The sequence below is a fragment of the Candidatus Ulvibacter alkanivorans genome (assembly GCF_003333325.1).
Taxonomy (GTDB): Bacteria; Bacteroidota; Bacteroidia; order Flavobacteriales; family Flavobacteriaceae; genus Ulvibacter_A; species Ulvibacter_A alkanivorans.
In genome coordinates, this window is the sequence record NZ_QOLC01000080.1 from 1 (window position 1) to 57,671 (window position 57,671).

Sequence of the window (57,671 nt, forward strand, 5' to 3'; positions counted from 1 at the left end):
TGCAATTAAAAGTGATGTGTGGAACTGTTAAGAAATAAGGAATAATGCGAAATTAGAATTTTAAGGTTTTTGAAAGCGTTGTATCTTGTTATCGATTCTATCGAGTTGAAATTCAAGATTAGCATATTAACCGGAACTAATTTACGACAGCTATGTGGGAAGAAAATTTAAACCGTTACGATGCCATTGTTGCCCACTGCACAAGATTTGATCGCAAGGGAAAAACCATGCCTCATACTTCTGCCAATGGTCATATGTTCTCATTGCTTAACAAAGAGGGTGTCTTGGGCATCCGTTTCGCTAAAGAAAAACAGCAAAGGTATATGGAAGCGTTTACGACTTCATATTTTAAATCGTATGGAGCCGCCATGAATGGATATATACAGATTCCCGATGCGTTATGGCTTGATACCGAGCTATTAATAAGACTATTGAACGAAAGTTACGATTACGTAATGTCACTTCCGAAGAAATAATTAAAGATCTTTAATTTGGTTACATGCTGCATTATGAAGCATTGTAGATTAGTAAAACATTAAGAACATGCCATTAATTTTTTTGTAACTTGACTGTTGTAAAAGTCTGGAATTGCTATCCGGTTTTTACTTCGGAAAAAAGAAAAATTAAACTTGTGAACAAATTATCTCCTAGAGATCATGACCGTGTTATTGAAATGGCATGGGAAGATCGAACCCCTTTTGAAGCAATTACATTTCAGTTTGGATTAAGCGAAGCAGATGTTATTGTGTTAATGCGAAATTCACTAAAACGTTCTTCATTTAACTTGTGGCGAAAACGTGTAAACAGTGGAACGAGCAGAAAACATCTAAAGAAACGAGATCCCGATATGAATCGATTTAAAAGCAGTCGACAAAAACCAATCTCAAACAATAAAATATCGAAACGATGATCTTTCCAACTTCCATGGAAAGCATTACCGCGCGTATTGAGGCTATAGATCCTGAAAAATATGCAACATCCAGAAATTACAAAGACGGTGCACTAACCTATTTAAGTCCGTACATCTCCAGAGGTGTCATTAGTACTAGACATGTTTATCATCATCTTCTGGAAAGAGACCTTTCGTGGAACAAAATAGAAAAACTGGTTCAGGAGCTGGCTTGGCGTGACTATTGGCAGCAGGTATGGGTAGCCAAAGGCGACGAAATAAATTCAGACCTTAAATCGGTGCAGACTAAGGTTGTGCATCATTGTATTCCGAAAGCAATTACAGAGGCCAACACGGGAATTAAGGCCGTAGACTCAGGTATCGCCGGATTAATTAATACCGGATACATGCACAACCATATGCGTATGTATGTTGCTTCAATCGCTTGTAATATAGGCAATTCGCATTGGTTTATGCCTGCACAATGGATGTATGGTTATCTACTTGATGGCGATTGGGCGAGTAATGCCTTGAGTTGGCAGTGGGTAGCGGGCTCGAACGCGAATAAGAAGTACATTGCGAATCAAGAGAATATTAACAAGTATTTTTATTCTACACAACGAGGCACTTACTTAGATAGGTCGTATGAATCATTGGCTCAAATTCCTGTCCCGGATGAGCTAAAAGAAACTGCAGTGTTCCAACATAATACGAGACTACCTGCAACTAAAGATCTTGCGATCGATTTAAACAAGAGCACCCTTATTTATACCTACTACAATATGGATCCTAAATGGCGTGCCAGTGAGGATGCTAATCGAATTTTACATTTAGACACTGCGCTTTTTCAAAAGTATCCTGTTAGTGATGCTTGTATTGACTTTGTTCTACAGCTATCGAAGAATATAAAGGGAATCCAACTTTTTAAAGGCACTTTTAAGGAACTCGAGAAGCATATTGATTTGAACAACACTTACTATAAAGAACATCCCACGACAGAACATTATTCAGGAATAAAAGATCCCAGAGATTGGATGTTCCCTGTTAAAGGGTACTATTCATCCTTCTTTTCATCCTTCTTTAAATTTTGGAAAAAATGGAAGAAACATTCTAAACAAAAACGAATCCGATGAAACGAGCTTTTCTAAAGAAATATAGGGTACCCAAAAAGATATGCCCGGTTTGTGAACGCCCCTTTTCATGGCGAAAAAAGTGGGAAGCTAATTGGGGTGAGATCATTTATTGTAGTGAACGCTGTCGTCGTTCAAAAAAGAGTAGCACGCAAAAACTGTAAATATATGGCCACCAAAGTAGGTATCTTATTTCCACATCAGCTTTTTGATACACATGCAATACTAAAAAATACAGATCGCATTTATTTGATCGAAGAATTTTTATTCTTTCGATTCTTTAATTTTCATAAATTAAAAATTGCGTTTCACCGTGCATCGATGCAAGCTTTCTATAAGCGTTTGAAAGAAAACAAAATAAAGGTCGAATATATTGAAAGCAATGATAAACGAAGTGATATTCGCGAATTTCTAAAATGGTTAGCACAAGAAAAAATTGCCGAACTTCATTATATAAACCCAACAGATACCTGGTTAGAAGAACGAATACAAAAAGGAACCAATGAATTGGATATTAAAACCAATGTATATGAAAATCCTTTATTCCTAAATGATCGATCACAGCTTAGAAAATTCTTTCGCCCGGATAAAAAATCTTTCTTTCAAACTACCTTCTATAAACAACAACGGAAACAGCGAAACATTCTATTAAATGCTTCAAAAGAACCGGAAGGTGGGAAATGGAGCTATGATTCTGAGAACCGAAAAAAGTTTCCGAAGGACAAAACACCGCCGGCCATTCATTACCCTGAAGGAGATGAATATTGGACAAGTGCAGTAGCATATGTGAATACACACTTTGCTGATAATTTGGGGACACTAACCAATGAGTCGCAGTTTCCATATACTCCCAAACAGACCAGTGAATGGCTCGAACAGTTTTTATCGTATCGGTTTTACAAATTTGGAGACTATGAAGATGCCATTGTACCTAACTCTCTATTGCTACATCATAGCGGTCTAACTCCAATGCTAAACATAGGATTGATATCGCCGCAGACGGTTGTAGAAGAGGTCCTTTTATTTGCTTCGGAAAATGATATCCCTATAAATTCTACTGAAGGTTTTATTCGTCAAATTATTGGGTGGAGAGAATTTATGCGTGGCATGTACGAATGCAAAGGCAGCTATGCGAGAACAAAAAATTTTTGGGGCTTTTCTCATAAACTTCCTAAAAACTTTTATGATGGCACAACAGGTATACTCCCGGTAGACCAAACGGTCAAAAAAGTGTTGAAACATGGGTATTGTCACCATATTGAAAGGCTTATGATCTTAGGAAATTTTATGCTGCTTTGCGAGATCAATCCCAAGGAAGTATATCGCTGGTTTATGGAGCTGTTTATTGACGCTTACGACTGGGTCATGGTTCCCAATGTATATGGTATGAGTCAGTTTGCAGACGGCGGTACCTTCGCAACTAAACCTTATATTAGCGGCTCCAATTATATTCGTAAAATGAGTAATTACGAACATGGAGATTGGGAAACCATTTGGGATGGCTTGTTTTGGCGTTTTCTCGATACCCATCGCTCCTTCTTTCTCGAAAACCCACGCTTAGGGATGCTCGTAAGGAATTTTGACAAAATGGATCAAGAGACTCAAAAAAACCACATTCACACAGCCAATCAATTTTTGAAAACCATTCATACATAAATGATTCCTAACTCTACATTATTTGCTACAAAAGTGTTAACACTTAACGCAGCATAGTCTTAGCAATACGGCTTTTCAAATCGTAAAGTGTCACTAGTACTTAACCGGTTACGATTTTCCTTTGTATCTTTAAGCTGATCAAGACTTTAAATGTTATGAAACAGTTACTTCTTCTTTGCTTTTTCTCATTCTTGTTCATTGCATGTGGAGAAAAGACAAATACCCAAACATCGTTGGTTTTGGAAACAAATACCCAAACTAAAACAAATTGCGAATGGTGTGGGGCCATGGATGCACCTAAGAACCTGTCTTGGAAAACAACCATCGCTTCTAAGTCAGAACCCGGAGAACGCATGGTACTAACCGGTACTATTTATCAACCTGATGGAAGTACACCGGCTTCCAACGTGCTTATCTATGCGTACCATACCAACGCTGAAGGTATATATCCTAAGAAAGGAAATGAAACAGGCAACGGCAGTCGTCACGGCTATTTACGAGGTTGGATGCGCACCAACGATCAAGGCAACTACCAAATAAGCACGATTAGACCGGAGGCGTATCCTACGCGTAGTGAACCGGCACATGTGCACATGACCATTGCTTCAGACACGATTCGAGAATATTGGATCGCCAGCACCTTATTTCAAGGGGATCCGCTAATCACTTCCGAAGAAAAAAATAGCGATCCAAGATCCGGAGGGTTACCGTACATTATTGAATTAACTAAAGATGCCAACGGAGTATGGATAGGCAATCGAGATATTATTTTAAATCCAACCTATTAAAGAACATCTATGAAATTAGGAGCCTTCTCAATTAGTTTAAACGTAAAAGACCTTAAAAAATCGAAAGCATTTTACGAATCCTTAGGATTTAAAGAATTTGCCGGAAGCCAAGAACACAAGTATTTGATCATGAAAAATGAAGACGCGCTTATTGGGCTATTTCAAGGCATGTTCGAAAATAATATTATTACCTTCAATCCCGGCTGGGATGCAAATGCAAAGCCACTTCAAGAGTTCGATGACGTGCGGCATATCCAAAAACAGCTAAGGTCCGACGGAATTTCTTTAGAATCGGAAGTTGATGAAGCTACCTCAGGTCCCGGTAGTTTAGTGGTGCTAGATCCTGATGGTAATGCCATACTTATAGATCAACATGTTTAAGCCATGAAGCATACGGAACAACTAGCGAAACATGTACACGATATGTACTTTGGAGGAAATTGGACCGATGTAAATATAAGAGATACACTCGCCGATGTAAATTGGAAGGAAGCTACGACACAAATTAAAGATCTCAATAGCATTGCTACCTTGACGTACCATATTCATTATTATTTGAGAGAAGTTATTAAAGTACTGGAAGGACAACCTTTAACGGCCAAGGATAAATTTAGTTTTGAGCATCCGCTAATTTCTTCTGAAGCAGATTGGCAACAATTTCTACAAACCACATATACCACTGCAGAAAATTTCGTAAAAAGCATGAAACGCCTAGATGATGCGTTACTCCATACAACATTTATAGATAAAAAGTACGGTAGCTATTACGGAAACTTGCTAGGAATAATTGAGCATAGCCATTATCATCTTGGACAACTTGTGCTCATTAAAAAGTTGTTGCGACAATCCTAGTTCGCTGTGCTTTGGTTATTCAATTTCCGGCATTTCAACAATTACTGCCGATTCCGGTTTTTTAAAGACCGAATCTTCTAATGTAGTTTCGGTAACGGTGATTTTCTTAAACCGCAGATCATTGCGTTCATCGGTGGGTTTGCCGTCTTCTACATTGTACCAAGTTAATTTTTTGGGAAGTAAGAGTCCATTTACCTCGGTCCACTCGTCGTATTTAATAAAATGCCAATCGTCTACCGTAGCATCCTTTCCGAAGGTAACTGTATACCCCAACCACTCCATCTGGTTGGTATCCGGATGAAAATATAGAATATATTCGTCCTTTGGCGAATCACCTACGCCGGCTTCATACGAAACTTTCACACCTTTATAGTTTGTACCATCGAGCTCGGTGAGTGGCATTATTTCATATTGTATGCCGTCATCTCCTAAAACGAAGGGCATGGCGTAAAAGTAAAACATCAAATTATGATAAAATCGAGCGTTCCCTTTATACGACCCGGGATCGTTCTCTAACAACCAAACGTCATCGCCGTTAAAGCCAATGCTCCAATCTTTTGTTTCAATTTTCGATCTTCGGTCATGTAATGAGATTGTATGTGTTTCATTTCCATTCTTTCCATCCATTTCAAAGCACAGGTTATGCATCTTATTCCATTGGGCCATGGTACCATGCGCTTCGAAAACAGCCTGCATGGGAGCCGGGTAGTCAGCTGTTTCTTTCATCGCTACCGAAGTTTCCATCTCGGTTTCGTTCATATCTACTTTCTCCTCTGTAGCGTTTTTGCACGATACAAATAGTAAGGCACAAACAAATAGTATAGACAAATTTTTCATGGGTTGGTTTTAGTGTTTACGTAAAAATAAAAAAAGCTCTCGGTTTTGTCGAGAGCTTTCACAAAACCTTAATAATCAACTGTTAATTCTTTAGAAGTTTTTTAGTGATCGTATTTTCTTCGGAAACAATGCGAATAAGGTATATCCCGGCCGAAATGTTTTCTACGGAAAAGGTACAACGCCCTTGAATAGGCTTCAACATCTCTGAAGCCAGCTGTTTTCCGGACAATGTATAGATTGTGATGGTTACTTCTGAAGCAAGATAAGACGATTGAATGGTGATCGATTCCGAAGTCGGATTCGGGAACAGTGCCAAATCGGCCAATACATTTTCTTCAACTGAAAGAAATACCTCAGCATCTAAAAAGTCTGGAATTCCGTTGCCGTTGGTATCATCATCTAAAGGCGAACCATTATTATTATAGTCTTCCATTTCTGTAAGCGTAAGGTCGCCGTCATCGTCACTGTCCAGGTAATTCTCTATGGTGTCACCATCGGTGTCTATAAAGATACGAAGACCTGTGGCTCCAAAACCGGCTCCTATAGCGGTGATCTCATCGATAGTTGGGACACTGTCGCCGTCATCGTCATCGTCTAAATAGTTTGGTATCTCATCGAGATCGGTGTCGTCATCTTCCAAATTACCGTTGTTATTAAAGTCTTCATTTACATCGGGCACTCCATCGTTGTCACTATCTAATGCCACCCCATCGGTTTCTATCGTAAAAGATGCCACTTCAAAACAATCATTCCCTAAACGGGATAATCGTACAAATATAGGTTGTGGATTCGATGCGTTTTCATGCATGGTGGGATCGGTGATTGGTGCATTGTTCGTGATGGCATTGGCTTCGGTTTCAAAATACACCACTTCAAAATCGGCCGGGTCTTGACCATTTAATACCACCGCATCATTTACGGTAAGATCGAAAAGTGCCAATCCGTCGCCATCGCCTTCATCGATAAAAATGTCGTCTGGTTGAGCAATGGTAAGCCCTTGCTGTACTTCCAGGTCGAATGAAATTCCATTAGCTATATAGCAGCCGGTATTTACATCTTGGATCCCAACATAGATGGTTTGAGGATTCGAAATGTTTTGAAAACTATCGGCATTGGCAATCGGATTAACATTCATCGTCGCATCCACTTGTGTTAAGAAGAAAGACACATCAAACTCTGTGGGGTCTTGGCTGCCAAGAATCGCCTGAAGTTGAACCGTAAGATCGAAAGTCGCAAAACCATCGAACGGCAATTCGCAAATTAACAAGGGATCGAGGGAATTGGGGCTTATCGGCAACGGATTGACTATCAGCTCCAACTCTACTATTTCAAAGCACCCATTAGAAGGATATTCGGCTCTCGCATAAACGATTTGAAATTCTGCAACTACATTTTGATAGGGACTCGCCAAAGGAAAAACTCCAGCTAGCGCATCTGTCAAGGTTTCGTGATACGACACAACTATTTCCGGATCACCATTAGCGATCTCTGCATCTTTGGAGGTAAGGTCGAATGTTGCGAAACCATCATTATCATCATCACAAACTTCGAGTGGTGATGGGGTGGTAGGTACCGGCAGCACATTAAAATTCACGTCGATCGAATCGGTGCAGGTCAATGCACCTTCTGTGATCTCAACACTATAGGTTCCATCTTGTATTACTAATAAGGTATTACTGGTCTCCCCTGGAATTAAGGTTCCGTTAAAGAACCATTGAAAACTATCGGCCGGATCAACAGGTTCGGCTACTAACGTTATGGTATCTCCTTCGCAGCTTTCTATATCGGGCCCAAGATCGACGGTACAGTCGAAGTTGTTTCCCATTATAGTGAAAGTAAATACAAAGTTTAGTACTAGTAAAAGGCGTAATTTTAAATTCATTCGAAACTATTTTTTTGCAAGATAGTAAAACGAATGTTCACTTCGTATTTCGAGTGAAACAACAAAAAAGTATCTTTACAGCATGCATATGTACATTTCAAGTCTTCAAAATGCCTTGGTAAAACAGTTGGTGCTTCTGCAGGATAAATCTCGGGAACGAAAAAAGACCGGGCTTTTTGTGATCGAAGGGCAGCGTGAGATACAGCTCGCCCTTAAAGGCGGTTATGTATTTCAGAAAGTGTTGTACTGTACCGAGATCCTTTCCGAAGAAACACTTCAGCAAATTAGCCAACAAACGCAGCAATCGACTCAATATTTTGAAGTATCCTTAGAAGTGTATCAAAAAATTGCATATCGCGGAGCAACGGAAGGAATACTTGCCGTGGCAGCATCGAAACAGCACGAGTTGGCACAATTAGAATTCAACTCAAAGACTCCCTTACTCCTCGTTGCTGAAGCACCCGAAAAACCGGGTAATATAGGTGCATTATTGCGTACCGCTGATGCCGCTAATTTGGACGCCGTGATCATTGCCAATCCCAAAACAGATCTTTACAATCCAAATATTGTACGCAGCAGTGTTGGGTGCCTCTTTACCAACAAAATTGCGACCGGCACTACGCAAGAGATCATTGCCTACTTGCAAAAAACGAAGCTGTCTATTTATTGTGCCGCGCTCCAAGCCTCGGTTCCCTACCATAGTTGTGATTTTAAAAAAGCAACCGCCATCGTTGTGGGTACCGAAGCGACCGGACTTTCCGAAGAATGGTTGGCAACTAGCACCCAAAACATCATAATCCCGATGCAAGGAGAAATTGATAGTATGAACGTTTCTGTAGCCGCCGGAATTCTTATCTTTGAGGCTAAAAGACAACGGAATTTTCTGTAAATCGCGCTATGAATCCAACCAGTCTGTTCTACCTCCTAATAGGTATCCTTATTCTAAATTTTATAGTTGATAAAACCCTATCCTATCTAAATGCTAAACACTACAACGACCCTATTCCCGAACCACTAAAAGACGTGTACGATACTGATGAATATCGAAAATCACAAGAGTACAAAAAAGAGCAGTACCGTTTTTCGATGTTCAGCGCAACCATCTCACTTGTGGCTACCTTACTATTCTTCTTTCTCGACGGTTTCGCTTATGTGGATGCGCTGGCGCGATCGCTAGTATCCGGCGCGGTGTGGGTCGGACTTGTTTTCTTCGGAATCATACTACTTGCCAGTGATCTAGTAAGTATTCCGTTTAATTATTATCGTACGTTCGTAATTGAAGAAAAGTACGGTTTCAACAAAACCACGATCAAAACATTTGTGCTAGATAAACTGAAAGGCTGGATAATGTTACTAGTACTTGGCGCTCCCCTACTCGCACTCATTATTTGGTTCTATGAAACGACCGGAGCTGATTTTTGGCTGTATGCCTGGGCAGTGCTAACGCTGTTTTCGGTTATTATGAATATGTTCTATGCCAAGTTGATCGTGCCCCTTTTCAACAAACAAACCCCCTTGGATGCCGGCAGCCTTCGTACCAAGATCGAAGTCTATGCAAGATCGGTTGGCTTTACGATCGATAAGATCTTTGTGATTGATGGTTCTAAACGAAGTACTAAAGCGAATGCCTATTTCTCCGGCTTCGGAAGCGAAAAACGGATCACCTTATACGACACCTTAATTAAAGATTTGGAAGAGGAAGAGATCGTGGCTGTTCTCGCACATGAGGTTGGTCATTACAAAAAGCATCATATCTTGTTCAATCTAGCCGCCTCCATTCTAACTACAGGATTGATGCTGTGGCTATTGTCACTTTTTGTTGGTAGTTCGGTGCTTTCCGAAGCATTGAACGTATCACAACCCTCATTTCATATTGGTCTCATCGCATTTGGAATTCTATACACACCTATTTCGGAAATCACAGGTCTGTTAATGAATTATCTCTCACGCGTGTTTGAGTATCAAGCAGACAATTATGCCAAAACGACTTATAGATGGCAACCACTTATTTCGGCTCTAAAGAAATTGTCGAAAAATAGTTTAAGCAACCTTACACCCCACCCTGCTTATGTCTTTATGAACTATTCGCACCCAACTTTGTTACAGCGTTTTCAGAATTTAAAAAAGGACAGTGACAACCCTACCATAGCGTAGCAGGCACATTTCGGGTATAAATTTTGTTGTGTATTCTTGAACGAAGTAGTACTTTAGATATATGACAGAGGAAGTTTTAGAGCAAGAGAAGAAGAAACTCGCCAAGGAGTATAAGGAGCTGTTGAAGATTAGTTATCGGACGCTTACTGCAAAGGATAAAAAATTGATTCGATCTGCTTTCGATGTCGCCGTGGATGCACACAAAGAACAGCGTCGAAAAAGTGGTGAAGCCTATATTTTTCACCCGATAGCAGTTGCCAAGATAGTTGCTTCCGAAATTGGATTGGACGCTACGTCAATTGCGGCGGCCCTATTGCACGATGTGGTAGAGGACACCGATTATTCGTTGGCCGATCTCGAACAAATGTTTGGCGAAACGGTAGCTCGAATTGTAGACGGACTTACCAAGATCTCGCAAATGCCCTACGATGGCGATGTGTCGTTACAAGCAGAGAATTTCCGTAAGATGTTGCTTACGCTCAATGAAGACATTCGCGTTATTATCATAAAAATTGCGGATCGGTTGCACAATATGCAGACCATGGATTCCATGCCGGAGCACAAGCAGGTGAAGATTGCTTCGGAAACATTGTACATCTACGCACCAATGGCACATCGCATTGGGCTGTACAACATTAAGACCGAACTGGAAGACCTTGGCCTAAAGTATACCGAGCCGGAAGTTTACAATGACATCCTAGGTAAAATTAAAGAGAGTAAAGAAGAGCAAGATGCTTATATCGAAGCTTTTTCTAAGATCATTAGAGATTCATTAAATTCAGAAAACTTAGATTACGATATTAAAGGCCGTCCAAAATCGATCTTTTCTATTCGCCGTAAGATGTTGGCTCAAAATGTGAGTTTTGATGAAGTCTACGATAAGTTCGCGGTTCGTATTATTTACAAAAGCGAAACACCCGAACAAGAAAAATTTATTGCTTGGAAGATCTATAGCATTGTTACCGATCATTTTAGACCAAACCCGATTCGCTTACGCGATTGGATATCTTCTCCAAAATCTACCGGCTATGAAGCCTTACACATTACGGTTATGGGTCCTAAAGGCCGTTGGGTAGAAGTACAAATTCGAAGTCAACGCATGAACGAAATTGCCGAAAAAGGCTATGCGGCGCATTACAAGTACAAGAATAAAGAGAAAGATGATGGCGGACTCGAAGGTTGGCTCAATAAATTACAAGACACGCTGGAAAACAGTGAAATTAGTGCTGTTGATTTCGTAGAAGAATTCAAATTGAATCTATACGCGAAAGAGATCTTTGTATTTACACCTAAAGGAGATCTGTTCTCGCTACCAAAAGGAGCCACAGCTCTAGATTTCGCATTTCACATTCATACAGAAATTGGTACGCACACTCGAGGTACAAAAGTAAATGGAAAACTCGTACCCCTTAGTCACGTTCTCAAAAGTGGGGACCAAGTAGAGATCATCACTTCAGAAAAAAGCAAACCTACTGCGAACTGGCTGGATTATGCTACCACAGGTCGTGCACGATCAAAGATCAAATCATCACTAAAAGATGAGAAGAAACAGATCGCCGAAGAAGGTAAGGTCATTTTGGCTAGAAAATTGAAATCCTTAAAGATCACGCTTGATGAAAAGACCATTAATCAGTTGGTGGTCTATTTCAAGGTTAAGACCAGTTTGGACCTCTTCTATAGAGTTGGTGCGGGAATTATCGACAACCAGAAACTGAAAGATTATGCCGCATCTAGAAGCAATGCCTTTGTTAGTTTCTTTAAGAATCGCATGCGCAAACCAGGGAATGCAGAAGACATCAATAGAGATGAGATTACCGAGAAGTACGACCAATTGGTCTTCGGAAAAGAAGAGGAAAAGTTAGACTATAAAATGGCCAATTGTTGCAATCCCATACCCGGAGATGATGTATTTGGATTCGTGACTGTAAATGAAGGTATCAAGGTTCATAAGCAAAACTGCCCTAATGCATTGCAATTACAGAGCAATTACAGTTATCGCATCATGCCGGCCAAATGGATCGACTCTACCCAGCGTGAATTCAAGGCCGAATTGCGAATCACAGGAATCGATGCAGTTGGATTAGTAAACGATGTCACAAGGGTCATTTCCAACAACCTCCATATCGACATGAAAAGTGTTCACTTCGACAGTAACGATGGGGTTTTTACTGGTAAGATTGTAGTTGTGGTTAAGAACAAAACCATTCTTAATAATTTAGTGGATAACATTAAAAAAATAAACGGAATAGATAAAGTTAGCAGAGTATAAATATGTAACTTTGTAGTCGACGTATGAGTTCTAAAACAGACCAAAATAATCAAGCAATTGTAAAGAATGTTTTTACGAACTTTCTGGAAGAGAAAGGTCATCGTAAAACACCCGAACGCTACGCGATTCTTCAGGAAATATACAACCACGACGACCATTTCGATATTGAATCTTTATACATCACGATGAAGAACAAGAATTATCGTGTGAGTCGGGCTACATTGTATAACACCATAGAATTGTTGCTAGGTTGCGGACTCGTACGTAAGCATCAGTTTGGCCAAAATCAGGCACACTACGAAAAATCATACTTCGACAAACAACACGACCACGTTATACTTTCGAACGGAGAAGTGATCGAATTCTGCGATCCGCGAATTCAATCGATCAAGAAAACCATCGAAGAGGTCTTTAATGTCGAAATTACCAACCATTCTTTATATTTCTACGGAAATAAAAAGCAACCCACCAATTCATAATACATTATGGCAGTAGACTTACTACTTGGATTACAATGGGGCGACGAAGGAAAAGGAAAGATCGTCGACGTCCTAACAAAAGACTATGATATCATCGCTCGTTTTCAAGGCGGCCCAAATGCCGGACACACGCTCGAATTCGATGGCATTAAGCACGTGCTTCATACCATTCCCAGCGGTATTTTCCATGAAAATGCGATCAATTTGGTTGGAAATGGTGTCGTAATCGATCCCGTCATCTTTAAGAAAGAATTGGAGAATCTTTCCAAGTTCGATCTGGATATAAAGAAAAAACTCCTTATTTCCCGAAAAGCACACTTAATCTTGCCTACGCACAGATTACTCGATGCCGCTTCCGAAGCAGCTAAAGGAAAAGCGAAAATAGGCTCCACCTTAAAAGGAATTGGTCCTACCTATATGGATAAAACCGGACGTAACGGAATTCGTGTAGGTGATCTTGAACTGGAGAATTGGCAAGATAAATACCGTGCACTGGCGAATAAACACGAAGCGATGATCGATTTTTACGATGTAGATATCGAATACGATCTGGCCGAATTAGAGCGAGAGTTCTTCACTGCCATAGAGAGACTAAAGGAACTTACCTTTATTGATAGCGAACAGTACCTATACGATGCACAAAAAGAAAAAAAGACCATCTTAGCCGAAGGTGCCCAAGGGTCTTTGCTCGATATCGATTTTGGAACCTATCCGTTCGTTACATCTTCAAATACCACGGCCGCCGGTGCTTGTACCGGCCTTGGCGTTGCACCGGGAAAAATCAAAGAGGTGTTCGGAATATTTAAAGCCTATACCACCCGTGTAGGTAGTGGCCCATTCCCAACCGAACTCTTTGATGAGAACGGTGAGACCATGGCTCGGGTTGGGAACGAATTTGGAGCTACCACCGGGCGACCAAGACGCTGTGGATGGCTTGATCTGGTAGCCTTAAAATATGCGGTCCGTGTAAATGGTGTGACCCAACTTATGATGATGAAAGGCGATGTACTTAGCGGTTTCGACAAACTTAAAGTATGTACTGCTTACAATTATAAAGGAGAGACCATAGAGCACCTACCTTTTAATATTGAAGCAGAGAATGTGACGCCTATCTATACCGAATTGAACGGTTGGCAAGCAGATCTTACTAAAATGACCGAAGCATCACAATTGCCCAAAGCTCTTAATGAGTATATCTCTTTCTTAGAAAAGGAACTGGAAGTGCCCATTAAGATCGTCTCGGTTGGTCCCGATCGCACGCAAACAATTCATAGGTAATAAGAATTCGTAAGGATTTTCGTTACTATTCTAAACGATCCGAAGTTGAAGATAGTTACTTACATATTTATTTGTTTGTTTTTCTTCGGAAACATACTGCTGGCTCAAACCGATCCACCTAAACAAAAAGTCGATATCCAATCGGGATATCTGGAAATAAAACCCGAACTACCAGATGCTATTGTCTATACTAAGGACAACACAGGTCAAGTATATATCGTACATGAAGGTGTAGAAATGTGGTGCGATCAAGCCTATGTCTATTTAAAGGATAATTTTGTAAAAGCCTACGGAAACGTTCGAATCACCCAGGGCGATACGGTTTCAATGAACAGCAAGTACGCCGAATACAACGGAAATACCTCTTTTGCGTTTGCCAGTGGCGATGTGGTCCTAACAGAACCCAAAACCACCTTACAAACCGATACCCTCTATTTTGACCGCGTTAAACAACAAGCCTATTACCGCACCGGCGGAACGGTTCGCGACACCGCCAGTACCCTTACCAGTAGAATAGGAAGGTATTATGCGGAAAGTAAAAAATACCAGTTCTTGTCCGCTGTACAAATTGTAAACCCGAAATATACAGTAAACAGCGAACAACTCGATTTTTACTCCGAATCTGGAGGTGCTTATTTATATGGCGAATCCACCATTGTTAGCGAAACCAGTACCGTGTTTTGTGAACGTGGCTATTATGATACGCGGGGTGACACAGGTTATTTTGTAAAAAATTCTCGCGTCGATTATGAGAATCGCACCTTGTATGGCGACAGTATCTATTTTGACCGCAACAAGAGTTTTGCTTCGGCCACCAATAACATACGAGTAATCGATACATTGAACAACAGTTTGGTCACCGGGCATTATGCCGAAGTATATAGAGACAAAGACTCTGTTTTTATTACCAAGCGAGCCTTGGCTGCAACACTACGGGATTCAGATTCGGTATTCGTACATGCCGACACTCTTAGAATTACCGGAAAGCCGGAGAATCGAATTCTTAGAGGATTTTATCGCGCGCGCATGTTTAAACGAGGAAAACCGGGTGAAGCGCCTACCAGTGGAACTTGCGATTCCATTTATGTAAACGAACAACAAGGAATTACCAAACTAATACGAAATCCGATCTTATGGAGTGGTGAGAACCAAATGACAGGTGATACCATTCATCTATTGTCGAATAAAGTAACTGAAGAGCTCGACACCCTAAAGGTGTTCAACAATGCTTTTCTAATACAAAAGGACAGCGCCGGGTATAATCAGGTGAAAGGAGAACGCTTAATAGGGTTGTTCACCGAAAATGAATTAGACTCTGTTTCTATTATCAAGAATGCAGAAGTGATCTATTTTGCGCGTAATGATAAGAACGCATTAATTGGGATCAACACCACAACCGCCAGCTCCATAGAACTCTATCTCGAAAATCAGCAGATCGTAGGCACCAAATTTATAAAACAAGTTCCCGGAAAGATCTATCCACCTTCCGAATTCCCAGAAAACGCCCGAATACTTCCCGGCTTTAATTGGCGGGGAGAGGAGCGATTGTTGCGAAAATCTGATCTCTTTGCTGGAAAACCGCCCCCCATATTACCTAAGATCCAAGGAATTCCCTTGCCCGAAGATGAAGGCGAGTTCTTTGATGATATACCTCTGGATGAGATCGAGCTACCAACAGAGTCGAAACTCAATCCTGAAGATCTTCAGAATAGAGAAAGCGACCCTAAACCCATGACGAAACAGTCTGAACTGCAGCTTGGATTACAAAAGAACGACAGTATTCCGAAGAAAAAAGAAACTGAAGACAACCAATACTAATGCGTAAGGATTTTTTTACATATCAGGCGCAAACCACTCCGCATCCATTAGCAATGGAAGTATCCCATGCTTCCGGATCGTATATTTATGATACCAATGGGAACAAGCATCTCGATTTTGTTGCAGGTGTCTCTGCCTGCAGTCTAGGTCATTGCCACCCACGAGTCGTGACCGCCGTAAAAGAACAGCTTGATCGCTATATGCATGTCATGGTCTATGGCGAATATGTACAAAGACCTGCCGTACAATTTGCCAAATTATTAGCCTCGAAATTACCGGCACCATTAACTACAACTTATTTAGTGAACAGTGGTACAGAAGCTATCGAAGGGGCGATGAAATTAGCCCGTCGCGTCACCGGAAGAAGCGAATTCTTATACGCAGATAAGGCCTATCATGGAAACACCATGGGTTCGTTAAGTGTTATGGGATACGAAGCGCGTAAGAAACCATTTGAACCTCTACTACCCGACTGTCACCCTATTGCTTTTAATGCTGAAGCATCGCTGGAGCGTATCACCGAAAATACAGCTGCCGTACTTTTAGAGACCATTCAAGGAGGCGCCGGATTTATTTTTCCTAAGAATAATTGGTTAAAAAAGGTAAAAGTCCGTTGTGAAGAAGTAGGCGCTTTACTAATTCTAGACGAGATTCAACCCGGATTTGGTCGTACGGGTACTTTGTTCGGTTTTCAACAGTTTAAAGTGATACCCGATATTCTTGTGATGGGAAAAGGCATGGGCGGTGGCCTACCTATTGGTGCGTTTACGGCTTCGGAAGCACATATGGCGCTACTAAAAGACAATCCGAAACTTGGACACATTACTACTTTTGGTGGTAATCCTGTAATAGCGGCAGCAGCACTAGCGACACTACAAGAGCTTACAGAATCGGACCTTATGGCACAAACGCTAAAAAAGGAACAGCTGTTCAGATCACAATTGCGACATCCACTTATTAAAGAAGTTCGAGGCAAGGGGTTAATGTTGGCATTGCTCATGGAATCGGCCGAGATTGCTTCAGAAGTAATCCTTCGTTGCAAAGAGCGGGGACTCATACTTTTTTGGCTTCTTTTTGAACCTAAAGCAATTCGCATTACACCACCGCTAACAATTTCAGAAGAAGAAATAACAGAAGGCTGCGCCATCATGACAGCCGTATTAGATGAAGTATCAAAAATCGAATAACCATATAACTAACTGATATACAATATTTTAAATACTTAAAGCTTTGTTAATAATACTGTTAACAAGAAAGGCGGCATAACTCTTGAAAGCCCCATTACATTAGTATCTTTAAAATAGATGAAACAGTTAAACCGTTACGTATGCAAATACCCCCCAACGAGCATAACAACTTTTCCCTCTCCCGTTTCGAATCTATGCTGAAAACTAATAGTGTCCTTTTCTTCGACTCTGAAGAATTTGAGGATATTATTCAGCATTATCTTGAAAACGGGAAAATTGCTTTGGCCAAAAAAGCAACCAAACTGGGATTAGAACAGCACCCTACTTCTACCAATTTAAAATTGTTTCAAGTAGAAATGTACATCTTTGAAAATAAATTGGACATCGCAGATCAACTCTTAGATGAATTGCACGTGTTAGAACAGTCCAATGAAGAGATTTACATACAAAAAGCAAACATCCTTTCGCGTCGTGATAAACACAAAGATGCAATTAGACTATTAGAACAGGCGTTAGAAGTGACCAACGACGAAAGTGACGTGCTCTCTTTAATTGGGATGGAATATCTATTCTTGGAAGATTTCGAGAATGCGAAGTATTTCTTTATGAAATGCTTAGAAGAGGACGAAGAGGACTATTCTGCCTTATACAATATCATCTATTGTTTTGAGTATTTAGAACAGCATGAGGCCGCGATCGATTATCTAAACGACTTTTTGAATAAGAATCCGTACTGTGAGGTCGCTTGGCATCAAGTAGGAAAACAATATTATTTTCTGAAGGACTATAAAAAAGCATTAGCAGCTTTCGATTTTGCCATTATAAGCGATGATCGTTTTATCGGTGCCTATTTAGAAAAAGGGAAGGTGCTGGAAAAACTAAAACAATACAAAGAAGCGATCGAAAGCTACTCGATCACCTTAGGGCTGGATGATCCTACGTCTTTTGCACTGTTACGTATCGGGAAATGCTACGAAAAATTAGGAGATCCGGAGCTTGCGCTACAATTCTATTCCAAATGTGTAGAGGAAGATGCCTTGCTCGACAAAGGATGGATCGCTATTACCGACTACTACATCAAGAACAAGAACTATAAAAAGGCCTTGTACTACATCGATAAAGCACTCAATATAGACAGTGAGAATGTGCTTTACTGGAAGCGCTATGCTAAAATTAATACGCGATTAAAATTATATGAGGAGGCCGAGCACGGATTTAGACGCACCTTGGAGTTAGGAAATTACGAACTGGAAACTTGGTTAATGCGTTGCGATATCCTCATACAATTAGGTGAATATGAGGCAGCAGTAAAGAATTTGTTCCAAGCTTCAGAATTCTACCCGGAAAACGCAGAGATCGAATTTCGATTAGCAGGACTGTACTATTTTCTAACCGAAGACAGAAAAGCAGAGTTTCACTTGAAGAACGGACTCAAATTCGATCCGGAATTTTCAATGATTATTGAAGAGCTTTTCCCAACGGTGTACCTGCGAAATTCGGTGAAGGAAATAATCAAAAAACACAAAAATCCTTCGGTCTAAATCGTTACTTTTGAAGCCTAGAAAACAACGCTATGCCTTCACGTAATCTACTGCAGTACCTTGTTATTACCGCTAAAGGACTTGCTATGGGTGCTGCCGATGTGGTTCCCGGAGTTTCCGGTGGAACCATCGCTTTTATATCAGGGATCTACGAAGAATTGATCGAGACCATCCATAAATTGGATCTCGGAATTTTCAGAATTTGGAGAAAGGAAGGATTTGGATCGGCTTGGAAATCCTATAACCTCGGGTTTTTACTCGCTTTGTTTTCCGGAGTCATCATTAGTATTTTATCGTTGGCAAAATTGATCGCATGGTTACTTACGAACCACCCTATCCTAATTTGGTCGTTCTTCTTCGGACTTGTAGTAGCTAGTATTTTATATGTTGGAAAGCAAATAGAGAACTGGAATGTAAAAATAGTCATTGCCTTGGTCTTGGGTGCTGCTTTCGCGTATGCCATTACCTTGGCCAAACCAGTAGGAACACCCGATAGCAATTGGTTCTTATTTTTAGCCGGCTTTATTGCGATCATCGCCATGATCCTTCCCGGAGTTTCGGGATCGTTTATCCTCTTGTTGTTAGGTGCCTATCAATCTATTATCGGTACGTTGACACAGTTAGGTGATGGGATCACCAAAATGAATTGGACTATTTTTTCCGAAGCATTGCTAAAAATTCTGATTTTCGCAGTGGGTGCTATTATTGGCCTCAAGGTGTTTTCCAGAGTACTTAACTGGCTATTCAAGAATCACAAGAATTTGATTCTCGCCATCCTCACCGGATTTATGATAGGTGCGTTGAACAAAATTTGGCCTTGGAAAGAAGTGCTCGAATACCGCACTTCTCACGATGGTACAAAAGTTCCTTTTTTAGAACGCAGTATTCTACCTAATGCCTATTCCGAAGACCCTCAAATATTGCTGGCGCTGGTCTTTATAGTGATCGGATTTCTAAGTATCTTTTTACTGGAACGCATAGCCGTTAGAAAAGAAAGCAACTAATTTTCTATTAACTAGACCGGCTTGTTTTTATTTTAACATTTTGTGTAGTTCATATACAGCCTAATTTGATAGCTTTATAATGGCAAACACAGTGCAATCAACCCCAAGAAAAATCGTTGCCTTCGTATGTACGAAAACAGATCTTTTTCAGATAAAGTTTGGCTCGTTTTAAAAGGCCTGGGTATGGGTGCTGCCAATAAAGTTCCCGGAGTCTCCGGAGGCGTTGTTGCCTTTGTCGCCGGATTTTACGAGGAATTTATTTATTCGCTTCAAAAAGTAAACAGGAAAGCCTTCGCCCTGTTGATCAATGGTCGGTTTAAAAGCTTTTACCAATATACAAACGGTCAGTTTTTGTCACTGTTGATCGCAGGAATGCTTATAAGTTATTTTAGTGTCTCTAAGTTATTAGATTATCTTATCGAGCATTATGAATTGTATGTTTGGAGTGCTTTCTTCGGAATGATCATCGGTTCTATTTATTTTATCGCAAAGGATTTTGGCGAATGGAATCGAAAATATGTTGCCTACCTTCTCTGTGGGATCATTGCCGGTGTAAGTATTAGTTATTTAGAGCCCGCAAAAGAGAACAGCAATCTTATTTTTGTTTTTTTCTGCGGAATCATAAGCGTTTCAGGCATGACCTTACCGGGATTATCGGGTTCTTTTATCCTGATACTTTTGGGTAATTACGTATTACTCTTAGTCGATTCTGTAAATGCCTTATACGACCTTTTCGCTAGCCTACTGCAGCTTGATTTTTCTTTTACAAAGGATACCGAACAAATGGAACTATTAAAAGTATTAGCGGTCTTCGCACTGGGTTCGCTAGCAGGACTGGTCTCCTTATCACATTTGCTGGCGTATGTACTAAAACGCTATAAAAAAGCGACCTATGCCGTTATTATTGGGTTTATTGCCGGTTCTCTAGGCGTCGTATGGCCTTGGAAAGAAAAATTACTATCATACGACCTTAACGGCAACATATTGTACGATGCGGACGGGAGAGAGATTATCTATGGATACGATCGTTATTTCCCATCAGAATTTTCGCTCGACACCTTCTTTGCGATTTTCTTTATTTTTGTAGGAATCATTATTGTACTCAGTCTCGACTGGTACCATAAAGCGAGGACAACTAACCATGGCTAAATACGGATTGATAGGAAGAAACATCGGTTATTCCTTCTCAAAGACCTTTTTTTCTATAAAATTTGAAAAAGAGAACCGACAAGACACATATCATAACTTTGATATCGAAAGTCTGGAACAATTCCCTGAGATCCTCGCCAAACACGACGATTTAAAGGGTCTTAACGTCACCATTCCCTATAAGGAAAGTATTATCCCAAAATTAGATCGATTGCACAAGGACGCCAGTGAAATTGGTGCGGTTAATACCATTAAAATAAGTAGGAAAGGAAAGTTGATAGGATACAATACCGATCATTACGGATTCGCCAAAGCACTTGCCAATCTACTTCCGTTAAAAGATAAAACAGCTTTAATTCTTGGTACGGGTGGTGCTTCAAAAGCGATCGCCTTTGTACTTGAAGCCATGGACTTCGATTATCATTTCGTTTCACGTACCGAGGCCGAACAAACGCTCACCTACGACGCATTGAACAGGCAGTGCATTCAATCGCATTTCCTTATTGTAAATTGTACCCCTTTAGGCACCTTTCCCGATGTGCATGAGTTTCCAAACATTCCGTATCAGTTCCTCACCTCAGATCATGTGTTATTCGACCTAATCTACAATCCGCGTGAAACCGAATTTATGAAACGCGGGTTCGCAAAAGGAGCGCGTGTAAGTAATGGGCTAAAAATGCTGGAACATCAAGCCAAAAAAGCTTGGTCTATCTGGAAATCTTAAAATTAGCCTAAAAACCTCCGAATTAACAACGCTATCTTGGGTAATTGCACAGTTGTTAGTATCTTGACCCTTCCAATAAAATGAACCTTAACATTGCAATATATGTCTGACACTAATTCGCAAAAAGAAGATCCTAAAGAAACTGAAACCTCAGCAGCCGATGCTGCTAAAAAAACAACTTCTGAAGCAGCTAAAGAAGCACAAACCGATTCGGGTACCATAGCTGAAGCTTTGGAGGCAGAGGCAGCGGCCGTTTCTAAAAAACCCAAAGCCCAAAACGTAACCGATGATGATCTAGAGCCCGTAGGCAACGCGATTGTAGAAGAGTCGGCGTCTAATACACCAGATTCCGAAGAAAAAGCTTCAGAGACAAGTAGTGATTCAGACGAGAATAAAACCGAGAAAACGACAGATAAAAGCGCTCCCGAAAGCGAAACCGAAAGCTTGGATGCTTCCGAAGAGAAATCAAATACAGCTGCCAAAGAGACGGTGAATAAAAGCGACGAAGCGGATGATGACAGCGCTGAAGACGAGGAAGAGATCGCCTCTTCAGACGATGAGGACGAGGAAGAAGACGAGGATGAAAAAGATTATCACGCACTATCGAAAAAAGAACTAATAGCCGAATTAGAGTCATTGCTAAAAAGCAAGCCAGTTCAAGAAATAAAAAATGATGTTGAAGAAATTCGATCTGAATTTAATGCCAAGTTCAATGAAGAATTAGAGAACAAAAAAGAAGAGTTCCTGGCCGAAGGTGGAAATATCATCGATTTCTATTTTACAACACCGTTAAAAAAAGAATTTAATTCGCTGTATTTCGATTACAAAGAGAAGCGAAATAACTACTACAAGAACCTTAAAAAGGATCTGCAGGCAAATTTAAACAAGCGACAAGAACTTATTGAAGAGTTAAAAGGCTTGTTAAATGCCGAAGAGAATATCAATACCACTTACAATCATTTTAAAGACATACAAAGCAGATGGCATGAGGCCGGACCAATACCGCGTGATAAATACAACATTGTTTGGAACACCTACCATCATCACGTAGAGAATTTCTACGATTTCCTACATTTAAACCGAGAGTTTCGAGACCTTGACTTTAAACACAATCTGGAACAAAAACTTAAGATCATAGGTCGTGCCGAGGAACTTGGACAGGAAGAGGATATCAATAAGGCATTTAGAGAGCTGCAAATGCTTCATAAGATGTGGAAAGAAGATATTGGTCCTGTTGCGAAAGAGTATCGCGAAGAAGTGTGGGAAAAATTTAGTGCGGCCACCAAGGTTATCCACGATAAACGACATGCACATCAAGCCGAGTTAGAAAAGGAGTTTGAAAAGAATTACGACAAGAAACTCGAACTGGTAGAACAAATAGCAGCGGTAATTCCTACCGACAAGCCCGACAGCCATAAGAGTTGGCAGCAGGCCATTAAAAAGGTACAAGCTTTACGTGATGCTTATTTTGAGATAGGAAAGGTCCCTCGTAAGAAAAACAAGGAGATCTGGAATGCATTCAAGGAAGCGACTCGTACATTCAATAGACAAAAAAACGCCTTCTACAAGAACCAAAAAAAGGAACAATACAAAAACCTAGATAAGAAGAAAGAACTGGTTAAAATTGCCGAAGCGAACAAGGACAGTGATGACTTCGACGCTGTAACGCCGCTTATGAAGAAGATTCAAAGCGATTGGAAGAAGATTGGTCATGTTCCCAGAAGAGACAGTGATAAGATCTGGAAACAGTTTAAAAGTGCCTGTAACCATTATTTTGATCGCCTACATGCCCAGAAGAATGAGGCCAATAAAGAAGAAATGGCAAATTTTGAAGAAAAGAAGGCCTTTTTAGACACTATGGATTCGTTTGAAGTGAGTGGCGATCATAAAGCAGACCTTAAGGCCATTAAAGATAAGATCGCCGAATGGAAAAAGATTGGTCGCGTACCTTACAACAAGAAGAATATTGAGCAGAAATTCAACAAGAAACTGGACGAGCTCTTTAAAAAGCTGGACTTAGGTAAAAAGGAGGCCGAGCTCATTAAGTTCGAGAATAAATTGAATTCTATCGTATCTCAAGAAGATGAGCGAAAACTTCAAAATGAGCAATATTACATTTCCAAGAAGATATCGGAGGCTAAAAATGAAATTAGACAACTAGAGAACAACCTTGGTTTCTTTCAGAATACAGATTCCGACAATCCTTTGGTACAAGAAGTACACAAGAACATCGCCCGTCATAAAGAACAGTTGGAAGTTTGGAAAGCAAAATTGTCGAAAGTAAAATCGGCACGACATTCGTAACCCATGGTCGCTTGCCCACTCTGTAAGAACAGTGATACCAAGCTATTGACGACAGTTCGAGAGAGCGACTATCTAAGTTGTCCAAATTGCCACATTGTATTTAAAGATCCATCGCACTACGTATCGGCGGCACAAGAAAAAGAACGCTATTTAGAACACAACAACGATGTAACCGATATGCGTTACCAATCGTTCGTATCTCCTATTGTCGAGGCGGTCACCAAGGATTTCCCATCGGGAAGTTATGGGCTCGATTTTGGCGCAGGAACTGGGCCGGTGATTTCGGTAATGCTCTCTAAATTAAACTACACATTAGAATTATACGATCCTTTTTTTCATCAAGATAATCGCGTCTTAGAAAACACCTATCATTTTATCGTATGTTGTGAAGTAATGGAGCACTTTCATCATCCTGCCAAAGAATTTGCATTGCTTCGGAAAATGCTTCGGAAAAATGGTGCTTTATACTGTATGACCGAACTACTGCCTAAAGACAAAGCATTTATAGATTGGTACTATAAAGACGACCCTACACATGTGGTCTTCTATTCGGAAGAAAGCTTAGCATGGATTCGCGAACATATCGGATTTTCAGAAGTGATCGTAAATGGACGATGTATAACCTTCCGAAGGTGATTTAAACTAGTTAACTGTTTTTGCCTCTTCCCAAAACACGTCCATTTCGGCTAAGGTCATATCTTTTAATGGTTTGCCTAATTGCTTTGCTTTGCTCTCTAAATACTGAAATCGTTTGATAAACTTCTTGTTGGTACGCTCCAGTGCATTTTCGGGATCTACCTTTAGAAAGCGAGCATAATTGATCATGGAGAATAGCACATCACCAAATTCGGCTTCCATCTGTGCTTCGTTGTCTTGAGCAACCTCGTGTTGTAGTTCTTCCAACTCTTCTTTTAACTTTTCAAAAACCTGATGCGGTTCTTCCCAGTCAAAGCCTACTCCGGCCACCTTATCTTGAATGCGATTGGCTTTTACGAGTGCCGGCAACGACTTTGGAACGCCTTCCAACACACTCTTTTTTCCTTCCTTAAGTTTTAGGTTTTCCCAATTTTGTTTGACCTCTTCTTCATCTTGTACCTCAACATCGGCATAAATATGTGGATGGCGCGCTATTAATTTTTCACAGATCTGATTGGTGACATCGGCAATATCGAAATCGTTGGTCTCGCTCCCAATTTTTGCATAAAAGACTATATGTAGCAACAGATCGCCCAGTTCTCCTTTCACCTCCTCTAGGTCGTTCTCTAAAATGGCATCACCTAATTCGTAGGTCTCTTCAATGGTGAGATGTCGCAGTGTTTGCATCGTTTGCTTTTTATCCCATGGGCACTGTTCTCGCAGTTCGTCCATAATAGTGAGTAGTCGGTCGAACGCTTGCAATTGTTGTTCTCTAGTATTCATTGCTGTTTATAGAAGGGTGTTGTACAAAACTAAGTAATTCTGCTTCAGAAAATAGAAGACTTGTTAAAAATAAAACAGCCCTCAAAGTTACTTGAAGGCTGCTTTCTTTACAATGGATGGGGATTATTCTTCTTCCGAAGAAACATCGGTTTCCGAAAAATCGGTAATTCCATGTTTTTGTAATAGGTTGTACCACTGTATCACCTTTTTTATATCGCTAGGATAGACACGATCCTCGTCGTAATCGGGTAACACTTCGAAAAAATATTCTTCCAGTTTTATTTTAGGTTCCTTATGGCTAATGGCCTTGCCTCCGTTCTCTTTGTCGGCAATTTTAGCGAATACCTCACGTAATGGAACTTCTTCGGTTAGGGTGTAGATCGCGATCTCAGACAGCAAACTTACGTTGTTTTGGGCGCCAACACTTATCTTTTTACCGTCTATAAGTGATTCGGCTAAGAATCCGCTTCGCGTTTGTGCTTTTAATTCGTACAGTCCGGGTTTTCCGGAGATCGATAATATTTTTTCTAAACTCATATAGTAATTTCCTTTTTAGGGGCTACAAATATCTTTGGTTTCGATTATAATTCCAACGATGTTAACGTTTCTTTTTGGCTAATGGAAATTTCATGCGATACTTAACATCTATTTTCCCTTTAGAAATATTAGACAATTTTCCTTTAATCAATCGTTTTTTGAGCGAAGAAAGTTTATCGGTAAATAAGATGCCTTCTATATGGTCGTATTCATGTTGAATGATACGTGCCACAATTCCTTCGTAGGTTTCCGTATGTTTTTTAAAGTCTGCATCGTAATACTCGATGGTGATCTTTGGCTGTCTAAAAACGTCTTCATTGATGTCGGGGATACTTAGACACCCTTCATTAAACGCCCACTCATCGCCTTCTTCGGAAATGATCTTGGCATTAATAAAAACTTTTTTGAATTCGGCTACGAGTTTTTGTTCTTCTTCGGAAAGATCTTCGTCATCTTCAAACGGTGTCGCATCGACGATAAAAATTCGGATAGGCAACCCAATTTGCGGCGCTGCCAGTCCAATGCCACGAGCACCGTACATGGTGTCGAACATATTCTCGATCAAGGCATCCAGTTTTGGATAGTTTTCATCAATATCTTTTGCTACTTTTCGCAATACGGGATCACCGTATGCCACTATGGGTACTATCATTTGAATCTAATTATTATAGAGATAATCTTGTAAAATAATCGTCGCACTAATCTCATCGACCAATGCCTTATTTTGTCGTTGTTTTTTTTTAAGTCCACTATCTATCATCGTCTGAAACGCTCGTTTACTGCTATAGCGCTCATCTACTCGCTCGGTGGGAATATCGGGAAAGTGCGAGGTAAATTCTTTTAAGAATTTCGAAATATGTTCTTCGACGGCGCTGGGGGTACCATCTTTTTGTTTTGGCTCTCCAATGAGCACCAATTGTACTTTTTCCGAAGAAAAATAGTCCTTTAAAAAAGGGAGCAATGTTGACGTCGCTACTGTGGTCAAACCCGAGGCAATTAGCTGTAATTCATCGGTAACGGCAATTCCCGTGCGCTTGGTTCCATAATCTATCGCTAAAATCCTTCCCATAAAAGCGCAAAAATACGAGTTTACGTTTTAGTATACTAAATAGTGGTAAGATTTCCTTTGGACACCTATCTTTGCGTACATAACAACAATTAAATTTGAGCGCCTAGGTTTTTTATTTAGGTTTAAAACAATTCTGCATATGACCCAACTACAACAAACCATAGAAAAAGCATGGGACGATCGTTCCCTTTTAACCGACCCAAATACGATCGCCGCCATTCGTGAGGTTGTAAAACAATGCGACGAAGGTATTTTACGATGTGCAGAACCCACTAAAGATGGATGGCAAGTAAATGAATGGGTAAAGAAAGCTGTGGTCTTGTATTTTCCAATTCAAAAAATGGAGACGATGGAAGCAGGTATTTTTGAATATCACGACAAAATACCTCTTAAAAGTGGGTATAAAGAAAAAGGAATTCGTGTAGTACCGCATGCCGTGGCACGCCATGGAGCGTACATTAGTAAGGGTGTGATCATGATGCCAAGTTATGTTAACATTGGAGCTTATGTAGATGAAGGTACCATGGTCGATACATGGGCCACTGTAGGAAGTTGTGCTCAAATAGGTAAAAACGTCCACTTAAGCGGAGGTGTTGGTATTGGCGGTGTCTTAGAACCATTACAGGCCGCTCCTGTGATCATTGAAGACAACGCGTTTATTGGTTCTCGCTGCATTGTGGTAGAAGGCGTTCGTGTTGAGCGTGAAGCGGTCCTAGGAGCCAATGTTGTACTAACGGCTTCTACAAAGATTATCGACGTTACCGGTGAGTCTCCTTTAGAAACTAAAGGGCTCGTTCCGGCGCGATCGGTCGTAATTCCCGGAAGTTATACAAAAAAATTCCCGGCAGGAGAATTCCAAGTTCCTTGTGCACTTATTATTGGAAAACGGAAAGAAAGCACTAATAAAAAGACCTCTTTAAACGATGCGTTGCGCGAATACGACGTGGCCGTATAAACAATAGCATAAAAGCAATCTTGGTCTGAATAAGATACTGGTCATACAACAAAAGATGATAGGTGATGTCCTCACCAGCAGTGTGATGTTTGAAATGCTGAAAGATCGTTACCCAAATGCCCAGCTTCATTATTTAATTAACAGCCATACATATCCGGTGGTACAACACCACCCATATATCGACGAATTTGTTTTTGTTACCCCAAAAATAGAGCATAGCTATATTGCCTTCTATCGGTTTCTAAAACAGATAAGAAAGCAACGATATGACGCTGTGATCGATGTGTACGGCAAATTGAGCAGTCATTTTATCACTGTATTTTCCGGTGCCAAGATCAAGATAGGATATCGTAAAAAGCAATCTCGTTTTATCTTTACGCATAATATACAACGCATCAAAAAGCCGCAACACAATGCCAGTTTGGCTATTGAGAACCGCTTGCGCTTGCTGGCTCCATTGCACATCGAATTTAAACAATGTAGTCCAAAAATATACCTGCAGCCCGAAGAACTAACCGCTGCAAATACACTGTTGGCTGAGCAAGGTATCGACTTAGACAAGCCCTTGTATATGATCAGTGTTTTGGGTAGTAATCGCGCTAAGACCTACCCTGCTGCTTATATGGCACAATTACTCGATGCGATTGTGGAGGAAAAAGGGGATGCACAATTGTTGTTCAATTACATTCCGAAGCAAGAAAAAGAAGCCCGCGAGATCTATAATTTGACGAAACCAAGCACCCAACAGCAAATATTCTTTGATCTCTTCGGAAAAAGCCTGCGTGAATTTTTAGCGCTTACTGCGCATTGTGATGCCATGATAGGAAACGAGGGCGGGGCTGTAAATATGGCGAAAGCGTTGAACATCCCTACTTTTATTATATTTTCTCCGCATCTTAACAAAGCAAATTGGTTTGGTGAAGTGGAAACCGGCGACCATCAAGCGGTTCATATGTCCGATTTTGTCGACCATTATGAAGCAGACGTAATAGCGGCCAAAAGCTCACCCGAAGCCTACTATTTAAAATTTAAACCTACCTTTATCGAACCGAAATTAAAAGCATTTGTAAAGAACCATTAATGCAGTATCGATTCTTAATTTACATTTCGTATTCGTATGCGGTGCCTATTGGCATACCGCTAGAAAAGGAATTGCAAAAACGAGGGTATGCTGTTCATTGGTTTTGTGATGAAAAAGATACTAGGATAGCACTACCCTCCACTTCACTCCGTTTCGATACTATCGAAGAAGTGATCGATTACGATCCGGACATTATCCTAACCATCACCGATGTGGTTCCCGATTTTCTTCGTGGTTTAAAAGTACAAGTGTTCCATGGTTTTAATGCCGAGAAACGATCGTTTAGAAAGGACCACTTTAGAATTCGTGGCTTGTTCGACTTGTATTGTACGCAAGGGCCTTCTACGACTTCGGTCTTTAAGGAACAACAAAAAAAGCATCCGCATTTTGAGGTTATTGAAACCGGCTGGTCTAAGGTCGATCCTTTGTTCCCTATTTCAGAAAAGAAAATTAACGAAACACCAACGGTCTTTATAGCCTCAACATTTACCGAACGTTTAAGTCTGGCCATGAACCAAGAAGTATTTGAAAGTATCCAATCACTTCTCGCAACTAAGAAATATGTTTTCGATATGGTGTTGCACCCTAAACTTCCTTCTTACATTAAAGAAAAATGGGGCAGTCTTACTAGTTCTCATTTTACGTATCATAACACTACCGATCTGGTTCCGTTAATGAAAAAGGCAAGTATCATGTTTTCCGATACGACTTCAGCCATACAGGAGTTTGGACTGCAAGAAAAGCCTATAGTTACCTTTAACCATCATATTCCAAAACCGCATTTAATAAATATCACGTCGGTTTCAGAAATAGAAAACGCCTTAGACACCGCACTTACGTTTCCACCGGCTATTTTGGAAAAAATGGCAACCTTTAACCAACAATTACATCCTTATAAAGACGGTGCTTCAAGTGCACGAGTGATCGATGCCTGCATCTCGTTTTTGCATGCAGACAAGAGCCACTTACAATCGAAGCCGTTAAATTTGGTTCGCAAATATCAAATTAGGAAAAAATTAGGCTATTTTACCCTTAGATCCTACAACACAGCATTCACAAAATCGTAAGCTATTTATGGAAAAACTTACTGCTATCATCCCTGTCGGCAACGAAATTCACAACATAGAAGCTGTGATCGCTTCGGTCGATTTCGCGGACGAGATCTTGGTAGTAGACAGTTATACTACCGATGGCACCTTTGAAATTGCAGAGAAAATGGCGACTCGTGTAGTTCGCAGGACCTTCGATTATCCAGCTGCACAAAAAAATTGGACCATACCGCAAGCGAAACACGAATGGATCTTACTATTGGACGCCGATGAGCGAGTCACTCCTGAGTTAAAGGAGGAAGTGATCGAGGTCCTAAAAAATCCGCCAACCGATGGTACCGTGGCATATTGGATTGGCAGAAAGAATCATTTTATGGGTCAACGTGTACACTACAGTGGTTGGCGTAATGATAGTGTGATTCGACTTTTTAAACGCGATGCGTGTCGGTATGAAGACAAGTACGTGCACGAAGAAATTATTGCCAAGGGTAAGGTAGGGAAACTTAGGAGTAAATTATATCATAACACCTATATCAGTTTCGATAATTATATACAAAAGATGAACAAATATGCATCTTGGCAGGCAAAAGATTATGATAAGAAAACAGGTCGATTAACAGCTTACCATTTCGTGATCAAACCATTTTGGGGCTTTTTTAAACACTACTTCGTGCAAAGCGGGTTTAGAGATGGAGTCGTAGGCCTAACGATTGGTTATATTCAAGGCTATGTCGTATTTATGCGCTATGTAAAATTATGGTTGCTTCGGAAAGGTAGGCAATAGGTTTAGCGTTTTCTCCAGAAAAAATACTTCTTCTTAAATGCTTCTTTCTTCTTATAGGCCGTAGAAAATTGATAGGAATACGCATACATCACTTCTTTGATCTCAATTTTGGAACGTTGTGGATAGAGCTTGGCGTATTCATCACACATAATCTCCAACATTCGATCTTTTGGGGACAATTTTGCAAAATTTTTCATTCGCTTCTGAAAGTCCATCGTTTCAAACTTCATTCGATTTAAATCGACCAAATAAAAATCATAACCTTCAGCTGTTTCAACAATAAGTGTGTTACCGGGAGAATGATCCAGAAAATTAATATTCTTTTCGTGTAAACTGAAGGTAAAGCGTGTAAAGGCACGTAAGATCGTTTCGTAATTTGGATATTGGTCATTGTCTACGATCTCTCGAATGGTCAGGTCATGCTCTAAATTCTTACTTACGTAAAAGCTTTTATCGAACAAGCCTGAACGATATTGTTCTAAATAAGCAAGTGGCATTGGGGTCTTGACCTCCATGGCTAACAATCGTTTTGCATACGAATAGCTTCGTTTCGCTTTTGAAGCTCGAAAAAAAGCATAGGCAAACTTATTAACCAAATTTGGAATTTTAAATGCCTTGATGTTTACCGGCATTCCTTCCAGGTTAGTGACCTTCATTACATTACGAGTTCCAATACCGCTAGGCAGCTCATCGAATTTGTGTAACAACGCATATAGCTTCTCGGCTGTTGTGGGCTCTAATTTCGTAGAAAACTTGAATCGTTCCTTCATTCGTGGGTGCTAGTAACTGTAAACTTGTAAATTTGTAACATTGCAAATATAAGGTTACTGTAAATACCGACTTACCATGTTTCAACACTTTTTAATTACACGTTTTAATTTGCGCAAGGCAGATTGGAAGACCAATAAGAAGAACGTGGCGGTATTAACGGAAGAATGGCATGCCAACCGATTTGATCTTTTTACTAATTATTGTTTTCCGAGTGTTGCCTCACAAACACAGAAGAATTTTAAATGGCTTGTTTTTTTCGACACCAATACCAGTGTCAAATACCGTTCACTTATTACCAAATTACAACAAGAATTGCCGCAATTTACTCCTTTATTCGTCGATGGTATGGACGCATTCCTACCTACATTGCAAGAGCATGTTGCAAGTTGCGAAGCACCTTACATTATTAGCAGTGGGCTCGACAACGATGACTGCTTGAGCAAACATTATGTTGCCTCTGTGCAAAGGCGTTTTGTTGAACAAGACTTCATGGCGGTAGATTTTATCGATGGATACACCCTGCAGGTATCACCAACCATTAAATTAGGAAAGAAGTTGCATTTATTTAATCCGTTTATTTCGTTAATAGAGAAGAACGAACAACCAAAGACCGTTAGCATGGTCTCACATCGAAATTGGAAACGAGAGACCAACATTATACATGTACCGAATGAGCGTATCTGGGCTTCGGTGATACACCAAGAGAATAAAGTAAATGAATTTACCGGCTACGATGCTGTAGCAACAGACCATTTCTTCGACCTATTTGTAATTTCAGAAAACAAAAAACAACATATTTTAGCGAATATTCTTCCGCAGCAAGAATGGAAGTTAACAAGTTTTAGAAATAAGCTCGATTCGAAATGGAATGTGGCTTCAAAAAAAATTAAAAAGAAATTAGGTTTCTATAAATAAGTCCAGCCCTTTTACATTAATGACCAGAAAATACAACATAGCCATACTCTTTATCGATGAGATTCATCACATTAATCACTTTATTACAGTGGCTATCGAACTCGCTAAAGCGCATAATGTAACCATTATTACTTATCCCGGACCTCATGAATACTTATATGGCAAATTAAAAGAACACAATAATACTGCTGTTAAGGTCGAAGAACGGCAAACTCAGGCTTTCAGGGCGTTTACAGATTGGTTAAAGAACAGGGATCTACCGCGAAAAGGCTTTTGGATGTCAAAGAACCATCGTTATATCTTAGCGAATTTCGATGCGATCATCTTTACCGATTATACCCATCAAAAATTACTTAAATACCGAAAACAAAAAGCCAATCCAAAGTTTATAAAATTTCCTCATGGGGTCGCGGGACGAGGCTACGTCTACAAAAAAGATCTCTTGGATTTTGACCTGCACGTTGTTTTCGGTGAATTCTATTACGAACAGTTAAAGCAGAAAAAATTATTAAGTCCTACTACTAAAATTGCCGGGTACCCAAAATTAGATGCGGTTGCCGTACAACCGCCAAAGCAGTTCTTCGACAATAGCAAACCAACAGTTCTATACAATCCCCATTTCTCCCCTCCTTTCTCATCTTGGCACGACCACGGACTGGCGATACTGGAACATTTTTATAATCAGAACCATTATAATTTAATTTTTGCTCCTCATATTAATTTATTCACCGATAAAGGTGGCGAGGACCCAGCTATCATCCCTAGCAAATATCGCAAGGCAACCCATATGTTTATCGATCTAGGAAGTGATGCCAGCGTAGAGATGGTGTATACTAGAGCGGCCGATATATACTTGGGAGATGTTTCCAGCCAAGTGTACGAATTTATAATACGTCCGAGACCGGTGCTTTTCTTTAATTCTGAAAAGATCAATTTTAAAAATGATGTCAATTACCGCTTTTGGAAATGTGGGGAAGTGATCGAATCGGTTGCCGCATTACCGGCCGCACTGAAGCAGGCTCAAAAAAAGTTTGAAGACTACAAACCCATTCAGCAAGAAATTAACGAGGGAAATTACTATACAGAAGAAGGATCAACCGCTTCACAACGAGCGGCAAACATAGTCATCGATTATTTAGCCCTTAATTTATAACAGCTATAAATACTTGTCAACCCCATCCTCACAACGTGTTAATTGCTCATCGATCGCACGTTGTTGAATCGCATCGTTGGTGTTTAGATTGCTTTTTGAAGTAGTAGGATGCCAAATATGATAAACAATACCACTATAGCGTATTCGTTTTCCTGAAACTCCGGTGTTCATCATCCGGATAATAAGCTCAGAATCTTCTCGTCCCCAACCTGTCATGGCTTCATTATAGCCATTTACCTTAATAAAATCATCGCGCCAAAATGAAACATTACAACCTCTTAATTTGCGAGACAATTCATTCTTCGGTCTATATAACGCACTCAATAAAGGAAACCGCAGTGTCCGACTGCGTTTTTTAATTCCTTCGGAAAAAAAGGAAAAATTGATATTCTTAGATTCAAACAACCGATCGATCGCTTCTTCTTTAATACTTACACGACTTCCGTACAAATAGGTTTTCTTTTGAGCCAACCGAGCGTGATCTTTAATGAAGTCGGGATGAATAATACAATCCCCGTCGGTTTGAACAATATAATCGGCCGATGATCGTGCCACGGCCTTATTCAAAATCGCCGAACGTCTAAATCCGTCATCCTCATGCCAAACATGGATCACAGGAATAGAAGATTTCTCTTTAAAAGCGTTAATGAGGTCTGTGGTAGGCTGTGTAGAACCATCGTCTGCTATTAATAACTCATCGGGTAATTGCGATTGTGCCGCTACGCTTTTAAGCACCAATTCTAGGGCTTCCGGCCAATTATAGGTTGAAATAAGCAAGGCAGTTTTCATAGCAGTTCGAGATAATTATTCGCGTAAAAATCGATGTAAAGGTACTATTATTTCAATTGTTTTTTTAGCACAAGCGTATGGTGAAAGCTGTCTATTTACTATGTAGACACTTCGCTATTTAGTAAATTTGCAGTTGGTAAAACGTATCTATGCAAGAAGAAATCAATAACTGTTTAGCAGTTTTAAAACGTGGCGGACTTATTCTTTACCCAACCGATACCGTTTGGGGAATAGGCTGTGATGCCACGCATCCGGTGGCGATCGACAAGGTCTATGCCTTAAAACATCGGGTTGAAAGCAAGTCGCTTATTTGTCTTGTAAACGATTTTAAAATGCTGAATCAGTTTGTAGAGGAGGTGCCAGAAGTAGCCTACGACATACTCAAATATGCAGCAAAACCTACTACTATCATCTATGATGATCCTATACGAGTAGCCGAGAACCTGATCGCTCAAGACAATTCACTTGCGATACGCGTTACTAAAGATGACTTCTGCAAACAGCTAATACGAAAATTTAGAAGACCCATAGTATCTACTTCGGCGAATATAAGCGGTACAAAGACCCCGACAAGCTTTAAAGAAATAGCGCCCGAGATTTTGGAAGGCGTTGACTATGTCGTAAATTTGCATCGGACAAAAAAATCCGGAAAACCATCTGCCATAATCAAGTTAAAAAATGACGGATCGGTTCGGGTTATTCGAGAATAACACATGCCTACATACGCAACTGCCCTACAACACCCGATCTTCAATACCCTTTCGCAAGCTGCCGCAAATTTGGGTTTAGAAAGTTATGTAATTGGAGGTTTTGTAAGAGATTATATTCTAAAACGCGGCGAAGCCAAGGATATCGATATCGTCGCTGTGGGAAGTGGAATCGCGTTGGCAAAAGAAGTTTCGCGTTTGCTTCCTGGAAATCCGAAAGTTTCGGTCTTTAAAAATTACGGTACGGCGATGTTAAGAGCGGCCGGGATGGAACTCGAATTTGTAGGCGCACGCAAAGAATCGTACCAACAAGATAGCAGAAACCCGGCAGTTGAAGATGGTAGCCTGGAGGACGATCAAAACCGACGAGATTTTACCATCAATGCGCTAGCTTTAAGCTTGAATAAGGATGACTTCGGAAAGCTCTTAGACCCGTTCAACGGTATAACTGACCTCGAACAACGAGTAATTAGAACTCCGCTGGATCCTTCGATCACTTTTAGCGACGATCCCTTGCGGATGCTTCGCGCCATCCGATTTGCGACCCAATTAAATTTTAACATCGCTCCCGAAGCGCTACAAGCCATTACCAATAAGGCCAATCGTATCGAGATCATTTCCGAAGAACGCATCGTAGATGAAATTCACAAGATACTAATGGCTCCAACCCCGTCGAAAGGGTTTGCTTTACTACACAAGACAGGTCTTCTCCCTTACATTTTTCCAGAGTTGGTCGCACTGCAAGGCATCGATGAAAAAGAGGGACAACGACACAAAGATAACTTTTGGCATACCTTAGAAGTGGTCGATAATATTGCAAAAACTACAGACAATCTTTGGCTGCGATGGGCCGCTTTATTACACGATATTGGCAAAGCACCTACCAAGAAATTCGACAAGAAGGTTGGATGGACATTCCATGGACATGAATTTGTGGGCTCCAAGATGGTCTACAAGCTTTTTAAACGTCTCAAAATGCCTTTGAACGATAAGATGAAGTTTGTTCAAAAAATGGTGCTTATGAGTTCGCGTCCAATCGTACTCGCAAGCGATGTGACCGATAGTGCTGTGCGCAGACTCATTTTTGATGCCGGTGACCACGTAGAAGACCTAATGACACTTTGCGAAGCGGATATCACGACAAAGAATCCGAAGAAATTTAAAAAATATCATAACAACTTTCAACGTGTACGTGAAAAGATCGTTGAAGTTGAAGAACGGGATCATGTTCGGAATTTCCAACCTCCTGTAAGTGGTGAGGAGATCATGCAAACCTTTAATTTAAAACCTTCCAAAGAAATTGGTATGATAAAAGACGCCATAAAGGAAGCGATCTTAGAAGGTGAAATCCCTAATGAATATCAGGCCGCCAAAGAATACATGCTGAAAAAGGGAGCCGAACTCAACCTAACACCCGTGGATTAATGTATAGAAAGTGGGTTAAAATATCGCTCATTCTGGTGTATTTGGTCATTGTAGCCGGTGCCATGGTACGTATGACAGGCTCGGGCATGGGATGTCCCGATTGGCCAAAATGTTTTGGGTACTACATCCCTCCTACCGATGCGCAGGAACTAACATGGCAACCCAATAGAGCCTATAAGAAAGGACAAGTAATTATCAAAAATGAGACCTTACAAGTAGCAGCTCAAGATTTTAGAACCGGTGAGGCTTACAATGCTGTAAATTGGAATGCCTATACGAAACACGATTATGCCATATTTAATGTTTGGCACACTTGGATAGAATACATTAACCGTCTAATGGGCGCCCTATCTGGAATTGCTATATTGGTCATGGCGATCCTATCGATCTGGAAATGGAAAAAGCGAAAGCAAATTACGTTGCTATCGTGGTTAGCTGTATTCTTACTAGGCTTTCAAGCTTGGCTAGGCGCCACGGTAGTATATTCAGAATTGGCCCCTGTAAAAATTACTATTCACATGGTCATGGCACTGGTGATCGTAGCTTTGTTGCTTTACTTACTGTATATTTCTCGCGAACACAAACGCACCTTTTCCATCGCAAAGAGCTATGTTAATTTATTGATCTTTTCTCTCATCTTGACTCTTGTTCAAGTGGTCTTAGGCACTCAAGTAAGACAGTTTGTGGATGAACAGATCGATTTGGTGGGGTATGAAGCCAAAGCGATGTGGTTGGACGATCCAACAGTCACTTTTTACATCCACCGTTCTTTTTCCGTCTTGGTCTTTGTAGTGAATGCAGCTCTGTGGTACTTCAATAAAAAACACCGTTATGGGCTGCACAAGATAAATTGGGTGTTTTTATTGGTAATGCTTGAAGCGGCTACCGGTATTGCCATGTATTATTTTGATTTTCCGGTATTGTCGCAACCCCTTCATTTGATCTTTGCATCGCTGCTCTTTGGCGTACAATTCTATGTAGTGATGGAAGCTTGGAAAAAGCATCGACCCGACTTTATTGCACGGCAGATCTAAAGCGACAACTTTTACAGAACGCTTCCCAAAATTACATTAGAACGAAGATTATATTTGTAACTTTGCAGTCGAAAAATTTAGTATATGATTTATCGTTTTAGAGTTATACTCGACACCCATGAAGATGTCTTTCGTGACATAGAAATTGATGCATCCATGACCATGGAGGATTTTCACAATGCCATAACACAGGCCTTCGGGTTTGCGGGTCAGGAAATGGCTTCTTTTTATGTGAGCAACGAAGCTTGGGAACAAGGAGAAGAGATCGCATTGTTCGATATGAGTGAAGACGAATCGCAAGTACGTGTCATGAATGAAACGATCTTGGAAGATACCGTTTGGGAACAACAAACGCGACTTATCTACATCTATGATTTCCTAAATATGTGGACCTTCTTGGTAGAACTTGCAGAGATAACAGAACCTGAAGACGGTCGAATTTATCCGAACTTAATGTTTGCGCATGGACAGATTCCCGATGAAGCGCCGGAAAAAGATTTTATTATAGAAAGCGAGGAAGGTGCCGAAGAACTTGAAGATGAAGACTATGACCTAGATGCAGAAGATTACGACAATCTCGATTTTGATGAAAATTGGAATTAACGATTGAAGCCCTATTCTCGTTACTGAAAATTTGAATACGCTAATAACTTTCAACACCTAATTGATCAATGCTCAACCTATATTCAACCCATATTGCCTCCTTATCAATTCATAGAATAGGAAATAAAAGTAGAAATGAATCCATGCTACTTTCAGAACAACCCTATAAATTAGATGATGAGTTAACCCCTTTATTAAAAGAATTCTTTCTGAAACCATTTCGGGATAAGGAAGAGAACTACTACCAATTTGAGCACGAAGCCGATCTAGAGTTTCATGAGTTGTACACCATCGCTTCTGAAATATTTGCGAATCCGGAAAGCATACACCAACAATCAAAAAAGATCACCCAACACCTTTTTGAACAATCGATGCACCCACATATAAAAAGTGGTGAGGTGTATGTAGCTTATTTGGAAGGGCTGCAAATAGACAATGAAAAAGTGGATGCGATTGGAATCTTCAAGTCGGAGTTAAAACAAGATTTTCTACAGTTTTCAGAAAAAGAAAATCAGCTGGAAGCCTTTTTACAACAGGGGGTAAATTTGAACAAACTTGATAAAGGCTGTCTAATCTTTAATGTAAAAAAAGAAGAAGGCTATAAGATCTTGTCGGTAGACAGCAATCGATACGATGCGCGATACTGGCTCGAAAGTTTCTTAGGCGTTGACCCTTGTGAAGACGACAACTTTAAGACCAAGAAATATTTGAAGTTTTGTCAAGATTTCGCCAAAGATGTCGTATTACCTGCCGAAGACAAACAGCAAGAAGTGCTTTTTATGAACAGAGCAGTCAACCATTTTGCAAAGAATGACACCTTTGAAGAATCTTCATTCATGAACGAAGTGATCGATAATCCCGATCTTATTCCTGAGTTCCAGCACTACAAGTCTGAGCGCGCTCCCAAGTACAGCATTGAAGATCTAACGACCTTCCCTATCGCTAATACGGCAGTTTCCGCAGCAAGAAAGAAAATAAAGAACGTGATTAATCTGGACACCAATATTCAGATAAAAATGGATTTTATTAATCCCGAAAGTGCAGAACGTTTTGTGGAAAAAGGATGGGATGAAGAAAAACAGATGTACTATTATCTGGTGTATTTCAATAAAGAGCAAAAATCATAGAACGTACCCACTGCTGGTTGTGCACCGAGCATTTTAAAAATTGAAAATGTAACAATTTCCGGGCTCGTTCGTCATACTAGAAACTAATTACCAAAACCACAGTACGTGCAACCTATACTTACTATCAACAATCTTACCAAGCGATTTGGTTCGCTCACGGCGGTCGATGACCTGTCGTTTACCATCGAAAAAGGAAATGTATACGGGATCTTAGGTCCAAATGGAAGTGGAAAATCTACTACTTTGGGTATCGTTCTCAATGTAGTGAACAAGACCTCGGGCAATTTCCACTGGTTCGATGGAAGTGACTCTACCCATAATGCATTAAAAAAGGTAGGCGCCATTATTGAGCGCCCAAACTTTTATCCATATATGACCGCCGTTCAAAACCTGAACTTGGTGTGTAAGATCAAAGAAGTTTCTCCCGATAAAATAGAAGAGAAGCTAGAATTGGTAGGACTTAGCGAACGAAAGGATAGTAAATTTAGCGCCTATTCGCTCGGTATGAAACAACGATTAGCGATCGCCTCTGCCCTGCTCAACGACCCGGAGATCCTGATCTTAGATGAACCTACCAACGGTTTAGACCCACAAGGAATTCATCAAATACGAGAGATTATAAAGAAGATCGCATCGCAAGGCACGACCATATTACTTGCTTCTCACCTTTTGGATGAAGTGGAAAAGGTGTGTAGCCATGTTGTAATTCTTCGGAAAGGAGTAAGTTTATATAGTGGCAGTGTAGATGCCATGAATGCAAGTCATGGATTTTTCACCTTACAGAGCAAGGATATCGATCTATTGCAAAGCACCTTAGAAAATCATCCATCGTTTGGAGTGCTAAAGCGAGAAGGAGCGTCGATCGTTGCGTACTTACAAGAGCCTATGGATGCCACCGAATTGAACAAACTGCTTTTCGATAAGGGTATTACACTGTCCCATCTGGTAAAACGCAAAGAGAGTCTTGAAGAACAATTCCTTGAACTTACCAAAAACAACTAACCATGCTTCGATTACTTTCTATAGAATTTCAAAAATTACGATATAGTCGTTCTGCAAAAGTGCTAACGATCACCTATTTTGTATTAATAAGCTTTATTGCATTAATTGCTTCCTATAAGTTTGAATTTGGTAATGTAAACTTCCGAATTGCCGAACAAGGCATCTTTAATTTCCCTTTTATTTGGCACTTTAATTCGTGGGTCGCAGCTTGGCTTAAGATCTTCTTAGCTATTGTCATTGTTTCCATGGTCTCTAACGAATACAGCTATAAGACCCTCAAGCAAAATTTGATCGACGGCCTCAGCAAAAAGGAGTTCCTCGCTTCCAAGGTATTAACCGTATTACTGTTTTCGGTGTTATCTACCGTATTCCTCTTTATCGTATCGATGATCTTAGGGTTGGTATTCTCAGATTATACTGAGATCGGGATCATTTTTAGCGACATGGAATACCTATTGGCGTATTTTATTAAACTAATAGGATTCTTTAGTTTCTGTTTGTTCTTAGGGGTATGGGTAAAACGTTCGGCATTTGCCTTAGGTTTCTTGGCGTTATGGCAGATCATCGAAGGACTAATTTCCCTCTTCTTCAGTTTTATAAATTATAAGACCGACGTAAACCTTAACGATTCGGTTTTCCAATTCTTGCCGTTGGCATCTATGAGTAATCTGGTAAAAGAACCCATCACTCGATTGGGTGCGATCAAGTCGGTAGCCAATCAAATTGGCGGTGAGAATTTTGTCAAGGATTATGGGGTACATTGGTATCAAATAGCCATAGTGCTTTTCTGGACCTTGCTCTTTATCTATGGTGCCTATCGCATCCTGAAAAAACGCGATCTTTAAAACAATTTTCATCTCAGCGCTTCCACTAAATATTGCGTATATTTAGGGTTGAATCATATTGCGATGAAATTGCTGAAATATATTGGGTGTATTGTTTGTTTGACCATTACAGCAGGTCTCTCGGCTCAAGATATTTCGCTATTTCAACAGTTTAACGGACGTTACGATTATATTGCCTTCGGAAACACCCTCAATACCAGTGAGAACTCTGCCGGTGGACAAGTTTGTGAGATCTTGACTTCAAGTAGCGCCGACTTTGAATTACAGCCCAATCAGACGCTAGTAGCCGCATATTTATATTGGGCAGGCTCCGGAAACGGAGATTTCGATATCCTATTCAATAACACGCCTGTATCGGCAGAGCGGACCTTTTCCAATACCTTAGGAACGCTTACATTCTTTGCAGCCTATGCCGACGTAACTTCTTTGGTAGCTGCGACCGGAAATGGAAATTATACCGTTTCCGAATTAGACCTCACTAACGATATTCCGGTGTACTGTAACACCACTACCAACTTTGGAGGCTGGGCAGTTACCGTAATCTATGAGGATCCCAATGTTTCTTTAAATCAATTAAATGTATTCGACGGACTAGAAAGTGTTTCAGAATCCAATCCGGAATTAAATATCGAACTGGATAACCTCAACGTTTTAGACAATATTGGAGCCAAAATTGGCTTTACTTCTTGGGAAGGTGATGCCTCGCTCGCTGTCAATGAAACCTTACAAGTAAATGGTAATATCATTAGTAATCCACCTTTAAATCCCCCTGCAAACGCTTTTAATAGCACCAATAGTTTTACTGGGTCCAGCGAATTGTACAATATGGACCTTGACTTTTATAATATTGAGAACAATATCCAACTGGGTGACCAATCGGCTGTAATTACGCTTACTTCAGGCGATGATTTTGTAATGATCAATAATGTGATCACAGTCCTTAACACAGAACTTCCCGACGCCACTATCGAGATCGAGGTCACAGATGGAAGTACCGAGTGCGACGATCGAGAAATCACTGTCGACTACACTGTGTTTAACGTTAATAGCACAGATGTTCTTCCCACCGACACACCCATCGCTTTTTATGCCAATTCAAGCTTGATAGGACAATCGGCCACTACGGTCGAGCTACCTATTGGCGGACAAGAAAGTGGCTCGATCACTCTTACGGTTCCTGCTTCAATTCCGGCCGATTTTAACTTGATTGCCGTCGTGGATGATACTGGAACAGGTACCGGCATCGTTAATGAACTGAACGAAGACAACAATGAGGCCATGGTATTGGTCCACTTGCAACTATTCCCCGAAATAATAGGATTGCAAGATCTAGAACAATGCGATGTGGTAGGAATTGAAGTTTTTGATCTTACCGAAGCCACCGCTCAGATCGACCCTGTCAATGACATTTCGTATCACACCACCCAAGAAGATGCCGAAAACAATCAAAACGCTATCGTTGATCCCGAAATCTTTCAAAACACTTCAAATCCGCAAACGATTTACATTCGAGTAGCAAATCCAGATTGTTCTTTGGTAGCTAGTTTTGAGATCGAAGTGATCGATTGTCCGTTGCCGGATGTAACCATAACAATAGACAATACTTTAAATGCCTGCAGACAGCGCGATCTAACGATCGATTACACTGTTTATAATACTATGGCGACGGGACCGCTTCCGGCAAATACACCAATTGCATTTTATGCGAATAACGTACTGGTTGGACAAGCTGCCACAGTAAATGTCATTCCCGTTGGTGGCAGCGAATCAGGTACAATTTCAGTACCCTTACCGGAGAACATTCCCGATGTTTTTATTCTGAAAGCTGTAGTTGACGATACTGGAAATGGTACAGGAACTATCTTCGAGTTGAATGAAGGCAATAATAACTTTGATATTCAAGTGGAGTTTATGAGCATCCCTCCTATTGTAAGTCTACCCGACCTGCTCGCCTGTGACATAGGATTCGATACTGCCTTATTCAATCTTCGCGAACAAGATCCTCTTATCGCGCCAGACGGTAATGGCGAAATTAATTACTTCACCAATCAAGATGATGCTATTGCCAATACGAATCCAATTGGTGACCCAGAACAGTATGAAAACGGTGCAGATCCACAACTCATTTTTGTACGTCTAGAGACAGAAGTATGTTTTGCAACTGCTTCCTTTTTGATAAAGACTGAAAATTGTGCGCCTGAAATTCCCCAAGGGATGTCTCCTAATGGCGATGGACTTAACGATCCGTTTAAAATTAAAGGACTGGTCAATGTCTTTGAACAATTCGTACTTAAGATCTATAGTCGTCAAGGCAATCTGATCTATGAAGGAGGTAACGAAGAAGGCCTATGGGACGGTATTCCAAACACCGGACTGTTGTATAAAGACAATTTGGTCCCGGTTGGCACCTATTACTATGTGCTTATCTTGAACGATCCCGAATTCCCGGAACCGTTTCTCGGATTTGTGTATGTGAATTATTGAGCTGCTAAAAGTGTTAAAAAGACTGCGAAATAACAATCTATTCAATAATTTTGCAGCGCTATTTAAAAGTAAAATTGATTGTTCTCCTTGAAGCGAATTAGCTCCGTTTTTATTATCCTGTTCTCTTGGTTATCGGTAAGCGCCCAGTACGTTCAAGTGGATGCTACCACGTATAACGCACAAGAGCTCATAGAAGATGTCCTTATAAACAGCGGTTGTATTTCTAACGTTCAAGTGACAGAAGTAATAGGAGGCAACTTTAGCGATGGCAGTAAAAGTTACGGATACTTTAACGACGGTGGCAGTACTTTTCCTTTGTCAAGTGGGATTGTAATGAGCACTGGAAAAGTATCGAATGTTCCCGGTCCAAATGATTCGCTTAGCGATGACAACGCTCCGGCATGGGAAGGAGATAGCGATCTTGAAAATGCGCTTGGTATTAGCAATACGACCAATGCTACAATATTAGAATTTGATTTTACGCCTAATGCCAATACCATTCGGTTTCGTTATTTGTTCGCTTCGGAAGAATACCAAGAAGGCGACCCTAATACGTGTATCTATTCCGACGCCTTTGCCTTTCTTATTAAACCTATTGGCGGTCAATACACGAATATTGCCCTAGTTCCCGGAACTTCGACCCCTGTGCTAGTTACTACAGTACATTCTGGGATTCCTGGTGGTTGTCCACCCATAAACGAAACCTATTTTGAAGGATGGAACTCGTCCAATGCAGCCATAAATTTTAATGGGCAAACCAAAGTGCTCACAGCGCAATCGGAAGTGATCCCTAACACGACATATCATATTAAACTTGTGATCGCAGATGAACAAAATCACCGTTACGATTCTGCTGTTTTTTTAGAGGCCGAAAGCTTTACTATTGGTGCAGACTTGGGACCTGATCGAAGTTTTACAACGAACAACCCGCTCTGTGACGATGAAACCTACGAACTCGATGCCACCCCGGATGGGACAATGCCACAGGGGTATTCTTGGTTTAAAAATGGAATGTTGCTCCCTTTAGAAACCACAGCACAGTTAACAGTTTCTACACCTGGAACGTATAAGGTTGAAATTGATTATGGAGCTGGCTGTGTTGCTTCCGACGAAGTTTTGATCGAATATGCTTCCGAAGTGAGCGCAATAAACACCGACCTCCACCAGTGTGATGATAATGACGATGGAATTGCAACGTTCAACCTTTATGACGCTTCCGAAGCCATTACGAACAACGACAATGCATTACAGATCCAAGGCTTCTATAACAGTGCTTCGGAAGCTGAAACTGTATTAAACGAAATTGTAACACCCAATTCGTATACCAATTCTGTTGTAAATGAAATAGTCTTTGCGCGGGTGGAAACTCCATTAGGATGCTTTAATATTGCTGAAGTGACCCTAAGAACCACGATGAACAGCGTAGGTCCTTATGAGCTGGCAACTTGTTCGTTTGTAGACGGCACTGCTTTTGGGACCTTTGATCTTTCCGAAGTAAGTAACGAGATCACTACCACTATTGGCCCCGACAGTAACATCGCATATTATGAACGTTATGACGACGCCCTCGACGAAACTGACCCATTACCACTGTTGTTTACCAATACATTAGAAGTTTTTCAAACCATTTACGTTCGGGTGTCGAATGCCACCGGATGTATTGGTATAGGCGAAGTATATCTAACGGTTGTGCCAACCCCGGTTTTAGAAGAACTGCCTAACACCTATTATTGTATCGATACTTTTCCAAGCACAATTTCGCTCAGCTCCGGACTACTAGGAGATCCGTCTGATTATAGTTTTTTATGGTCTACCGGAGCGACAAGTCCCACGATCGCTATAAATGAACCCGGGACCTATTCGGTAACTGTTACATTTACGCAGCACATAAACGGCGGCACGTACAGCTGTGAGGCCAGCCAGACGATCACGGTATTGGCTTCGGAAGCACCGCAACTAAGTTATGAAGTGAGTGGAAATTACGGCAATCAAACAATAGTCGTGACGGCAGCAGGTGTTGGCGATTATGAATACGCCTTAAACGATCCTTTGGGTTACTATCAAGATGAGCCTGTGTTCACCAAGGTACTTGGTGGTGTGTACACGATCTACGCTCGAGATAAAAATGGTTGTGGTCTTGCTAGTATTCAAGCATATGTGTTAGATTTTCCTCGGTTTTTTACTCCTAATCAAGACGGGTTCCATGATAGATGGCAGGTAGCTGGCCAAGAGAAGGATGCTATTCAAGTGTATCGCATCGAAATTTTCGATAGATACAATCGCGTTTTATACGTGATGACACCCGAAAGTCCGGGGTGGGATGGTAGCTGGAACGGGAATCCGTTACCATCGTCAGATTATTGGTTTGTGGCCTATTTTTCCGACGGAGGCACCTATAGAAATCATTTCACGATGAAACGATAGGACCCAATCGTTGACCAATAAACCATGCATTAAGGGTTACCATAACCATTCTATTTTACGTATTTTTGATAACTACGGAAACTTACTAGATGAAATTCAAAATTGTATCAGATTTTAGTCCGACAGGAGATCAACCAACTGCCATAGAAGCGCTGGTGACAGGTATTTCTTCGGAAGAGAAATATCAAACCTTATTGGGAGTAACCGGAAGTGGTAAGACATTTACGGTAGCCAACGTAGTGCAGCAAGTTCAGAAACCAACCTTGGTGTTAGCGCACAACAAAACTTTGGCCGCACAACTGTATTCTGAGTTTAAGAATTTATTTCCTGAAAATGCGGTCGAATATTTTGTTTCCTATTATGACTATTATCAACCGGAAGCATTTATTCCAAGCAGCGGAACTTATATTGAAAAGGACTTGTCGATCAATGAGGAGATCGAAAAACTTCGGTTGAGTACCACCTCTTCCTTACTTTCCGGAAGACGTGATGTATTGGTGGTTGCCTCGGTTTCTTGTCTCTACGGAATTGGAAATCCGGTAGAATTTCAGAAGAACGTGATCAGCTTAAAAAGCGGACAAATACTTTCGCGAACCAAACTATTACACAAGTTAGTACAAAGCTTGTATTCTAGGACAGAGGCAGAATTCCACCACGGTCGTTTCCGAATTAAAGGAGACACGGTTGATGTGTTTCCGAGTTATGCAGACACGGCCTTCAGAATACATTTTTTTGGAGATGAAATTGAAGAGATCGAAGCTTTTAATCCGGAGAATAATGAAGTAGTAGAAAAATACGACCGATTGAATATTTATCCGGCCAATATGTTTGTGACTTCTCCCGATGTGTTGCAAGGTGCTATTAAAGACATACAAGATGATCTGGTAAAACAGGTATCTTATTTCAAAGAAATTGGAAAACATTTAGAAGCCAAACGATTGGACGAACGCACCAATTTTGATCTAGAAATGATACGAGAATTAGGCTATTGTAGCGGAATCGAGAATTATTCTCGCTATTTGGACCAACGTAAACCGGGAACGCGACCCTTTTGCTTATTGGACTATTTCCCTGATGATTATCTCATGATCGTAGATGAAAGTCATGTTTCCATTCCTCAAGTAGGTGCCATGTATGGTGGGGATCGATCTCGTAAAGAGAATTTGGTAGAATACGGGTTCAGACTTCCGGCTGCAATGGATAACAGACCTTTAAAGTTTGAAGAGTTTGAAGCATTACAAAATCAAGTGATCTATGTAAGCGCTACTCCGGCCGATTACGAACTCGAAAAGAGTGGTGGGGTCTTTGTAGAACAGATTATTCGACCGACAGGCTTGTTGGACCCACCAATTGAAGTGCGTCCCAGCTTGAACCAGATAGACGATCTTTTGGAAGAGATGCAATTGCGTATTGAAAAAGATGAACGCGTATTAGTGACCACGCTTACGAAACGAATGGCAGAAGAATTGACAAAGTATCTAACTCGTATACAGATTCGATGTCGTTACATTCATAGCGATGTAGATACCTTAGAACGGGTTGAGATCATGCAAGACCTTCGATTGGGATTATTTGATGTGTTGGTAGGTGTAAATTTATTACGCGAAGGCTTAGATCTTCCGGAAGTATCATTAGTTGCCATCTTGGACGCTGACAAAGAAGGCTTTTTGAGAAGTGCTAGGTCGTTGACCCAGACCGTTGGGCGTGCCGCTCGTCATTTAAATGGAAAAGCGATCATGTATGCCGATAAGATCACTAAAAGTATGCAAGACACCATTGATGCTACAGAATACAGACGTGAGAAGCAAATAGCCTATAATACCGAGCACAATATCACTCCGACAGCGATCAAGAAGTCGTTTGAGAATGCGTTGACCAAATCGAAACAACAGGCGTATACTTTTGAAACAGCAGATACATTGGCTGCTGCAGAACCGGATGACGAATATCTAACACAGGCACAACTGGAAAAGAAAATTCGAGATACCAGAAAAGCTATGGAAACTGCCGCCAAGGATTTGGATTTTATGATGGCTGCGAAACTACGTGACAAGATCAAAACACTTCAGAAGTCGTTGGAAGCTGTTAAAGAGTAGCAACAGATGTGTACCGCGCGTATAGTGCGAAGATAAAAAACACCCCTTTCTTTATTTGAATAATCTCCTTCAGAATAAAAACTACATCAAAATTTTATTTTGTTAGGATTCCTTACTATTTTTGAAAGGCAATAGTGCAACATCATTAATTACTTTCAATCATGAGTAAATCAATTTTTTATCACGCAGGATGCCCCGTATGTGTTAGTGCCGAGCAAGATCTAATAAGTCTCATTGGTGACAACAAGGTCGAAGTTGTCCATCTAGGGCAGCAAAGAGAACGAATTAAAGAAGCTGAAAATGCGGGTGTAAAATCGGTACCGGCATTGGTGACTCCCAATGGAAACGCCTTGCACATTAACTTTGGAGCTTCTATGGAAGATGTTAAGGCCTAATATTTTTAATATTTAATTAGGATTGCTAACTTTGCCTGTCGAACCACCTTCGGCAGGCTCTTTTATGAACGATAGTATTTTTAATCCCGAACAACAGCAACAAGACCTCTCCAGCAAGATCGTCGCAGGGCTGGAACGTATTTCCGAAGTATTTAAAATACTGATATGGGAAAAGGCTAAAATAGTTGGATTAAGTCCGATTCAAATTCAGTTACTACTATTTATTGCATTTCATAAACAGGAAATGTGTAGTGTAAGTCATTTAGCAAAAGAATTTAATGTCACCAAACCGACTATAAGTGACGCCATACGAATGCTCCATAAAAAAGAATTAATAATAAAAGATTATTCCTCTCCGGATAGCCGCAGTTATACGATCCTTTTATCGCAACGCGGTCGGCAAATGGTTTCTGAAACCGGCGATTTCGCTGCACCTTTAAAAAATAAATTAACGAATTTCGAACAAAGTGAATTAGAAAGTTTGTTCGCTACCGTAAGTCAGTTGATCTATAAACTGAATCACAACGGGATATTAACCATTCAGCGTATGTGTTTTGCTTGTACGTTTTACGAACGTCAGAGCAGCCATGACTACTGTAACCTTTTGAAGAAACCGCTGGCGAACAATGATATTCGATTGGACTGTCCAGAATTTAAGGAGAACGTTTAATTAGCGTTCAATTAACCTAAGAGTGCATTATAGGTCAGGATCCTAGCGATCATCTCTCTTTTTTGAAGCAACGACATTCCCTTTTACGCTGCGGTAATGTTTATGCTGACCTTAACATATTTCAATCTTACTTTTTATATCTTCTTGGTCATGAAGAAACAAGCGTTAATAGACCTCTCGAACAAAGTAATTCCTGAATCTATAAAGAAGGAAGCAATGACTGCACTGTCACATTTTCCTGAATTGCACGAATGCGAGATCACGTTTCGGTTTAAAGACAATATAAAAAAGTCGACCATGCAAGCCCAACCTACTTGGAAAAGTTTCTTTAAGCCAAGAAGGCATCGATCGTACATTATTCTAATAAGCAGAAAGATACAGATCGAGCAAGAAGAATTTACAATTGCCGATATTCCCAGTGATGTAATTACGGGTTGGTTGGGACATGAGCTAGGGCATGTAATGGATTATCGCGATCGTAGTGGTATTGGTATGTTGATCTTCGGAATTAAATATCTCTTTTCTAAAACTCATATTAAAGAAGTGGAACGTGCGGCAGACACTTATGCCATACAGCATGGCATGGCCGATTATATTTTAGCAACCAAGAATTTTATTTTGGACCACGCACATATTTCAGAAAAATATAAAGAACGAATTAGAAGATTATATATGTCCCCCGAAGAGGTAATGGAGCTATTAAAAGAAGGTTCGTTAGAAGAAGCAGTTAGCTAATAGAGGCAACGAACGATTCCCATTCTTGAAACTTTTCCTCATTCATTACCCGTTCCATTTTTACTTGTCCACCTTTCTTCTTGTTCTTGGCATTCCATTCGTAAAACACATTTGGCGATACCTTATGCACTTTCACCCCATTTAAGGCCTTTCCTCTAGCGACTTTATAATTTTTATTCGCCGTAGCAAGCGCATTGTCTAAGGCTTCGGAAAGTTTACTGCTATCAATATCACCTTCAGTTCCTAAATACCAATGGTGGTAAAATTCGTCATCGATCTTTACGGCAGCTAAAGTGAATTCCGGGATCTCAATATCAAATTTTTGTTCCAATTCTCGTAAAGCGGTTTCCATTTTATTGACCGACAATTGAGAACCTACGACGTTTAAAAAGAATTTTGTTCGCCCTGTGATCTTTATTTCTGCGCGTTCTACATCGGTAAAGGCGATGGTATCTCCTATTAAATAACGCCAAGCCCCAGACACCGTGCTCATGATCAATACATAGTCGGTATCCTTTTTAACTTCTCCTAAGCTAAGTGCTGGTGCATCATCAACTAACGACCCATCTTGATTTATATACTCTGGTTTAAAGGGTACAAATTCAAAATAAATTCCATTATCGGTTACTAATTTCATTGCAGTTGTTTCGGGTCGCTGCTGAAAGGCGATAAATCCTTCGGAAGCCAAATAGGTATCGATAACTGTAATAGGATGAGCCAATAACTTATTAAAACTCTTCTCATAAGGCTGAAAAGCCACTCCCCCACTTGTATATACTTGTAGGTTTGGCCAGATATCATGAATGGTATCTGCATTGTGATAAGCGATCACTTCTTTCATCATTAATTCCATCCATGAAGGTATTCCGCTCAAGGCACCAATATCCCATTCTTTAGCACGTTTTGCAATAGTTTGCACACGTTGGTCCCAATCGGGTATTTTCGCAATTTCCTCTCCCGGTTTATAGTACCCTTGAAACCAAAACGGAATATTACTTGCGCTTATACCACTTATTTCGCCTTCTAAAAATTCATCACGCTCTTCCAGGTCTGTTGAGCTTCCCAACATCATGATCTCCTTTTCGAAGAAGTCGGTAGGAAGGTCGAAGTTCGACAAGGCTCCTACCTGCTTTATCCCGGTAGTTCGTATCGCATCGATCATCGCATCTGTTACCGGAATTCGTTTACTCGTCTTACCTGTAGTCCCACTGCTTAACGCAAAATAAGAAGGTTTTCCCGGCCAGGTTATATCTTCTAATCCGTCTTGCACACGATTCCACCATTCTTCTTTCATTTTATTATAGTCATGGTAAGGAATCGTTTCAGCGAATTCTTTTTCTATGGTTGTAGCATCTAGTATTTTCCGGAAACCGTAATACTTTCCGAAGGCAGTATCCTTTGCTTTTTCCAACAGTGAGATTAGTACTTCTTTTTGTGCTTCTACCGGAGACGGTTCAGAAACAAGGGAACCTCTTAATTCGATTGCACTTTTTATAATAGATCCTAAAATTGCCATATGATTTGGTATAATTCGGTTTTAAAAATAGCTAAATCTGTAGCTCGAACCTTCTTTTTAATGGAAGTTTAACCTTTTACTTTCGGCTGCTAATTGAGTATCTTTGTCTTATGACACACCATCCAGATTCGGTTCGAATAAACAAAGCGATTAGTGACAGTGGGTACTGTTCGCGAAGACAGGCAGACACTTTAATTGAGCAAGGACGTGTCACTATAAATGGTACGGTTGCGACCTTAGGAGACCGTGCTATGCCGGATGATGAGATCATGGTTGACAACAAAAAGATCACCGAAAATGACAATCTTGTCTATATCATGTTAAACAAACCGGTTGGGATTACATGCACTACCGATCAACGAGTGAAAGGCAATGTGGTCGATTTTATAGGGCACACGGAGCGAATATTTCATGTAGGAAGATTAGATAAGCCCAGTGAAGGACTGTTACTTATGACCAATGACGGTGATATTGTGAATAAAATTCTGCGTGCTGGGAATCGCCACGAAAAAGAATATATCGTTACGGTTGATCGTCCTATTACCGAGGACTTTTTAAAAAGGATGCGAAATGGAATTCCTATTCTTGATACCGTTACAAAAAAATGTGAGGTTGAACAGATAAGTCGGTTTATTTTTAGGATCGTTTTGGTGCAAGGGCTTAACCGACAAATTAGAAGGATGTGCGAATATCTGGGCTACGAGGTAACTGCATTGCAGCGCATTCGGATCATGAATATCACCCTAGGAGACCTACCCGTAGGGAAATGGAGAGATCTTACCGAAAAAGAGTTGCAAGGACTCAAGGACGCAGTTTCAGATTCTAAGAACATACCTCAAGCCGCTAGGACACAAAGTACAGGAGGCAAAAGACGCAGAGGTCGGCAACATTAGGGCATAAAAAAACCACGCACCGATTGAGTAGCGCGTGGTCATTTTCAACTAACTAACCAAATTAAATTTCAATTATGAAATCTCAACCATTCTTTTAATTTCTTTCTGCTCTTCTTTCTTTGCCAAGGCAATTGTTAAGACACCATTTTCGTAAGACGCTTTGATATCTTCTGTATTTACATTTTCCGGCAAATTGAAAGATCGCTTAAAACTAGTATAGTTGAATTCTTTTCTCGTATACTTCGTTTCTTTTTCTTTTTCTGAAGTTTCCTGCTCTTTTGAATCGCTTTTTGAAGCAACTTCCGAAGTGATATTTAACACCATATCATCTACTTCAATTGAGAAGTTTTCCTTCGTTAATCCAGGAGCCGCCAACTCGATTACAAAGTTCGCAAAATTCTCTTGAATATTCACCGCTGGAATGCTAAAGTTTTCATAATTAGGCACATCCAAGCGATTTTCATTAAATAGCTCGTCAAAAATTGACGGGAACCAAACGTTATTTCTTTTAACTACTTTCATATCATTATATTATATTTTATACTCATTTTTTTCAAGCTGAGTATAGCAAATTAAATTCCATTTCAATTTTCAAGTCATTTTGTCGTTAACCCATCAATTTTTCAAGTCATTTTGTCTTGTGAAATATCAGTGACGAGTATTTTTAATTCATTTTTAAGAAAAACAGTCAGGAATATACCTACATTTAAAGTCAATTGGCTGTGATTTTATGAAACATCTCTACATTAGACTGCTTACTTTTTTCAATACCATTAAGAGTAAAATTGCATTTTACCCTACTCTGCTTTCTGTTTTAGGAATTATTTGGGCCTTCACTATGGTCTCTTTGGAAGGGAACGGAATTTCAAAACGGTTGATGGAAGTTGCGCCGAGTCTACTGCTTGAAGATGGAGACACCGCACTTACGATCATGAGTGTTTGCATTGGAGGTCTCATCTCCATGATGGTGTTTAGTTTCTCTATGGTAATGCTCTTATTAAGTCAGGCATCCAGCAACTTCTCACCGCGATTGTTACCCGGACTTATCTCAGACAAGCGGCACCAGATTATCTTAGGCACCTATCTAGCCACTATATTGTATAACATTTTTACGTTATTCGCCATTGAACCCGATGATGAAAAATACAGTCTTCCGGGGCTTTCCATTTTGCTTGGGATTATACTTACCATATTGTGCCTATGTTTGTTCATCTATTTTATCCACAATATCTCTCAAAGCATTCAGATCAATAATATATTGGATGATATTTTCGACAAATCCAGACGTAGACTTTCCGAAGCCATAGAAAAGGAAGATAAAAAAGATGAGTCGCTACTTGAATCCTTTCCGAACACTTCAAATTGGCACAGTTATACCACCATCAAAAGTGGCTATTTTCAGAATATATCCTTTAAGAACATCTTAGGAATTTGCAAGGAACTTGATACTCGACTTTACTTTATGGTGCCTAAAGGGTTATTTGTCCTACAACATGCACCGTTCATCAAGTCGGAGAAGGAATTGGATGAAGAATCGGTAAAGCGGATCCTATCTAATATTAATTTTTCACGCGGAGAACTCGTAGAGGACAACTATATCTTGGCCTTTAAGCAAATTACCGAGATCATAGTAAAAGCGATGTCGCCTGGAATCAACGATCCCGGGACTGCTATAAATGCGATCGATTACCTAACCGAACTACTTGCGCTACGTATGAAAAAGCGAGATTCGGGCGTGTTGGTCCACGAGGAAAAAGCTTATATCAAGATGGCTGTGGTGACTTTTGAAGAACTGCTTTATAATGTCATGGCATCTATTCGCACCTATTGTAAGCACGATCCTATTTTAGTTCAGAAACTACTTTGGATGCTCTATTATTTAAAATCGGAATCGGTTTGCAGAGAAGTCTATAAAGAGTGTATAGAAAATGAGCTCGCTCTGCTTCTGAAGGTGTCTCAGCAAGCTTTGGACACCGAAGAAGACATTGAGGCCATAAAGGCGTATAGCAATAGGTTTTAGTTGTAATAGGTCTGAAAGATCTTCATCAATTCCTCTGTAGGGATCACATTGTTGTCGTATGTTTCCATTCGTTGCAAAATTTGATCTAACACACCGGGACGGATTCCTAGTTTTAGTCCGAAATTTCGCACTGCGACGATCTCTTTTTCATGCGTTTCATTGTCTACGTTCATTACCAGCACCAATTTGTAGAAATGGGTAATTCGTTCTAATTCGGTATACAATACTTTAGAAGGTTGGGGATGGTGAAAAAGTGTGTTTACTTCTTCTGAACTAACGCCCATACGGGCGGCAATACGCACTATAAAATCATATTCACTATCGGTCACCTTCTCGTCGGCTTTAGCCAGTTGAATTAGGTCACTAATAAGTGCTTGGTTTTCTTGGTTTCTCATAGGTCTAAAATAAAAAAATCCCGATTGATGAGAACGGGATTTTAATTTTTTTTGAAACTCTAAGGTCACATAGTCACTCTAACTGGCAGTTTATAAGAAACACCTTGTTTCAGTTCTACCTCGAGTTTATGATAATTAAGACGCCTTTTCACAAAGGCTTCTAACTCTTGGTTTGCAGTTTCTACAGATAACACTACAACTTCATTTTTTTCATTCAAAATAAATGAAACTTGTGCGTACATCTCCTGATCTAGCTTAAAATCAGGGTTTTCAAGTAGTTTTCCAAATTCTTCCGTTGTAGGATTGTCGTCATTTACTGCAGGTAGTGCAGCAGCCGAAAGGCTAGTTCCAATTAGTAGGGCAAAGGCCACTACAAGTGCATTTAGTTTTTTCATGCTATTCGTTTTAAAGATTGATATACTTAATAGACAGCCTAGACCGCCAAAATGTTACCAATATTTTAAAAGATTAACAATATTTTAACGCAACCATTTGATTATCAACAAAAAAAGCCTTGATTGACTCAAGGCTTTTCAACTAATTATGCGTTTTATTACGAAAGTACTTGTTGTACCTTGTCTGCAGCTTCTTGAAACTCGATCGCACTTTGAACGTCTAATCCGCTGTTATCGATCAGCTCCTTTGCAATATCTGCATTGGTTCCTTGTAGGCGTACAATAATAGGTACTTCAATGTTCCCCATATTCTTATACGCATCTACGATTCCCTGGGCTACACGATCACATCGAACGATCCCTCCAAAGATATTTACCAAGATCGCTTTTACATTCGGGTCTTTTAAGATAAGTTTGAATGCGGCCTCTACGCGCTCGGCATCTGCAGTACCCCCAACATCTAAGAAGTTTGCCGGTTCTCCGCCCGCTTGTTTAATAAGATCCATAGTTGCCATTGCCAGTCCGGCGCCGTTTACCATACATCCTACATTTCCGTCCAGATCTACATAGTTAAGTCCCACTTCTTTGGCTTCCACTTCTGCGGGATTCTCCTCTCGCTTATCACGCATCGCCATATAGTCTTTATGACGAAACAAGGCATTATCATCTAGACTTACTTTAGCATCTACAGCAATAATTCTATCATCACTGGTCTTTAATACCGGGTTGATCTCAAACAAAGAAGAATCACTATTCGTATAGGCTTTGTATAGCGCGGTTACGAATTTGGTCATTTCTTTAAATGCCTTCCCACTAAGTCCAAGGTTAAAAGCAACACGTCTTGCTTGAAAAGGTAAAATTCCTGTCGCCGGATCTATTTCCTCATGAAAGATCAAATGCGGTGTCTCCTCGGCAACTGTTTCAATGTCCATTCCACCTTCTGTAGAATACATGATCATGTTACGGCCTGTGCTTCTATTTAACAATACACTCATATAATACTCTTCAGGCTCATTATCGCCCGGGTAATATACATCTTCGGCTATAAGAACTTGATGTACTTTTTTTCCTTCTGCACTTGTTTGTGGCGTGACGAGATTCATACCAATGATTTGATTTGAGATCTGCTCCACTTCTTGTAGGTTTTTAGCGAGCTTTACTCCGCCACCTTTACCACGTCCACCTGCATGAACCTGGGCCTTAATAACGTGCCAACCGGTACCTGTTTCCTCGGTCAATTTTTTAGCTGCATTAACTGCTTCTTCCGGTGTAGTAGCAACGATTCCGCGTTGTATCTCAACTCCAAAACTGTTTAATATTTCTTTTCCTTGATATTCGTGTAGATTCATAATAGCCTGTTATACGTTTTCAGATCAGCAAAAATAGCAAATTCTATAGGATTGTACCATTCTTTTGTTGAGTTCTTCGGAAAAGCTTTCAGAAAAAATAATTGAAAATTTTATGGTTTTCTTAATGAAGAATCCTACGCTAGCTATTAATTTTACGCCCTTAATTCAAAAACAAATAAAAAATGACACACCAAGACCTTTTGTCTGTAGTTCGGGAATATGAAAGTCCCTTGTATGTTTACGATGCTTCAAAAATTGAGGCACAATATAAACGTCTAAGCACTGCATTCAAGGGAGTCAAACAGTTACGAATTCACTATGCTGTAAAAGCGCTGTCTAATATTACTGTTTTGAAGTTTTTAAATAAGCTTGGTGCCGGCTTGGATACCGTGTCCATTCAAGAAGTTCGGCTAGGGTTAGAGGCAGGGGTAGCACCTCAACACATCATTTACACACCCAACGGTGTGTCCTTAGAGGAGATTGAAAAAGCGGCACAGTTAGGCGTTCAGATAAACATCGATAATTTATCGATCCTTGAACAATTTGGAACTCGTTATCCGGACACACCGGTTTGCATACGTATTAATCCGCATGTTATGGCGGGCGGTAACACAAACATTTCTGTAGGTCATATCGATAGTAAATTTGGTATCTCTATTCACCAGCTACCACATATTGAACGGATTGTTAAGAATACCAAGATGAACATTAACGGTATCCACATGCATACCGGTAGCGATATTTTAGATATTGATGTATTTCTATATGCATCTGAGATCTTATTCGAAACAGCCAAGCATTTTGATAATTTGGAGTTTATCGACTTCGGAAGTGGATTTAAGGTGCCCTACAAAGCCGGTGATATTGAAACCAACGTAGAAGAACTGGGGAAAAAACTTAGCAAGCGCTTTAACGAGTTTTGTAAGGAGTATGGTAAAGAGCTTACACTTGCTTTCGAACCCGGCAAGTTCTTAGTGAGTGAAGCGGGTACGTTTTTGGCGCAAGTAAACGTAGTAAAACAAACCACATCTACGGTATTTGCGCAGATAGATAGCGGTTTTAACCACTTTATACGACCAATGCTGTACGGGTC

General features: G+C 40.4%; 56 protein-coding genes (1 of these 56 running past the window's edge). 43 read left to right on the forward strand and 13 right to left on the reverse strand.

All coding sequences use genetic code 11. The features are described 5' to 3' along the window. The first annotated feature begins 152 nt into the window (after window positions 1–152). From DWA30_RS07355 to DWA30_RS07390, 8 genes are all read left to right on the forward strand, one after another. On the forward strand, window positions 153–476 hold the full coding sequence (locus DWA30_RS07355; protein WP_114491893.1) for a hypothetical protein: 324 nt from the start codon (window positions 153–155) through the stop codon (window positions 474–476). 155 nt (window positions 477–631) lie between these two features. Further along, window positions 632–910: a TIGR03643 family protein gene (locus tag DWA30_RS07360; RefSeq protein WP_210725396.1), complete on the forward strand. Its 279-nt coding sequence runs from the start codon at window positions 632–634 to the stop codon at window positions 908–910. Continuing rightward, window positions 907–2,022, forward strand: a complete 1,116-nt coding sequence (locus DWA30_RS07365; RefSeq protein WP_114491894.1) for an FAD-binding domain-containing protein — start codon at window positions 907–909, stop codon at window positions 2,020–2,022. The genes DWA30_RS07360 and DWA30_RS07365 overlap by 4 nt, the downstream gene beginning before the upstream one ends. Further along, window positions 2,019–2,183 (forward strand): DUF2256 domain-containing protein, encoded by a 165-nt coding sequence (locus DWA30_RS07370; protein ID WP_114491895.1) that lies wholly within the window; start codon window positions 2,019–2,021, stop codon window positions 2,181–2,183. Before DWA30_RS07365 ends, DWA30_RS07370 begins: the two co-directional genes overlap by 4 nt. Before the next feature lie 4 nt (window positions 2,184–2,187). Beyond that, window positions 2,188–3,675, forward strand: coding sequence for a cryptochrome/photolyase family protein (locus DWA30_RS07375; RefSeq protein WP_114491896.1), 1,488 nt, complete (start codon window positions 2,188–2,190; stop codon window positions 3,673–3,675). 155 nt (window positions 3,676–3,830) lie between these two features. Next, window positions 3,831–4,463, forward strand: a complete 633-nt coding sequence (locus DWA30_RS07380) for a dioxygenase family protein (RefSeq protein WP_114491897.1) — start codon at window positions 3,831–3,833, stop codon at window positions 4,461–4,463. 9 nt (window positions 4,464–4,472) lie between these two features. Beyond that, entirely contained in the window at window positions 4,473–4,844 is a 372-nt protein-coding gene (locus tag DWA30_RS07385; protein ID WP_114491898.1) for a VOC family protein, read from the forward strand. A gap of 3 nt (window positions 4,845–4,847) precedes the next feature. Further along, entirely contained in the window at window positions 4,848–5,315 is a 468-nt protein-coding gene (locus DWA30_RS07390; RefSeq protein WP_114491899.1) for a DinB family protein, read from the forward strand. Between the two features lie 15 nt (window positions 5,316–5,330). On the opposite strand, the gene DWA30_RS07395 is transcribed toward DWA30_RS07390, so the two are convergent. Both DWA30_RS07395 and DWA30_RS07400 read right to left on the reverse strand, forming a co-directional pair. Then, window positions 5,331–6,152, reverse strand: a complete 822-nt coding sequence (locus DWA30_RS07395) for a DUF6503 family protein (protein WP_114491900.1) — start codon at window positions 6,150–6,152, stop codon at window positions 5,331–5,333. Window positions 6,153–6,234: 82 nt separating this feature from the next. Then, window positions 6,235–8,034: an FIDD domain-containing protein gene (locus tag DWA30_RS07400; RefSeq protein ID WP_114491901.1), complete on the reverse strand. Its 1,800-nt coding sequence runs from the start codon at window positions 8,032–8,034 to the stop codon at window positions 6,235–6,237. Between the two features lie 82 nt (window positions 8,035–8,116). On the opposite strand from DWA30_RS07400, the gene DWA30_RS07405 reads away from it, so the two are divergent. The 13 genes from DWA30_RS07405 (at window position 8,117) to DWA30_RS07465 (ending at window position 24,577) form a co-directional block, all read left to right on the forward strand. After that, complete coding sequence (locus tag DWA30_RS07405; protein ID WP_114491902.1) at window positions 8,117–8,923, forward strand: TrmH family RNA methyltransferase; 807 nt, start codon at window positions 8,117–8,119, stop codon at window positions 8,921–8,923. Between the two features lie 8 nt (window positions 8,924–8,931). Next, window positions 8,932–10,188 (forward strand): M48 family metallopeptidase, encoded by a 1,257-nt coding sequence (locus DWA30_RS07410; protein WP_114491903.1) that lies wholly within the window; start codon window positions 8,932–8,934, stop codon window positions 10,186–10,188. Between the two features lie 61 nt (window positions 10,189–10,249). Continuing rightward, window positions 10,250–12,457, forward strand: coding sequence for a RelA/SpoT family protein (locus DWA30_RS07415; RefSeq protein WP_114491904.1), 2,208 nt, complete (start codon window positions 10,250–10,252; stop codon window positions 12,455–12,457). A 23-nt stretch (window positions 12,458–12,480) separates the two neighbouring features. After that, window positions 12,481–12,936, forward strand: a complete 456-nt coding sequence (locus tag DWA30_RS07420) for a Fur family transcriptional regulator (RefSeq protein ID WP_114491905.1) — start codon at window positions 12,481–12,483, stop codon at window positions 12,934–12,936. Window positions 12,937–12,942: 6 nt separating this feature from the next. Next, window positions 12,943–14,214 carry an adenylosuccinate synthase gene (locus tag DWA30_RS07425; RefSeq protein WP_114491906.1) on the forward strand — a complete coding sequence of 424 codons (1,272 nt, stop codon included), beginning with the start codon at window positions 12,943–12,945 and terminating at the stop codon, window positions 14,212–14,214. Window positions 14,215–14,259: 45 nt separating this feature from the next. Beyond that, window positions 14,260–16,032, forward strand: coding sequence for an OstA-like protein (locus DWA30_RS07430; RefSeq protein WP_245933880.1), 1,773 nt, complete (start codon window positions 14,260–14,262; stop codon window positions 16,030–16,032). Next, window positions 16,032–17,219, forward strand: a complete 1,188-nt coding sequence (locus tag DWA30_RS07435; protein WP_114491907.1) for an aspartate aminotransferase family protein — start codon at window positions 16,032–16,034, stop codon at window positions 17,217–17,219. The genes DWA30_RS07430 and DWA30_RS07435 overlap by 1 nt, the downstream gene beginning before the upstream one ends. A gap of 140 nt (window positions 17,220–17,359) precedes the next feature. After that, window positions 17,360–18,760, forward strand: coding sequence for a tetratricopeptide repeat protein (locus tag DWA30_RS07440; RefSeq protein ID WP_114491908.1), 1,401 nt, complete (start codon window positions 17,360–17,362; stop codon window positions 18,758–18,760). Between the two features lie 32 nt (window positions 18,761–18,792). Further along, a complete protein-coding gene (locus DWA30_RS07445; protein WP_114491909.1) occupies window positions 18,793–19,764 on the forward strand; it encodes a DUF368 domain-containing protein in 972 nt (323 codons plus the stop codon). A 126-nt stretch (window positions 19,765–19,890) separates the two neighbouring features. After that, window positions 19,891–20,913, forward strand: coding sequence for a DUF368 domain-containing protein (locus tag DWA30_RS07450; protein WP_114491910.1), 1,023 nt, complete (start codon window positions 19,891–19,893; stop codon window positions 20,911–20,913). Further along, on the forward strand, window positions 20,906–21,637 hold the full coding sequence (locus tag DWA30_RS07455) for a shikimate dehydrogenase family protein (protein ID WP_114491911.1): 732 nt from the start codon (window positions 20,906–20,908) through the stop codon (window positions 21,635–21,637). Before DWA30_RS07450 ends, DWA30_RS07455 begins: the two co-directional genes overlap by 8 nt. A 102-nt stretch (window positions 21,638–21,739) precedes the next feature. Further along, on the forward strand, window positions 21,740–23,941 hold the full coding sequence (locus tag DWA30_RS07460; RefSeq protein WP_114491912.1) for a DUF349 domain-containing protein: 2,202 nt from the start codon (window positions 21,740–21,742) through the stop codon (window positions 23,939–23,941). A gap of 3 nt (window positions 23,942–23,944) precedes the next feature. Then, on the forward strand, window positions 23,945–24,577 hold the full coding sequence (locus DWA30_RS07465) for a methyltransferase domain-containing protein (protein ID WP_114491913.1): 633 nt from the start codon (window positions 23,945–23,947) through the stop codon (window positions 24,575–24,577). A gap of 6 nt (window positions 24,578–24,583) precedes the next feature. Here the strand turns inward: DWA30_RS07465 and mazG are convergent, their stop codons facing one another. From mazG to ruvX, 4 genes are all read right to left on the reverse strand, one after another. Further along, window positions 24,584–25,360 carry a nucleoside triphosphate pyrophosphohydrolase gene (mazG, locus tag DWA30_RS07470; protein ID WP_114491914.1) on the reverse strand — a complete coding sequence of 259 codons (777 nt, stop codon included), beginning with the start codon at window positions 25,358–25,360 and terminating at the stop codon, window positions 24,584–24,586. Window positions 25,361–25,483: 123 nt separating this feature from the next. After that, a complete protein-coding gene (locus DWA30_RS07475) occupies window positions 25,484–25,897 on the reverse strand; it encodes a DUF5606 family protein (protein ID WP_114491915.1) in 414 nt (137 codons plus the stop codon). 61 nt (window positions 25,898–25,958) lie between these two features. Beyond that, complete coding sequence (gene def / locus DWA30_RS07480; protein ID WP_114491916.1) at window positions 25,959–26,549, reverse strand: peptide deformylase; 591 nt, start codon at window positions 26,547–26,549, stop codon at window positions 25,959–25,961. 6 nt (window positions 26,550–26,555) lie between these two features. After that, a complete protein-coding gene (gene ruvX, locus DWA30_RS07485) occupies window positions 26,556–26,966 on the reverse strand; it encodes a Holliday junction resolvase RuvX (protein WP_114491917.1) in 411 nt (136 codons plus the stop codon). A 139-nt stretch (window positions 26,967–27,105) separates the two neighbouring features. Here ruvX and DWA30_RS07490 point away from each other — a divergent pair, with 139 nt between their 5' ends. Genes DWA30_RS07490 through DWA30_RS07505 form a run of 4 tightly spaced genes read left to right on the forward strand, consistent with a single transcriptional unit; the run spans window position 27,106 to window position 30,835 of the window. Next, a complete protein-coding gene (locus DWA30_RS07490) occupies window positions 27,106–27,921 on the forward strand; it encodes a 2,3,4,5-tetrahydropyridine-2,6-dicarboxylate N-succinyltransferase (RefSeq protein ID WP_114491918.1) in 816 nt (271 codons plus the stop codon). A 55-nt stretch (window positions 27,922–27,976) separates the two neighbouring features. After that, window positions 27,977–29,002 carry a glycosyltransferase family 9 protein gene (locus tag DWA30_RS07495; RefSeq protein ID WP_114491919.1) on the forward strand — a complete coding sequence of 342 codons (1,026 nt, stop codon included), beginning with the start codon at window positions 27,977–27,979 and terminating at the stop codon, window positions 29,000–29,002. Next, the gene (locus DWA30_RS07500; protein ID WP_114491920.1) at window positions 29,002–30,069 is read left to right on the forward strand and encodes a CDP-glycerol glycerophosphotransferase family protein; all 1,068 of its coding nucleotides are present in this window, start codon (window positions 29,002–29,004) and stop codon (window positions 30,067–30,069) included. The genes DWA30_RS07495 and DWA30_RS07500 overlap by 1 nt, the downstream gene beginning before the upstream one ends. Before the next feature lie 7 nt (window positions 30,070–30,076). Continuing rightward, entirely contained in the window at window positions 30,077–30,835 is a 759-nt protein-coding gene (locus DWA30_RS07505; RefSeq protein WP_114491921.1) for a glycosyltransferase family 2 protein, read from the forward strand. 2 nt (window positions 30,836–30,837) lie between these two features. Here the strand turns inward: DWA30_RS07505 and DWA30_RS07510 are convergent, their stop codons facing one another. Then, window positions 30,838–31,605 carry a lipopolysaccharide kinase InaA family protein gene (locus tag DWA30_RS07510; RefSeq protein WP_114491922.1) on the reverse strand — a complete coding sequence of 256 codons (768 nt, stop codon included), beginning with the start codon at window positions 31,603–31,605 and terminating at the stop codon, window positions 30,838–30,840. Between the two features lie 76 nt (window positions 31,606–31,681). Here DWA30_RS07510 and DWA30_RS07515 point away from each other — a divergent pair, with 76 nt between their 5' ends. Together DWA30_RS07515 and DWA30_RS07520 are read left to right on the forward strand one after the other, a co-directional pair. Continuing rightward, on the forward strand, window positions 31,682–32,521 hold the full coding sequence (locus DWA30_RS07515) for a glycosyltransferase (RefSeq protein WP_114491923.1): 840 nt from the start codon (window positions 31,682–31,684) through the stop codon (window positions 32,519–32,521). A 19-nt stretch (window positions 32,522–32,540) separates the two neighbouring features. Further along, window positions 32,541–33,674, forward strand: coding sequence for a CDP-glycerol glycerophosphotransferase family protein (locus tag DWA30_RS07520; RefSeq protein ID WP_114491924.1), 1,134 nt, complete (start codon window positions 32,541–32,543; stop codon window positions 33,672–33,674). 3 nt (window positions 33,675–33,677) lie between these two features. On the opposite strand, the gene DWA30_RS07525 is transcribed toward DWA30_RS07520, so the two are convergent. After that, window positions 33,678–34,463: a glycosyltransferase family 2 protein gene (locus DWA30_RS07525; RefSeq protein WP_114491925.1), complete on the reverse strand. Its 786-nt coding sequence runs from the start codon at window positions 34,461–34,463 to the stop codon at window positions 33,678–33,680. A gap of 149 nt (window positions 34,464–34,612) precedes the next feature. On the opposite strand from DWA30_RS07525, the gene DWA30_RS07530 reads away from it, so the two are divergent. From DWA30_RS07530 to DWA30_RS07590, 13 genes are all read left to right on the forward strand, one after another. Further along, window positions 34,613–35,173, forward strand: a complete 561-nt coding sequence (locus tag DWA30_RS07530) for an L-threonylcarbamoyladenylate synthase (RefSeq protein WP_114491926.1) — start codon at window positions 34,613–34,615, stop codon at window positions 35,171–35,173. 3 nt (window positions 35,174–35,176) lie between these two features. After that, window positions 35,177–36,595, forward strand: a complete 1,419-nt coding sequence (locus DWA30_RS07535; RefSeq protein WP_114491927.1) for a CCA tRNA nucleotidyltransferase — start codon at window positions 35,177–35,179, stop codon at window positions 36,593–36,595. Further along, window positions 36,595–37,629, forward strand: coding sequence for a COX15/CtaA family protein (locus tag DWA30_RS07540; protein ID WP_114491928.1), 1,035 nt, complete (start codon window positions 36,595–36,597; stop codon window positions 37,627–37,629). The genes DWA30_RS07535 and DWA30_RS07540 overlap by 1 nt, the downstream gene beginning before the upstream one ends. A gap of 84 nt (window positions 37,630–37,713) precedes the next feature. After that, window positions 37,714–38,232, forward strand: a complete 519-nt coding sequence (locus DWA30_RS07545) for an IS1096 element passenger TnpR family protein (RefSeq protein ID WP_114491929.1) — start codon at window positions 37,714–37,716, stop codon at window positions 38,230–38,232. A gap of 68 nt (window positions 38,233–38,300) precedes the next feature. After that, window positions 38,301–39,359: a nucleoid-associated protein gene (locus DWA30_RS07550; protein ID WP_114491930.1), complete on the forward strand. Its 1,059-nt coding sequence runs from the start codon at window positions 38,301–38,303 to the stop codon at window positions 39,357–39,359. Between the two features lie 105 nt (window positions 39,360–39,464). Next, window positions 39,465–40,361, forward strand: a complete 897-nt coding sequence (locus DWA30_RS07555; RefSeq protein WP_114491931.1) for an ABC transporter ATP-binding protein — start codon at window positions 39,465–39,467, stop codon at window positions 40,359–40,361. 2 nt (window positions 40,362–40,363) lie between these two features. Then, window positions 40,364–41,206 carry an ABC transporter permease gene (locus DWA30_RS07560; protein WP_114491932.1) on the forward strand — a complete coding sequence of 281 codons (843 nt, stop codon included), beginning with the start codon at window positions 40,364–40,366 and terminating at the stop codon, window positions 41,204–41,206. Window positions 41,207–41,269: 63 nt separating this feature from the next. Further along, the gene (locus DWA30_RS07565) at window positions 41,270–43,690 is read left to right on the forward strand and encodes an FIDD domain-containing protein (protein WP_114491933.1); all 2,421 of its coding nucleotides are present in this window, start codon (window positions 41,270–41,272) and stop codon (window positions 43,688–43,690) included. Between the two features lie 87 nt (window positions 43,691–43,777). Continuing rightward, complete coding sequence (locus tag DWA30_RS07570; protein ID WP_114491934.1) at window positions 43,778–46,114, forward strand: T9SS type B sorting domain-containing protein; 2,337 nt, start codon at window positions 43,778–43,780, stop codon at window positions 46,112–46,114. A gap of 89 nt (window positions 46,115–46,203) precedes the next feature. Beyond that, window positions 46,204–48,210: an excinuclease ABC subunit UvrB gene (uvrB, locus tag DWA30_RS07575; RefSeq protein WP_114491935.1), complete on the forward strand. Its 2,007-nt coding sequence runs from the start codon at window positions 46,204–46,206 to the stop codon at window positions 48,208–48,210. Between the two features lie 161 nt (window positions 48,211–48,371). Continuing rightward, the gene (locus DWA30_RS07580; RefSeq protein WP_114491936.1) at window positions 48,372–48,605 is read left to right on the forward strand and encodes a thioredoxin family protein; all 234 of its coding nucleotides are present in this window, start codon (window positions 48,372–48,374) and stop codon (window positions 48,603–48,605) included. A 31-nt stretch (window positions 48,606–48,636) separates the two neighbouring features. Then, window positions 48,637–49,275 carry a MarR family winged helix-turn-helix transcriptional regulator gene (locus tag DWA30_RS07585; RefSeq protein WP_245933881.1) on the forward strand — a complete coding sequence of 213 codons (639 nt, stop codon included), beginning with the start codon at window positions 48,637–48,639 and terminating at the stop codon, window positions 49,273–49,275. A gap of 150 nt (window positions 49,276–49,425) precedes the next feature. Beyond that, a complete protein-coding gene (locus tag DWA30_RS07590; protein WP_114491965.1) occupies window positions 49,426–50,010 on the forward strand; it encodes a hypothetical protein in 585 nt (194 codons plus the stop codon). Here the strand turns inward: DWA30_RS07590 and DWA30_RS07595 are convergent. Further along, window positions 50,003–51,526: a GH3 family acyl-acid amido synthetase gene (locus tag DWA30_RS07595; RefSeq protein ID WP_114491938.1), complete on the reverse strand. Its 1,524-nt coding sequence runs from the start codon at window positions 51,524–51,526 to the stop codon at window positions 50,003–50,005. The two genes, DWA30_RS07590 and DWA30_RS07595, sit on opposite strands and share 8 nt — an antisense overlap. A gap of 110 nt (window positions 51,527–51,636) precedes the next feature. On the opposite strand from DWA30_RS07595, the gene rluF reads away from it, so the two are divergent. Then, a complete protein-coding gene (gene rluF / locus DWA30_RS07600; RefSeq protein ID WP_114491939.1) occupies window positions 51,637–52,419 on the forward strand; it encodes a 23S rRNA pseudouridine(2604) synthase RluF in 783 nt (260 codons plus the stop codon). Between the two features lie 72 nt (window positions 52,420–52,491). On the opposite strand, the gene DWA30_RS07605 is transcribed toward rluF, so the two are convergent. Beyond that, window positions 52,492–52,941 carry an Hsp20/alpha crystallin family protein gene (locus DWA30_RS07605; RefSeq protein WP_114491940.1) on the reverse strand — a complete coding sequence of 150 codons (450 nt, stop codon included), beginning with the start codon at window positions 52,939–52,941 and terminating at the stop codon, window positions 52,492–52,494. Between the two features lie 208 nt (window positions 52,942–53,149). On the opposite strand from DWA30_RS07605, the gene DWA30_RS07610 reads away from it, so the two are divergent. After that, the gene (locus DWA30_RS07610; RefSeq protein WP_114491941.1) at window positions 53,150–54,439 is read left to right on the forward strand and encodes a DUF2254 domain-containing protein; all 1,290 of its coding nucleotides are present in this window, start codon (window positions 53,150–53,152) and stop codon (window positions 54,437–54,439) included. Here the strand turns inward: DWA30_RS07610 and DWA30_RS07615 are convergent. From DWA30_RS07615 to sucC, 3 genes are all read right to left on the reverse strand, one after another. After that, a complete protein-coding gene (locus tag DWA30_RS07615) occupies window positions 54,436–54,834 on the reverse strand; it encodes a tellurite resistance TerB family protein (RefSeq protein WP_114491942.1) in 399 nt (132 codons plus the stop codon). The genes DWA30_RS07610 and DWA30_RS07615 overlap by 4 nt on opposite strands. Window positions 54,835–54,899: 65 nt before the next feature. Further along, window positions 54,900–55,229, reverse strand: coding sequence for a hypothetical protein (locus DWA30_RS07620; protein ID WP_114491943.1), 330 nt, complete (start codon window positions 55,227–55,229; stop codon window positions 54,900–54,902). Window positions 55,230–55,387: 158 nt separating this feature from the next. Continuing rightward, window positions 55,388–56,578: an ADP-forming succinate--CoA ligase subunit beta gene (sucC, locus tag DWA30_RS07625; RefSeq protein WP_114491944.1), complete on the reverse strand. Its 1,191-nt coding sequence runs from the start codon at window positions 56,576–56,578 to the stop codon at window positions 55,388–55,390. 182 nt (window positions 56,579–56,760) lie between these two features. Here sucC and lysA point away from each other — a divergent pair, with 182 nt between their 5' ends. Continuing rightward, window positions 56,761–57,671, forward strand: partial view of a diaminopimelate decarboxylase gene (gene lysA / locus DWA30_RS07630; protein WP_114491945.1) — the 5' portion only. 295 nt of this gene lie beyond the right edge of the window; only the first 911 of its 1,206 coding nucleotides appear in the window; the start codon lies at window positions 56,761–56,763; its stop codon lies off the right edge, out of view.

What these genes read in the sequence shown, in the direction of transcription:
- DWA30_RS07490 (WP_114491918.1), top strand. Translation starts at nt 27,106, where the DNA reads ATGACCCAACTACAACAAACCATAGAAAAAGCATGGGACGATCGTTCC.
- uvrB (WP_114491935.1), top strand. Translation starts at nt 46,204, where the DNA reads ATGAAATTCAAAATTGTATCAGATTTTAGTCCGACAGGAGATCAACCA.
- DWA30_RS07385 (WP_114491898.1), top strand. Translation starts at nt 4,473, where the DNA reads ATGAAATTAGGAGCCTTCTCAATTAGTTTAAACGTAAAAGACCTTAAA.
- DWA30_RS07500 (WP_114491920.1), top strand. Translation starts at nt 29,002, where the DNA reads ATGCAGTATCGATTCTTAATTTACATTTCGTATTCGTATGCGGTGCCT.
- DWA30_RS07525 (WP_114491925.1), bottom strand. Translation starts at nt 34,463, where the DNA reads ATGAAAACTGCCTTGCTTATTTCAACCTATAATTGGCCGGAAGCCCTA.
- DWA30_RS07375 (WP_114491896.1), top strand. Translation starts at nt 2,188, where the DNA reads ATGGCCACCAAAGTAGGTATCTTATTTCCACATCAGCTTTTTGATACA.
- DWA30_RS07460 (WP_114491912.1), top strand. Translation starts at nt 21,740, where the DNA reads ATGTCTGACACTAATTCGCAAAAAGAAGATCCTAAAGAAACTGAAACC.
- ruvX (WP_114491917.1), bottom strand. Translation starts at nt 26,966, where the DNA reads ATGGGAAGGATTTTAGCGATAGATTATGGAACCAAGCGCACGGGAATT.
- DWA30_RS07445 (WP_114491909.1), top strand. Translation starts at nt 18,793, where the DNA reads ATGCCTTCACGTAATCTACTGCAGTACCTTGTTATTACCGCTAAAGGA.
- DWA30_RS07415 (WP_114491904.1), top strand. Translation starts at nt 10,250, where the DNA reads ATGACAGAGGAAGTTTTAGAGCAAGAGAAGAAGAAACTCGCCAAGGAG.
- DWA30_RS07405 (WP_114491902.1), top strand. Translation starts at nt 8,117, where the DNA reads ATGCATATGTACATTTCAAGTCTTCAAAATGCCTTGGTAAAACAGTTG.
- DWA30_RS07605 (WP_114491940.1), bottom strand. Translation starts at nt 52,941, where the DNA reads ATGAAAGTAGTTAAAAGAAATAACGTTTGGTTCCCGTCAATTTTTGAC.
- sucC (WP_114491944.1), bottom strand. Translation starts at nt 56,578, where the DNA reads ATGAATCTACACGAATATCAAGGAAAAGAAATATTAAACAGTTTTGGA.
- rluF (WP_114491939.1), top strand. Translation starts at nt 51,637, where the DNA reads ATGACACACCATCCAGATTCGGTTCGAATAAACAAAGCGATTAGTGAC.
- DWA30_RS07580 (WP_114491936.1), top strand. Translation starts at nt 48,372, where the DNA reads ATGAGTAAATCAATTTTTTATCACGCAGGATGCCCCGTATGTGTTAGT.
- DWA30_RS07540 (WP_114491928.1), top strand. Translation starts at nt 36,595, where the DNA reads ATGTATAGAAAGTGGGTTAAAATATCGCTCATTCTGGTGTATTTGGTC.
- DWA30_RS07610 (WP_114491941.1), top strand. Translation starts at nt 53,150, where the DNA reads ATGAAACATCTCTACATTAGACTGCTTACTTTTTTCAATACCATTAAG.
- DWA30_RS07595 (WP_114491938.1), bottom strand. Translation starts at nt 51,526, where the DNA reads ATGGCAATTTTAGGATCTATTATAAAAAGTGCAATCGAATTAAGAGGT.
- DWA30_RS07420 (WP_114491905.1), top strand. Translation starts at nt 12,481, where the DNA reads ATGAGTTCTAAAACAGACCAAAATAATCAAGCAATTGTAAAGAATGTT.
- DWA30_RS07520 (WP_114491924.1), top strand. Translation starts at nt 32,541, where the DNA reads ATGACCAGAAAATACAACATAGCCATACTCTTTATCGATGAGATTCAT.
- DWA30_RS07590 (WP_114491965.1), top strand. Translation starts at nt 49,426, where the DNA reads ATGAAGAAACAAGCGTTAATAGACCTCTCGAACAAAGTAATTCCTGAA.
- DWA30_RS07530 (WP_114491926.1), top strand. Translation starts at nt 34,613, where the DNA reads ATGCAAGAAGAAATCAATAACTGTTTAGCAGTTTTAAAACGTGGCGGA.
- DWA30_RS07615 (WP_114491942.1), bottom strand. Translation starts at nt 54,834, where the DNA reads ATGAGAAACCAAGAAAACCAAGCACTTATTAGTGACCTAATTCAACTG.
- DWA30_RS07425 (WP_114491906.1), top strand. Translation starts at nt 12,943, where the DNA reads ATGGCAGTAGACTTACTACTTGGATTACAATGGGGCGACGAAGGAAAA.
- DWA30_RS07550 (WP_114491930.1), top strand. Translation starts at nt 38,301, where the DNA reads ATGCTCAACCTATATTCAACCCATATTGCCTCCTTATCAATTCATAGA.
- DWA30_RS07395 (WP_114491900.1), bottom strand. Translation starts at nt 6,152, where the DNA reads ATGAAAAATTTGTCTATACTATTTGTTTGTGCCTTACTATTTGTATCG.
- DWA30_RS07545 (WP_114491929.1), top strand. Translation starts at nt 37,714, where the DNA reads ATGATTTATCGTTTTAGAGTTATACTCGACACCCATGAAGATGTCTTT.
- def (WP_114491916.1), bottom strand. Translation starts at nt 26,549, where the DNA reads ATGATAGTACCCATAGTGGCATACGGTGATCCCGTATTGCGAAAAGTA.
- DWA30_RS07355 (WP_114491893.1), top strand. Translation starts at nt 153, where the DNA reads ATGTGGGAAGAAAATTTAAACCGTTACGATGCCATTGTTGCCCACTGC.
- mazG (WP_114491914.1), bottom strand. Translation starts at nt 25,360, where the DNA reads ATGAATACTAGAGAACAACAATTGCAAGCGTTCGACCGACTACTCACT.
- DWA30_RS07450 (WP_114491910.1), top strand. Translation starts at nt 19,891, where the DNA reads ATGTACGAAAACAGATCTTTTTCAGATAAAGTTTGGCTCGTTTTAAAA.
- DWA30_RS07560 (WP_114491932.1), top strand. Translation starts at nt 40,364, where the DNA reads ATGCTTCGATTACTTTCTATAGAATTTCAAAAATTACGATATAGTCGT.
- DWA30_RS07410 (WP_114491903.1), top strand. Translation starts at nt 8,932, where the DNA reads ATGAATCCAACCAGTCTGTTCTACCTCCTAATAGGTATCCTTATTCTA.
- DWA30_RS07370 (WP_114491895.1), top strand. Translation starts at nt 2,019, where the DNA reads ATGAAACGAGCTTTTCTAAAGAAATATAGGGTACCCAAAAAGATATGC.
- DWA30_RS07465 (WP_114491913.1), top strand. Translation starts at nt 23,945, where the DNA reads ATGGTCGCTTGCCCACTCTGTAAGAACAGTGATACCAAGCTATTGACG.
- DWA30_RS07440 (WP_114491908.1), top strand. Translation starts at nt 17,360, where the DNA reads ATGCAAATACCCCCCAACGAGCATAACAACTTTTCCCTCTCCCGTTTC.
- DWA30_RS07495 (WP_114491919.1), top strand. Translation starts at nt 27,977, where the DNA reads ATGATAGGTGATGTCCTCACCAGCAGTGTGATGTTTGAAATGCTGAAA.
- DWA30_RS07475 (WP_114491915.1), bottom strand. Translation starts at nt 25,897, where the DNA reads ATGAGTTTAGAAAAAATATTATCGATCTCCGGAAAACCCGGACTGTAC.
- DWA30_RS07515 (WP_114491923.1), top strand. Translation starts at nt 31,682, where the DNA reads ATGTTTCAACACTTTTTAATTACACGTTTTAATTTGCGCAAGGCAGAT.
- DWA30_RS07535 (WP_114491927.1), top strand. Translation starts at nt 35,177, where the DNA reads ATGCCTACATACGCAACTGCCCTACAACACCCGATCTTCAATACCCTT.
- DWA30_RS07400 (WP_114491901.1), bottom strand. Translation starts at nt 8,034, where the DNA reads ATGAATTTAAAATTACGCCTTTTACTAGTACTAAACTTTGTATTTACT.
- DWA30_RS07565 (WP_114491933.1), top strand. Translation starts at nt 41,270, where the DNA reads ATGAAATTGCTGAAATATATTGGGTGTATTGTTTGTTTGACCATTACA.
- DWA30_RS07505 (WP_114491921.1), top strand. Translation starts at nt 30,077, where the DNA reads ATGGAAAAACTTACTGCTATCATCCCTGTCGGCAACGAAATTCACAAC.
- DWA30_RS07365 (WP_114491894.1), top strand. Translation starts at nt 907, where the DNA reads ATGATCTTTCCAACTTCCATGGAAAGCATTACCGCGCGTATTGAGGCT.
- DWA30_RS07435 (WP_114491907.1), top strand. Translation starts at nt 16,032, where the DNA reads ATGCGTAAGGATTTTTTTACATATCAGGCGCAAACCACTCCGCATCCA.
- DWA30_RS07510 (WP_114491922.1), bottom strand. Translation starts at nt 31,605, where the DNA reads ATGAAGGAACGATTCAAGTTTTCTACGAAATTAGAGCCCACAACAGCC.
- DWA30_RS07380 (WP_114491897.1), top strand. Translation starts at nt 3,831, where the DNA reads ATGAAACAGTTACTTCTTCTTTGCTTTTTCTCATTCTTGTTCATTGCA.
- DWA30_RS07455 (WP_114491911.1), top strand. Translation starts at nt 20,906, where the DNA reads ATGGCTAAATACGGATTGATAGGAAGAAACATCGGTTATTCCTTCTCA.
- DWA30_RS07390 (WP_114491899.1), top strand. Translation starts at nt 4,848, where the DNA reads ATGAAGCATACGGAACAACTAGCGAAACATGTACACGATATGTACTTT.
- DWA30_RS07620 (WP_114491943.1), bottom strand. Translation starts at nt 55,229, where the DNA reads ATGAAAAAACTAAATGCACTTGTAGTGGCCTTTGCCCTACTAATTGGA.